This is a genomic window from Methanofollis fontis (assembly GCF_004297185.1).
Classification (GTDB): Archaea; Halobacteriota; Methanomicrobia; order Methanomicrobiales; family Methanofollaceae; genus Methanofollis; species Methanofollis fontis.
In genome coordinates this window covers 1-55754 of the sequence record NZ_PGCL01000007.1, presented here as the reverse complement: position 1 = coordinate 55754, position 55754 = coordinate 1, and the positions used below count along the sequence as shown (strand labels likewise).

The window sequence follows — 55754 nt, the reverse complement described above, 5'->3', positions numbered from 1 at the left end:
TCCGGGAACCCGAGTTCGTCACCTCCTCGTCATGCAGGAACACCCGACCCTGGTCGGGCGGGGTCAGCTGGTTGATGCAGCGCAGAAGCGTGCTCTTCCCGGTCCCGGATGGGCCGATGAACACCTTTGTCTCGCCCTTCCGAACATTGAACGAGACGCCGCGCAGCACCTCGCGGTCACCGTAGCGTTTGTGGATGTCCTCCACTCGCAGGATATAGTCGCCGTTTTCCATATGGCTACAGAGCTCCCTTTCCGAATCCTGGTATGCTGATCCGCTTTTCCAGGCGCGAGAACACCCGGATGCCGCCATAGTTCAGCAGGATGAAGATCACGGCGGCAACGAGATAGATCGTCATCGGTTCTGCCGTCCTTGAAACGATCTGGTTCGCGCGCGTCAGGATCTCCATCACCCCGATCGCGTAGCAGATCGCCGAGTCGGTGAGCAGGATCGGATACTCATTCGACCATCCCGGCAGGGCGATGCGTATTGCCTGCGGCAGGATGATGCTCCGGATCGCCTGCCCGGTGCTCATCCCGAGGGATCGCGCCGCCGTCATCTGGCCTTCGCCGATCGCCTGGATCGCACCCCGAAAGATCTGCGACTGGTAGGCGCCCGACCGCAGCCCGAGCACCGTGATCGCCACCAGAAACGGGGGGACCTCGACACCAAAGATCGGATAGATCCCGAAGAAGAAGAGAAACAGCAGCACCAGGTTCGGCAGGCCGCGGAAGATCCAGACATAGACCGCAATCAGCCACCGCAGGGGCCGCGGCCCGTAGACCTGACCGACAGCCATCGGAACCCCCATCAGCAGCCCGAGGGCGAGTGAGGCGATTACCAGACCGAGGGTGACCACTACACCGGAGAGCATGTAGGGGACCGCTGCAAGAACAAGAGAAAGCGTATCCGTCACCCGGCCTCACCACATCTGGGGGCAGGAGCCGGCATCCTGGTGCTGTCGGGAGGATTCACGTCGGATATAGGTTGGGCACCATGATAATAAAAGATAGAGGGGAATCCCCCTCCGGGATTACTCCATCTCGTACTTCTGTTTGAGCTCATCCCACTTCGGGGAGGCCATCAGCCTGGCGAGACCTTCGTTGACGGTGGCGAGGAGTTCGGTGTCTTCCTTGCGGATGGCGACGCCGTATTCCTCATCGGTCTGGATGGTGCCGAGCACCTTCAGGGGCTTGCCCTCGATGGAGGTGCGGATGACCGGGACATCGTACATCACGGCATCGACACGCTTGTTCTGGAGATCGGTAAGGGCGAGCTGGATGTTGTCATAGAGCTTGAGGTCCTCCTCAGGGAGCTTGCCGGTTTCGACCAGGTTTGTCTCGATCCAGTCGTTGGCGGTGCAGCTGCGCTGGGTACCGGTGACGACTGTCCCGGCCGTGAAATCATCGAGGCTCAGTTCAGAGTCCTCACGGACGGCCACCGACTGGTTGACAACCCAGTAGGGCGTGGAGAAGCTGACCTTTTCCAGGCGCTCGGGGGTGATCGTCATGCCCGAGTAGACCATGTCGATCTTGCCCTGCAGCAGCGAGGGGATGATCCCGTCCCAGGCCATCGGCTGGATCGTCACTTCGAAGCCCATCTCGTCGGCGATCCACTGGATCGACTCGACATCAAAACCGGTCGGGTCACCGTTCTCGTCGATGTAGGTGTAGGGCGGGTAGTCGCCGTCTATTCCCACAACATACAGAGGTGTTTCAGCCGGCGCAGCAGTAGTGGTTGGTTCTTCGGTCGACGGACTGCCAGTGCAGCCGCAGAAGGCGACAGCACAGACCATGACCATCGCAATAAGCATTGCAATAGAACGTGAATTCATAAACTATTGTTCTGCCCGTACTTTATATAGCCATTGTGCGGGGAGCGCACCGGAAGGCCGGAGAGGGAAAAGAAATCCAATATCAATTAATCAGATCCGTTCAACCAGGGAGGCGCCCTCAGCCACAGTGTTTTCTGAGGAACTGCCTGACATTCTCCGAATGGATCCAGCCGCGGTCCAGTTCATCCACAAGGGCGTCGATCCGCTCTGCCGCCTCCAGGATTCGCACCGATGACGGCGTTTCCTCCAGCGAGGATAACCCCACGATCACCGCCAGCGGATTCCTGATATGATCGCCAAGTGTGGCAAACTGTTCGATGTTTGCATCGATCTGGTTGAACGCACGCCTCTTCAGGTCATCGATCCGCTGGCGCTCAGAGATGTCCCGGGATATTGAGATAACAACAGGATAGTCACCCATGTGAACAAGATGGGAACTGATCTCAACCGGGATGATCCGCCCATCGGCCGCGATCTGGGCCGATTTGTAGAGGGCGGAGCGATCATGGAGCAGACCCTTCATGACAGCGAGAAGATGCCCCATACGATCAGGGGGGACGAGACTGAGCGGCGAAAGAGAGAGCACATCCTCCCGGGAATAGCCAAACCGCAGGCAGGCAGCCTCATTGACCTCAACGAACCGGTCAGGAAGCCCATCGGCAGAGAGTGTGAACACCAGGATGGCGTCATAACTCCTGTTGAAGATCAGGCGGTATCGCTCCTCACTGAGGCGCAGATGCTCCTCCGCCGCCTTCCAGCGCGTGATCCTCCGGAAAAGAGCAATTCTCCCCGCGGCATGGGGGAGAGATGAAACCGAATATTCAAGCCAGATATGCCCGTCATCCCCGGAATCGACGCACATTTCAAACACTTCATCTGATGCAAGGAGATCAGGGGGAACCCCTGCCGGAGAGACAAGGGCGGGCAGGAGATATTCCCTGAAAAAGTGCGACGTCGGCATCCCTCCCGCATGGTTCCGCTCCACAGAGAAGAGGGATTCCATGGCGGCATTGATCCGCGCCACCCGCCCGCCCCCATCAATGATACAGATGCCATCGCCGATGGCGTCAATGACCGCCTGATCGGGCTCTGGGCGGGCAGGCATGCCTGTCGGGGGGGTGTGGTCGGGTGTCCGCATATTATTAGAAAGAAGTTTCCTTCCATTATTGATAATTTTTTTCATTTGCAGGTGACCGGGCAAAGCCTCTTTGCCACCGGTGCAGAGGCAGATGTATGCTCGTCGGCATCATTGCAGACACCCACGACAACATCCCCCTGATTAGAGAGGCGATCGGCGTGTTCAACCGGGAGGGCACCGCCCTCAATCTCCATGCAGGTGATTTCATCTCCCCCTTTGCCCTGAAAGAGTTCGGTCGCCTGAACACCCCTCTGATCGGGGTGTTCGGTAACAATGACGGCGATCGGGACCACCTGATGCGAACGGCTGCAGAGATGGAGAATATCGATCTGCGAGGCGATTCTGCAGAGGTGGAGATCGGGTCCATGCGCATCGGACTGGTCCATGGCCATGATACCGCCCTCCACAACGTCCTCCTCGAGGAGGGAGGATATGACGCCATCGTTTCAGGCCACTCCCATCGTCCCCTCATCGGTCGGTCCGGGACCTGCCTCCAGATCAACCCGGGTGAAGCGTGCGGATACCTGAGCGGGACGCCGACGGTCGCCCTCCTCGAGACAGAGAGGAGAGAGGTGCGCCTCGTCCGCCTCTGAGGAGAGGGGAATCACCCCATACAACCTTTAATACCCCTCCCGGCGCACGCGGATCCCATGCGCCATGCAGCATGGGGGGATACCGTTCTCGTCACCTATATCGGCCGCCTGGACGACGGCACCATCTTCGATCAGGTCGAAGAGCCGCAGGAGGTGGTGATCGGGGAGGGGAAGGTCAACCCCGCCTTTGAAGGGGCGCTCGACGGCATGGCCCCGGGCGAGACAAAAAGTGTGGTGCTTCCTGCAAAATTGGCCTACGGACCGTACAGGAGGAGGCTGATCTTCAGGCTGAAACGGAGCGAACTGAACCTCCCCGAAGAACCGGTTCCCGGCGGGGTCGCACGCATCAGCCTGAAAGACGGAAAACAGTCCCTTGTGACGATCCGGAAGGTCGACCGGCGGCACGTAGTCGTGGACGCCAACCACCCCCTGGCCGGAAAGGATCTCACCTTCACCATCACCCTCACCGCAATCATCGGAGAATAGGAGCACGACCCCCCTCTTTATTATCTGCCGGCACCACCCCGGAGCATGGAGGAGGAGAAGGAGCGGATACCCATCTACCGGGCGGTGACCGGCGAGACCCTCGAGGTGGAACGCTGCCGCCTGAGCGAGGACGAATGGAGGGAGCGCCTCAGCCCGGAGGCATTCAGGATTGCGCGGCAGGGGGGCACCGAGGCGCCATTTACCGGGCGTTACCATGACTGCCACGAGAACGGGATCTACCGGTGCATCTGTTGCGGCACCGATCTCTTCAGTTCAGATGCAAAGTTTGACTCAGGCACCGGATGGCCGAGTTTTACCGCCCCGGTCTCCGCACTCAACCTCAAGATGCGTATCGATCGCACATTCGGCATGATCAGAACCGAGGTACTCTGCGCCCGCTGCGATGCCCACCTCGGTCATGTCTTCGACGACGGTCCACCACCGACCTCCAGGCGTTTCTGCATAAACTCGGCATCACTGAGATTCGTTCACGGAGGGCGCGGCAGAGAGGGATAAATGGAAAGAATTAATCGGCATCAGGCTTCATTTTGTGTATGAATGAGGGCTGTGCCGGAGCAGCGGAGAAGTTCTGCGCCGGAGTCAGGGAGGCGCTGAAAGATGCCGAAGAGTATGGGTCTGCCCTCAGAGAGGACAGGAGAGCGGGTGTTGGCGAACGGGCGGTGATCACCGTCTCGGTCGGCGTGATCCTGGTTCTCCTGTTTGCCCTTCCGGACTTTTTCATGTTCTGGATTGTGGCGAGTTTTCTGCTGTATATGGTCAACCCCTTTATGATGTTCATCCCCTCTGGCGGGGCGGGTCCGGCGCTCCCGCAACGATCGGAGATTACTGAGTATATCGGGAAACTCAAGGAGATCGGAGCGATCAAGGGTGCGGTCACCTCAAACACAAGCGGAATTATCGAGATCGTCTGGAACCTCTTCTTCATCAACAGTCAGCCCCTCGCACCCGGGTTCTGGCTGATATACTCCATCGATATCCTCTTCGCCCTCTTCCGCGCCATCACCGGCAAATTCGACCTGATGATCACCCTGATCATTGCGGTGCAGTCGATCGCAATCATCCTCTTCTATGCGGTGATCTGGGGGATGAAGCCCTATTCCCCGGGTTTTTTCCGCAATGTCATCGACATCAGGCAGGACGTGAAGGAGGGGATCCAGGGGGGGATCCGCTCCACGGTGACGATTCTGGCATTCATCGGCGTCGGCGCCGCCATTGCCGGCACCCTGGTTATCGCCGCCATGCTCCTGCCCGGCATGACGCTGAACACCCTGATGGACTTTGAGAATATCACCCTCTTTAAAAGCCTGCTCCCGATCGTCCCGATCCTGCTCGCCCAGCTGATCATCGTTCGGACCCTGCAGGGGCGGGCCTCACGCCTGCTCCTGACCGATGTAAACCAGACACGCGTATCAGCGCTCAGGGAACGGATCCTCCCCGCTGCAGAGCGCATCGCACGGTCCAGCAGGGAGGACGGGGATGAATACTGTGCTCAACTTGAAGACCTGGAGAACGAATTCATGCGCCTCTCGGTCTATCGGCCGGAGAGTCACCGTATCGGCGGGGGGTTCACAGTGTATATGATCGTCCCGAACCTGCGGTTGATCCTGCGGCAGAAGGGGAATAAAAGAGCGGGTCAGTAGCCGTCCAGGCTGTCAAAATCCTCTTCGCCCTCATCCCCGCGGCCGCCGCACTGCCGCCACTCCTGCTCATCATAACACTCCGGGCAGATATCGTGCAGCCATGCGTCCGTCCTGAACGGGCGTTCACAGTAGGGGCAGATGCGTACAGAGGTGCGCCGGCAGACCGGACAGAGATCGGCATTCTGGTCAGAAGAGGAGTCCGGCAGATACCATTCCCCGCAGAGATCGCACCGCCGACGGCCGCGTGGTGCGTGGAGGTCTCCGATGGGGGGATCGGACACCATCCCACAGGGCCCGGCAGCGTCACCGGACGAAGAATGCTTTTTTTTCGGCATATTTTCCATATACATCTCAAATTCACCGGACGATTAAGGTTTTCACGGCACCACCCGGTCGCCCGTCCAGGCAGAGTGAATCCATGATGGAACCGCTCACCCACGCATACAGGATTGAGTCGTTTCCTGGCGGTGCGGACTGCTGAAAAAAGAAAAAGACCATATCAGAAGAGACCAGAGGGATACTGCGGACTGAAGAGGGCGATAAATGACGGGAAACGGGGATGCGGATGATATCGTGGCCCACGGCATGCGGGTGCACCGGCGGCTTGAAGGGCATAAATATCTGCTGCTCGCCCTCCCGCTCGTCCTCCTGCTGGTGCTCTACCCCTACCTCGAAAATTCGGCGATCGGGATGCTCGCCCTGAAGATCGTCTCCACCGCCACCCTGATAACAGCAGTCTTCTCTGTGAGCGAACGGCGAGGGCCCTTCTACTTTGCCGTGTTTCTGGCGGTGCCGGCGATCGGCATCGGCTGGTCTGACTATTTCTTCCAGTACCCCCACATTGTCCTGGCGCAGGGGATCTCCTCCATCCTGCTCTACAGCTTCACCACCCTGGCCATTTTGCGGTCCATCATCAGGGGCAGACTGACCGACGACATGATCTTCGGGGCCGTGGCCATCTACCTGCTGATGGGGATCACCTGGGCAAACGCCTATTCAGTTGCAGCGGCGATCAGCCCGGAGACCTTCATGCTCTCCGGCGGGGGTGGTCCCGGCGGCATCATGGTCTTCTCTGATTTCCTGTACTTCAGCTTCATCACCCTCACGACCGTCGGCTACGGCGACATCACCCCCCTCACCGCACCGGTACGCTCCCTCGCCTATCTCGAGGCGATCTCCGGTTCGCTCTTCATGGCAGTCTTCATCGCCCGCCTGATCGGGTCCCTCTCCTCAGGCGCCGATGAGGGCGATCGGAAATAGTTGAGCGTAAAGCCAGGTGCATGCGGGATTGTCGGGCTGAATAGGCACATTCCGGGCATTTTCCTGAGGGGTGGCCCCTGCCCGTGTAGATATATGGAGAGTGCGGGGGATGGAAACCCCCGTCCCATGCTGTTCGCGATCGATTAATCGCACCTGGCCGGGAGGGGAGGCCCCTCCCGGACCCACCCCCTCGATAGGATAGGGAGCGGATCATTGAAGCCGTGGATATGAAGAGGATGTGGGTTATTCTGGCTGGTGGGTCCCTCTGTCCCATGATGATTGACGGGACGAACCCACGTATGAGGGGATGCTCCGCAGAACCGTCCCCGTCCCTATCGTATTGACCGGGGGGAGCGGGGGGTGGAACCCCCCGTCCCATGCTGTTCGCGATCGATTAATCGCCCCGGACCGGGAGGGGAGACCCCGCACGGACCCCCCCCCTCGACGGGATAGGGAGCAGATCGTTGAAGCCGTGGAAATGGGGCTGATGCGGATTATCTTTGTTGGTGGGTTCCTCTGCCCCATGATGATTGACTGGACGAATCCTTCACCCAGGGATGAGCCCGAATACTGCCCCCGTCCCCTATCGTATTGACCGGGGGGAGCGGGGGGTGGAACCCCCCGTCCCATGCTGTTCGCGATCAATTAATCGCCCCGGACCGGGAGGGGAGACCCCGCCCGGGCCCACACCCTCGATAGGATAGGGAGCAGATCGTTGAAACCGCGGGTATGAAGAGGAGGTGAGTTATTCTGCTGGTGGTTTCCTCTGTCCCATGATGATTGACGGGACGAATCCTTCACCCGGGGACGAGCCCGAATACTGTCCTCGCCCCTATCATAATGACCGGGGGGGGCGGGAGGCGGAACCCCCATCCACCACACCACAAAAACCCACAAAAATCCCCCTGATCCGCGATCCATGAGATATTAACTGCGAATTTTTTTGAACTCTTGGGAAGGTATTTCTATTCAGATGCCAGAATAGGGTATGATTGTCATGAAGACCCGAACACTCGCACTCTGTGCGGCACTGCTGGTGCTGCTGGCGGCAGGCGTCTGGAGCGCCAGCGCCGCCACCGACAGCACCGACGAACGCCTGATCCATGCGTCCGGCACCGGCGAGGTCACCACAACCCCGGACCGCGCCGTGATATCCTTTGCCGTCGAGACCCAGAACACCGATCCGAAGGTAGCCCAGACGGCAAACGCCGCAGCAATGGACGGCGTGATCGCGGCCCTCAAGGCGGCCGGAATCGCCCCTGAAGATCTGAAGACCACCGGCTACAACATCTATCCCGAAAAACAGGACGAAACAAGACCCTTCGGTGGGAGCACCATCGTCTACCATGTCACCAACACGCTGGAGGTCACCCTGAACGATGTCACCCGCACCGGCGAGATCATCGATCTGGCGGTCTCAAACGGGGCAAACCGGGTGAACAACCTCTACTTCACGCTCAGCACCGAGCGGCAGCAGCAGTTCAGGAGCGAGGCGCTGACAAAGGCAGTTGATCAGGCACGCTCCGATGCCGATGCCGTCGCCGTCGCTGCCGACATGACCATCACCGGCGTCAAGGAGATCTCCATCGGCGGGACATATGTCCCGATGTACGGCAACTACCGCGCCTATGACATGGTGGAGAGCGCTGCCGGGGCGGTGCCGACCCCCATCGAGACCGGCGATGTGAAGGTCACGGCATCGGTGAGCATCACCTACCTCTGCCGCTAACCCCCCTTTTTTCTTTTCTCCCCGATCCCGGCAATTACCCCAATAAATACTGTTATGCAGGGATAGAGCGCTCGATCTGCTATGTTTACCATCACCGAGATCTACAACAACATCCCCGGCGACTCCCGCCTCAAGACGGAGTGGGGATTTTCCTGCTATATCAAGGAGGCCGCCCTCCTCTTTGACACCGGCGGCGATGCGGCGGTCCTCGCCTCCAACATGGCGGCCCTGGGGATCGATCCCGCAGATATCCGCACACTTGTGCTCTCCCATGACCACTGGGACCATATCGGCGGACTCGCCGCCGTGCTCGGCAGAAACCCCGATCTCGACGTCTACCTCCTGGATACCTTTTCTGATGAGACAAAGACCGCAGTACAGAGCGTCGCCCGGATGCATATCGTCAGGGACTGGCAGGAAATCGCTCCCGGCATCTTCTCCACCGGTCCACTGGCCGGCGCCATTCCAGAACAGGCGCTGGCCCTGGAGGGAGCGGATGGTTTCTTCATCATCACGGGGTGCGCCCATCCGCACATCAGCACGATCATCGAGGATGTGCGGGGGCACGGCACCGTCCACGGGGCGATCGGCGGTTTCCACGCCGTCTCCAACACCGACCGAACCGCCCTCCGCACCCTGCCCTATCTGGCGCCCTCGCACTGCACCGATGCACTCGCCCTCATTATCGGGGAAAACGCGGAGCGGTGTCGTCAGGGCGGCGTGGGGGCCCACCACACCGTCCAGACCAAACGGAAATAAATATATACGACAACCGACAATACGGGCGGTTGTCCCCGGCAGATGGTCGGACACACCCATCTGACGGGACATGCCACACAGTAACAGAACCATCATCGTAGTGCCATTCCCGCCGGACCGGCATATCACCGGTCAGGCGACCTTTTTTTGCTCCAGAGAAAATATATATGGGCACATCACAGACCACTCAACCATAAACAGAACAGATATTAGAGTATATCAAAATTCAAAAGGATATCAACAATGGACAGAAATATTGGATTTAAAGAGCGACGATATATCGAGGAACTGAGAATTCTCACACGTTCAGTGGCGGTGGACTGCCTGATCGACGACCGCTTCGACCGGGTGATCTATGTGATCAAACCAGGCGACATGGGACTTGCAATCGGAAAAAAAGGTGAAAATATCAGAAAAATGCAGAAGGTGCTCGGCAGGCGGATCGAGATGGTGGAGTACGCCGAAGACGAGGAGACCTTCATCGCCAACATCTTCAGGCCGGTCGAGGTGGCCGGAGTTTCCATAGACGAGGAGAGCGGAAAGATGAATGTGGTCGTCTGCAGAAAGACCGACCTCGGCATTGCGATCGGGAAGGGGGGCAGCACCATCGAGAAGGCACGGATGCTGGTGAAGCGTTTCTTCTCTGATGAGATCGGGGACGTCGTGCTCACCCCGGCGGCCGCGGCGGAGGGGGAGGAAGAGGAGGCATGAGCGATTCAGACGTGCTCGCCGACCTCTGGGCGGTGATCTGCGAACGGGCCGACCACCCCTCGACCGATTCCTATGTGAGTTCGGTGCTCACCCACCGGAAGGGGATCGACAAGTCCCTGGAAAAAGTCGGCGAGGAGGCGACCGAGTTCATTCTGGCCGTCAAGAACGGCGTGCCAGAGCGGAGCATCGAAGAGGGCGCCGACCTGCTGTTTCATTTGATGATCGCCCTCAAGGCGGCGGGCCTGACATTCGATGAGGTGCTGGCCGAACTGGCGGCACGAAGACGATAAGCAGTTCAGGAGAGGTAGGAGGCAAGGTCAACATAGTCGGGGAGATCGGCCTCGTCCACCGCCGCCGCCTCGACAACCGCCTCCTCAATGGTGATCGGGGCACCGGCCCGGAGGGCGATGGCGATACCGTCGCTTGGCCGGCAGTCAAGACTCTCCTCTCCACCGTCCCTGACCGAGAGCAGGCGGGCATAAAAGACGCCCTCCCTGAGATCGTCGATATGGAGCCCCTCCACCCTGATGTCATAGGAATCGAGCATCGACATGAAGAGGTCGTGGGTGCCCGGGCGGGGGAGGAGATCATTATTCAGCGCATTATTGATCGATATCGCCTCCCAGAGCCCGATATAGATCGGCAGCGCCCTGCCAGGTGAGAGTTCAAGAAGAACGGCCGGCACCGCCCCTCCGGAGGCGGCAGTAAAGAACACACCCCGCACCGAGGCATCGACGGCAACCATGAAGAGGAGATCGCCTCATCATGGTTAATGGTTGCGGCACCGGCGGTCCCGCTTCACCTCGCGCTGCAGGATCCCGATACTGGCAGCAAAGCCGAGGAAGATGTTGAAGTAGTAGAATATCATCCGCCATAACAGCACGAACACCCCCAGAATCGAAGAGTTTACGAACATGCCGTAGATCGAGGTCGCCGACACCTCGGCCACCCCGGACCCGCCCGGCGTGAGGGGGATCATCATCAGCAGGGCGATGATGATCTGGGCGATGAAGGACTCGACAAAATAGGGTTTCTCCCCGAGACCCACCAGGATCACCGAGGGGATCAGGAACTCGATCGTCCAGAAGATGGCGGTAAAAAGGGTTCCCCAGACCAGACCCGCCTTGCCGTGGTTGACAAAGCGCCCGAGGCTGTCGTGGAAATTGTCCACCTCATTGTCGATCCGCTCCAGGAGTGCGTTTAATTTTTCGGCGTTGCGACGCCGTTTCCGGCGTTCCAGCCAGACTGAGATGCGTCTGAGCAGGTCTTTGAGCATCTGCGGGTTTTTCACCGAGTACGCAAAGAAGAACACGAGAACGGCGATCAGGCCCCAGGAGAGATAGATGAATGCTGCAAGGCCGGGTGCCATGCTCTGCCACTGCTGCCCGAGAAGGAGCATCGAGACCAGGCTGATCGCTACAAGGACGACCCCGTCCAGGATACGTTCCATGATCACGACGGCCGTGGCGTCACCGAGGCGCACTTCGGCGCGGTAGAGCTCATGGATGCGCACCGGTTCGCCGCCTGCCTGCGACGGCGTGATGGCGGCGATAAGCAGGTTGGCGAACACGGCATTGAGACAGTGGAAGAAACCGACCGAGTAGCCGAGCGACCGCGACATGGACTTCATCCGACCGGCCCAGAAACCGAGGGCGACGACATGGGCCAGCAGCGCCAGGAGCAGGCACCAGGGGTTCAGCTGTTTGAGGTAGTCGATCGTCGACTCGTCAAAGGTGAAATAGAGGACGAGCGCGAGCACGACCGTACTGAAACCCAGAGAGACAAACAGCCACTTCCACTGAGACCGCTTCATTCAGCCCCCGGGCATGCCCCGGAGTGGCATGCCGCCTGTTCCATAAGGTTATGGAGCATAGTATAAACGCTTTGAGGAATGGAATGGCCGGAAAGACTCATACAGTGAAGATTTCACGGGAAGCGATGATCCTGAAGAGGCCTGCCTGCACACCGGCATCAAGCCAGCCAAAGCCGTACGAATACCATGCAAGGGCAGCGGCGTCATCATCTCCTTCCGCACTCCCGCGCAGCAGGGCGGCACGCCCCTCGGCGAGTAACCGGGAGGCGGCGGGGTGCATCGGCGTCTCGGGATCAGGGGCCGGTTCGAGGGCGGCGATCGCCTGATCGAGCAGACGGCGGTAGCGCCCGCTCTTCTCGGCAAGGTGCTCCGCCTGATCGGCGGGTATCGCCGCCCCGAAGGAAGGGAGCGGAACGCCGGAGGAGGTGAGATAACCAAGATAGATACCTGCATCCAGCCAGCCGAATGCATAGACGGCGCTCGCATGGGCATTCACATCGTCACCCCGGTGCTCAAACGTCCGCCCGTCGGAGAGATACGAGGTCGCCATCCTCAGGATCACACCGGAGACGGCGCCAAGGGGCGAATCGGCAGACGGGAGCGATCCGGTCCTGAGGAGTGCCGCCTCCAGGGCGTCGAGCAGGGCGCTCATAGCCCGGCAAAGGTCTCCAGGTAGTCGCGCTCCATCAGGTGGAGGTCGCCGGGCACCACCAGGATATGGAGGGGGTCGCCAAAATCCACACCTTCAAGGGCGGCGGCATCGCCGGCAGCGACCACCGGCGAGGGCGAACCCGCCCGCGCCACCCCCACATACACCGGGATGGAGAGGCCGCGCTCCGCCGCCATCCCCTCGAGCATCCCCACCGCCTCATGGACGGTCATATACCGCCCGGGCTGGATGTCGAGATAGACCAGGGTATGGAGGTTCTCTGCCATGTTGTGCTCGATCACCTCGATCGGTGTCGTCGGCGCCCATCGCCCGTAGGGGAACGGCAGGGAGCAGGACTTCCCGAACCGATAGTTCTGGAGCCCGGTCAGCCCGCAGACGGCGCTGACGATTGAGGCACCATGAATGATCGAGGTCTCGATCCCCATCGACGCCGCCCTGATCCGCAGGTCGATATGCGTGGTGGAGACCATCGGGTCCCCTGCAGTGAGGAAGGCGACGTCCGCATCCTTTGCGAGGGTGAGAAAGGTCTCCGGATGGTTCTCGACGTCCTCCCGATCGAGCATCCGGAGCGGTTTTCCAAACAGCGCCTCAAGGCGACCGGGGTCGGTGCCGGTGAGGATGGAGGTATATCGTTCCAGAAATACATGCTCAGAGCGGCGTATCCGTTCGAGGCCCTTCAGAGATATGTCGGTCTCATCATAGAGACCGAGCCCGATAAATGTCAGCATAACAGGTTCACTCCGATAGCGGTTCGCGGGTGATCAGGCGGATAAGCCTGTCGATCACCGCCATGGTATCCTCCCTCCGCAGGGCCGAGATCGGGATCACGGGGGCGTCTGGAGGGAGGGAGAGCAGTCGTCGTATGGTGTCCTCCGACATCATGCCGGGGAGGTCGCGTTTGTTTGCCGCCATCACAAAAGGAATGGATTTCGCCCGCACCAGATTCAGGATCTGCCGGGCGCGCCCAAGGTCGTCCGGGCATCTCCCATCCACGACAAAGATGACGCCCGTGGCATTTGTGAGCAGATGAGCGATGATCGGACCGAAATGCTCCTGTCCAGGCGTCCCGACAAGGGTGATCTCAAAGCCCCGGCAGGTGACCAGCGGGTGACCGAAGTCCATCGCCACCGTCGTCGGACTGCCCGACATCCCCAGCCGATCGGATGAGACCCAGGTCTCAGAGGCGGTCTGGATGAAGGTGGTCTTCCCGGCATCCACCGGTCCGGTGACGACGATCTTCGGGATCTGGGGTGAGAGGGAACCGTCGTCGCGCACCACAAACGGGATCTGCCGCGAGGGAAGGGGGGTCCATGCGGCATGGTGGATCCTGAAATGGTTGATGAAGAGCAGGTTTCCGTAGCCCTCGCCTATCGAGAGAGAGAGGTCGAAGGGGGCGGCGGCGATGAGGTCGTCAAGGTGGTCGTCGTCGTAGAGGTTGAGGTATTCCACAAACAGGTTGACCTTTTTCCCCCTGCACCTCGAAAGAAAGAGTTTCAGCGTCTCCTCGGTCCCGATCTCGTCGCAGATGCGGTTGCAGTAGATGAAGACCGCATCGAACCCCCCCTCAGAACAGCACCGGTCGATCCTGGCATCAAAGGAGGAGCGCCATGCGTCCTCGTCGACGGCACGGGCATCGATCTCGTCATAGTCGGAGGAGTCGAGAAACCGGAGTCGGTCAATGGCGTCAAGACGATAGGGCGTTGCCGCCAGATCAGAGAGAAATGCCTCCCGTGTGGTGAAGGGGGCGATCACCAGACAGCGCTTGCCCATCGCACAGGCACTCTTCAGGGCGCTGAACATGAACCCCTGCCCGTCGACACCCGGTTCGAGGGAGATGAAGACGCTCCTGCCCTTCGGTACGCCCCCCCCGAGCATCTCGTCGAGCGCCTCAACACCGGTATAGATCATGTCTCCACCACCAGGTCGTTGCCCGAAAAGCGGTACCTGACCGGCGATACACCGCCGCCAGAGGTCATCTGGAAACGGAGGGTGTGGAGACCAGGATCGTTCTCGTCCTCCTTCACCTCGATCAGACCGTTCATCAGTTGTTTCAGGGTCGACAGGGTCTTCTCATCCACACCCTCCGGGTTGAGGATATAGACAGCGATCCCGTTCATCCGCCGGATCCTGGCCGAGAGGATATGAAAAAAGCGGTATATTGACTCAAGTTTGGTATAGACCAGAAAACTGGAGAGGGAATTGATGCAGACACGGATCCTGGGGGTGCCCGGGATGGTCGCATTCGCCGACTCGGTGCGCTGGATGGCGTCCAGGATCTTGGTGAACTTGATCCCCATGCCGGTGAGGTCCACCGGACTGCCAACGAACTTCACCTGCTCCTCGTCAGGGACCGTCGGGGTCATCGTCTTGGTGATGCAGTCGATGATCCAGAGACGGTGCGAGGCGGAATCCGGCAGATTGTACGAGGCGACAATGTCCTGCGCGTCCTGGTCGGTCGAAATGACGATGGTATAATCAGAATCGCCCGGTTCGGTCAGGAAATATGCAAGCCTCTCGGCGTCAGCAAAGGGAGGAGCCAGCAGAAGAATGTTGGATCCTGGCCGGATCCCTCCGATCTCCCCATCTATCTTTTCAATGCCGCTCCGAAACGGATCCATGCCTATCCCGCTATCAAGTGTATGAGCGCACCTATTAAAAAGCCGAGCATGATCGTGTATGCCGAGACTGCGATGGTCACGCGGGCTCCCATCTGTCGCCACAGGACGGCGATCGTCGAGATACAGGGGACAAACAGCACACTGATCACGGCAAATGTATAGAGCTGGATGCCGGTCATCACCGCCCCCAGGTCGGCGGTGCCGGCCAGAACGGCCAGCGTCTCAAACGCCATCTCCTTCCTGAGGATCCCGAAGAGAAGGGCGGTGGCGGCATAGGAGGGAAGACCCAGCACCCCTTCGGAGATGGGGGCGACCATCGCGGCAAAGGCATCGGTTACTCCATAATAGTCAAGGGCGCCGAGGATGACGCTCCCGACGAGCAGGAGGGGCATGGCGATGAAGAGGAACTCGCCGATCCGGGTCCATGACTTCTTCAGCACCAGCACCGGATCAGGGCGGCGGAGCGGCGCCATCTCAAGGATCATGCCGTACTGCCCGCCGGGGATGTGCCGGGCGAGGAGGAGGCCGGTGATGAGGATGAGCACGAGAACGATCGCATAGATCGAAAGCGCCGCCCAGATACCAACAAACGCTGCCACGATCCCGGTGATGATCACTGTCCGCGCCGAACAGGGGACCATGGTGATCAGGAAGGCGGCGATCGTGCGCTCGCGGCCGGTCCGCATCTGGCTTGCGGCCATCACTGCCGGCACGTTGCAGCCGAATGCCATCACCATCGGGATGATCGCACCGCCGTGGAGGCCGAGACCATGCATCGCCCGGTCTGCAAGGAACGCTGCCCTCGTCAGGTAGCCGGTATCCTCGACGATCGAGAGGAGGATATAGAAGATCAGGACGAAGGGGAAGGCGATCCCGAGACCGGCGACAATCGCAAGCAGGGCGGCCTGTCCGAGGGACTCGGCAAGCGGCGGCAGACCGAGGGCCATGAAGGGATCGATCACATAGAGGGTGAAGGTCTCGACGATCGCCTCTTCCAGGAAGGAGCCCAGGGTGAACACGATAAACAGCATCGAGAGCAGCACGGCAAGGAGGATCGGTATGCCGGGCATGAGCCGGGTGAGCAGACGGTCCGCCGAGAACCGGCGGTCTGGCTCCTGCGATCCCACCACCTCCCCCGCGATCTGCCGGGCGGCCAGGTGCCGGTTTGCGGCGATGATCTGCTGGGGGGTGATGTGGTCCCGCGCCTCGATCTCGGCGGCGATGGTCCGCGCACCCTCGATCAGTTCGGCCGATGCCCCTATCCCCTGCAGGGCCTGCAGGGCGGGAAGTCGCTCGGCACCATAGAACCGCTCAAGGCTCCGGACGGCTGCCTGGATCTGCGGGGCATAGGGGACCGAGAACGTGGTGGTGCGGCCCTCGGAGAGGAGTGTCGGGATGATCTCCCCGATGTTCTTTCCGAGGGAGGCGGCGGTTTCGATCACCGGCAGACCGAGGAGGGAGGAGAGGCGCTGACGGTCGATGACGATCCCCTGTGCCGCCGCCTCGTCGATCATGTTCAGCACGACCAGCGTCGGAATGGCGTACTCGATCACCTGGAGAAGGAGGTAGAGGTTCCGCTCCATCCGGGTGGCGTCGAGGACGACGACAAGCATGTCGGGCGGGTCGGTGAGAAGATGGGTGCGGACCAGTTCCTCCTCTGCCGATCCGCCGTCGATCGAGTATATGCCGGGGAGATCGACGATCGAGAGGGCGGTGCGCTCGAAGCAGAGGGTGCCCGACATCAGTTCGACCGTCGTGCCCGGATAATTGCTCACCTCGACACCGAGACCGGTGAGCTGGTTGAAGATGAGCGATTTTCCAACACTCGGGTTTCCGATAAGGGCGCACCTCATGCACGGCGCTCCACAAAAATGGTCGAGGCGATCTCGGGCGAAAGGGCGATGTCCGCCCCCTTCACCCTGAGGACGACGGCATTGTTATGGAGTTTCCGGACCAGGGTGACGTGCTCGCCCGGCAGCACGCCGAGGTCGATCAGGCGGGTGTTCCGGCCGATGCACCGGATCATCGCCACCTGGAGTTCGTCCCCCTCTGCAAACTCGAGCAGGGAATGCAGACCCTCGGCCTCCGGACATCGTCGGTATCCGCCGGAAGGAAGGGCGTTTTCAGTGCAGGGAAGGGGGGACGCGCCCATATGGCGGTCGCCGCACCTCCCTGAACGCCAGGGGGGACGGACATTCCGGCGCGGCCCCCTGATATAGGTAGAGAGACGGTCGATCGCCTCGTCCGAGATATCGTGTTCGAGCACACAGGCCTCCTTTGAGGCGGTCCCGGTGTCCATGCCAAGCATTTCGGTCAGGAAACATTCCAGAACGCGGTGCTTTCTCAGGATCAGTTCGGCGATCGCCCGCCCCTCCGGGGAGAGGAACAGGCCGCCGTCCTCTTCCAGGACGGCACCCTCCGCGATGAGCCCTGCAAGTGACGAATCGATATCGGCAGGGTCGGCGTCCACTGCCGCCACGACCCCCTCTCGTGGGACCGGGCAGCCGTCAGGCCGCCCCAGGGAGAGGATCGCCTCCAGACAGTCTTCACGGACGGAGGAGTTCATATCATCCATTTGGAGTGGGCGGTCTTATGGATTTGCTTCCCTGCACCGCCACCCCGTCAGGCCTATAGGGCATGCCGACCACCTCCATCTATGGAGATGACCAACCGGCAGGTGGCCCGGGTCCTGGAGGAGATCGGGCAGCTGCTGGAGGTGCAGGGCGAGAACCGGTTCAAGGTCAGGGCATATATGGCGGCGGCAGACCGGATCGGCCACCTCACCGGGCCGGTCGGCGACCTGACCGAGGAGGAACTCGAGGCGATCCCCGGGATCGGCCGGGCACTTGCAGGCAAAATACATCAGATCGTCCAGACCGGCACCTGCACCGAGCGGGAGCGGCTGATCGATGCGACCCCGCCCGGGCTGATCCCTCTCCTCGACCTGCCCGGCGTCGGCCCGAAGACGGTGCGGCGCCTCTGGACCGAACTCGGGGTGGAGGATACCGACAGCCTGATCGCCGCCGCCAGAAACCGGCGGGTCAGGGCCCTGAAGGGATTCGGGGCAAAGAAGGAAAGCGACATCCTCAGGGCCGCAGAAACCGCCGGAAAAATGACGGAGAGGATGGATGTCTCCGGGGCAAAGAGGCGTGCTGCGGTGCTGATGGCGGCGATACCGGGAGAGGCGTGGGTGGCCGGAAGCCTCCGCCGGGGGCGCTCCACCATCGGCGACATCGACATCGTCACCACTGCACCACCGGGAGAGACGAACCGGGCGCTCAGACGGATTGCCGACAGCATGATCGACGAGGGGGAGCGGAAGACCTCGGTCCGCATCGAGGGGCGGCGGGCCGATATCAGGTACGCTGATACCGCCGAACTGGGGACGATGCTGCTCTATCTCACCGGTTCAAAGGCATTCAACATCAGGCTCAGGGGTATTGCCGCAGAACAGGGGATGCGGCTGAACGAATACGGCCTCTTGATGCGGGAGAGCGGGGAAGTGCGGACCTTCCCGACCGAGGAGGGGGTGTTCGGGGCCCTCGGGATGGTGCCGGTGCCGCCCGAACTCAGGGAGGACCGGGGCGAGGTGGAGTATGCACTGGAGGGGCGACTCCCCGACCTGGTGGATGCGGGTGCGATCAGGGGCGACCTGCATGTGCACTCGGAGTGGAGCGACGGCACGCTTTCGCTTCCGGATATCGCCGACGAAGGGGAGAAGAAGGGGTATGAGTATATCCTGATCACCGATCATGCCGCCGGGATCGGGGTGACGCACGGCCTCGATGCCGCCCGCCTGGAGCGGCAGCGGCATGAGATCGAGCGGGTGAACCGGAACGCCGCCTGCACCCTGCTCGCCGGCATCGAGGTCGACATCCTGGCCGACGGCCATCTTTCCCTCCCTGATACCGCCCTGAAGGCATGCGACCTGGTGGTGGCATCGGTGCATACGGCCTTCGGGCAGGACGCCGACACCATGACCAGACGGATGATCGTGGCGATCGAGAACGAGCACGTCGACATCATCGGCCACCCCACGGCCCGCCTCATCGGCCGTCGACCCCCCACCGCCGTCGATATGGACCGGATCATCGATGCGGCGGCGGCGACGGGGACCGCACTGGAGATCAACGCCTCGCCGGCCAGACTCGATCTCGATGATATTTATATCAGGCAGGCAAAAGAACAGGGCGTGAACCTCTCGATCGGGACCGATGCACACCGGCGAAGCGACCTTGAGGCGATGCGCTATGGCGTCGCCCTGGCCAGACGCGGCTGGTGCGGTCCGTCCGACATCCTGAACACCCGCCCCCTTTCGGCGCTTCTGAGGGCGGATGAATGATCCGCTGGCTGTATGAGCGGATGCTTCAGGGGCGCCTCACCTCCCTTCCCGAACATATCTGCTTTATGATCACCGAGGAGGACATGACCGGCGCCCCGGCGCGGATCGTCGAGGTGGCGGATTGGTGCCGGGAGGTGGGGCTTTCAAGCGTCACATTCCATATCTCGACCGACGATCCCGCCCGGATCGAGCCATATATCCCCCAGATCCAACAGATATCAGAGAACGCCAATCTCCACCTCTATATCGGCGACCGGGTGGAGACCGGTGGGAAGGGAATGCTGGTGACCGTCGCCGTCGGGAAGAGCGGGCGGGACGAGGTCACCGATTCGATCCGGCGGATCGCCGCCGAGGGGATCGAGCCCGGGGAGATCGACGAAGAGGTGATCGAACGTCACCTCACCTTCAGGTGCGCACCCGACCTGGTGATCAAGACCGGCGGCAACTATCTCACCGACTTTCTGATCTGGCAATCGGTCTACTCGGAGTTCTTCTTCCTGGACGTAAACTGGATACAGTTCAGAAAAATCGATTTTCTCAGGGCATTGAGGGATTATGCGGCACGAAAACGCCGGTTCGGGGCGTGATCAGGCCGACCGCAGGCGCTGGTCGTAGACCCGTATCGCACGCAACAGGTCGATCTTCCTGAAGAGCGGCCAGTAAGGTGCACAGAAATAGACCGCACACTCGTTCCCGTTCGCCATCCACGGCAGGAAATTCGAGGTCCGCCGTTCATTGCCGGTCCGGACGATCAGGTCCACCGGCGGCAGATGGATGCCGTCATAGAGGTAGTCCTCCACGGTGCGGGGCGTGATGGACGCCGGGTCGATCTGCCCGTCACGCACACCCTCCACGACCCGCCGGGCGGCGTGGACCATCTCGTTTCTCCCCCCGTATGCAAGGGCAATGTTCAGGAAAAAACGGCTGTAATGGCGGGTCGCCGCCTCGGCCTCCTCGATCGTCTGGAGGAGGTCGGCGGGGACCATCGAGCGGTCGCCGATCATCTGCACCCTGATATGGTTTTTGTGCACGCGTTCGTCGCTGAGGATCGAGATGAACTTCTCCTTGAAGAGCTCGAAGAGATATGCCACCTCCTCCCGGTCCCTCCTGAAGTTCTCGGTGGAGAAGGAGTAGAGGGTGATCGTCCTGATCCCGAGTTCCTGCGCCCATTCGAGCACCCGCGTCGTCGTCTCCGCACCGGCCCGGTGTCCGGTGATGGTGCCGGCGCCGAGCATGCGGGCATAGCGGCGGTTGCCGTCCATGATGATGGCGATATGATCGGGAATCTGCCTGCACTGCCAGCGCAGGTAACGTTCATAGAACGGTTCGATCTGTTCCCTGAGATTCAGAGCGGCGTCACCTCCAGAATAATTCCTCCATTGGGGTAGCGCTCGATGACCGATTTTCTGCCGGGGAGGTCGTCCCTCAGGTCGGCGAGCACCCACCAGGCCATCTCTACCTGATTACCCACTACCTCAAGATCATAAATACCTTCCCTGCGCCCCGCCTCCAGAACGGGGGGGAGTGCCCCGTCCTCCAGTTCAAGGAGACCGTAGATGATCGTCCCGTCGTCGGTGACCTCGTCGAAGGGGCGGGCGGTATTGTGGGCGATCCGTTTCAACCGCTCCCTGAGCTGGACCGAGTCCTTGAAGGATGAGGTGCAGAGGTGGACCCGTTCGTCGGAGAGGAGGGGGGCGGCCCACTCCGCGGCCCCACCGACGGCATTGTGGAGGCCGTCCTCGAGATCGAGTTCCCGGGAACGCATGGCGGCGGCATTGGTCTCGCTCCACTCGAGTTCGTTGATGTTCAGGAAGTCGAGGTCGGGCAGGATCGCCCCGAGGGCCTCGATGCCGGGAAGGGAGGGCACCTCAAACCCAACGGAGAACCCGAGTCTCCGGGCGGTCTGCACCGATTCTGCAAAGGGGGTGTCCAGGATCTGCCCCCACTCCTCCTGCGGGGGGTGAAGACGGATCTCGTCCACACACCCGATGAGGGGACGCAGCTGCTCCTCAGAGGGGGCGATGCCGGTGTAGAGATGGATGTGGTGGTCGGGCCCAAAGTGTTCCTTGAGGAGACGGCAGGCATGGACGACCTCGTCGAGCACCAGGAAGGGTTCGCCGCCGGTGATGCTGCTGCCGCGGGCGCTCATCATCTCGGCCTCGTCCAGGATGTCGGCAGGAGAAGCGACCACCCGGTCGTTGGCATACATCACGTCGCCGTTCCGCCGCTTCTCAGAGATGGGGCAGTACCAGCAGTTCCTCCCGCACCTGCCGGTCACGAACAGCACCATCTTGGCGCCCTCATAACAGAGGACGCAGCCCCGCGCCAGACGGGTAGTATGGTCTATGGATCCGGACACGTCTTCATTCCCCGTACTTTATTCTACCCTACCTATGAACCGGCGCTTTCTTAACATTATCCACATCTGCAGGCGTGGTGATTCTGAAAGGAATATATACAGCCCGGAAAAAAACTTCCCGTATCATGGCACCCCCCCGAGACGAGGAGGCACTGTCCGAGGTCGTCGGATTCGTCCTCCTCCTTGGCGTGATCGTGCTCGCCCTCTCCGTCTATCAGGTCTATGCGGTCCCGGCGCAGGGGAGGGAGAACGAGATCATGCACATGAACCTGGTGAAGGACCGGTTCACCGACTACAAGATCGCCCTCGACTCGCTCTGGGTGAACAATGCCACCGGGGTGACCCTCTCGATGGCATTCGACCTCGGGTCCGGATCGGCGACCACGACAGGGAGCGGTCTCTCGATCCCCCTGCTCTCCCCGGTGGGGTCGTCGGGGGCGGTGAGCGTCGCATCGGGCGGGAGTGTGCTCACGATCACGGCAGATTCGGATGAACAGGAAATACCGCTCGGCAGTCTCCAGTATGTCTCAGGGAACAACTACTGGGTGGACCAGACCTGGACCTATGAGATGGGGGGCGTCTTCCTCACCCAGACCGGCGGGACGACGGTGCGGGTTTCCCCGCCCTTTTCGGTCTACAATACCGGCGGGAATGCCTCGGTCTCGATCACGCCGGTGAACATCACGGGATCGTCCCTTCTCGCCGGGTCCGGACCGGTGCGGATCGAGAGCCGTCTGCGGAACATGCCTCCCTATGCAAACATCACCGGGACGTTCAGTGCAGTGAACATCTCGATCGACACCGGTGACGAAGGCACGGCACGGGCATGGCGGCGGGCGTTTGCGGCGGCGCCAGTGCGGGAAGGGATCCCGACGGCATGGTATGAGGTCAGCCCGGAGTCCTCCCTGAGTTCGGGGGTTGCATGGATCCGGATCGATGGGAGCGACCATGTCACCCTCCTGGCCGAGCGGGCCGATTACCTGGTGAGCATTGCGACCTCCGCATCCCTGATCGAGTGAGGTGATGACGATGGACAGAATCTATGAAGAAGGCGTCTCCGAGGTGATCGGGGCCGTGCTGCTGATCTCGCTGGTGGTGCTTGGTGTGGCGATCGTGGCGGTGACAATCCTCTCGCAGCCCCCGCCGGCCGAGGTCCCGCGGGTGAGCGTGGTAGCGGCGACCTCGACGGACAACACCACCTTCGTGCTCTTCCACGAGGGGGGCGACACCCTCTCGGAGGGGGAATACCGGATCTATGTGGACAATGGGAGCGGTCTTGAGGACCGGACCGATGAATTCACCCTCTCCGGGGACGGCATCTGGTCGATCGGCGAGAACCTCACCTATACAGGCGACGTCGCCCAGATCGAGCGCGTGGTGGTCTCGGTCGTCGATTCAAGCGGGGGCGAAATGGTGATCGCCGAACCACGATATGCGGCGGCAGCGGTGGACGCAGGTGGGTTTGTGGACGAGGGCGGGGCCGGGACGTGGCCGGTGGTGACGGTGACGCCTGAAGGAGGAGAGAATGAAACGTCGTCTGAGATGATTGTTGGTCCTGACGTCGTGAACAACTATGTCATAGATGCAAGCAAGGACTTTACGTTTTCCGTAAACATATCGACACCCTCTGCACATTACGTCCATATGGCCATCTACAATTATAATGATCTTAAAGAAAGTAACAAGGGCGAGCTCTCCTCACATATCATTGCACTGAACCTGACTCAGAGCGAGGCAGAGGCCTTCTATTACAATCACACCTTAAAAACCACAGAAAACCTAGGAGCCGATGGGGATCTGATTTCCGTAACAGCAATTGTATATGACATAAATAACTCGGTGATCGCCTACCAATCTGTGCTTGGTACGCTGGATACATAGGGGTTAAAATGCAGAACGACACCGCAACATCAGAACTCATCGCCGTCGTCACCCTGATCGTCATATCGGTGGTGGGGGTGACGGTCATCGGCGTCGCCATCCTCTCAGACCCCCCGGCAGAGGAGGCGCCGGCCATGCTTGCAAGCGTGGCCTTTGACAATACCACCGACGGCGACCACCGCCTCGTCCTCCTCCATGACGGTGGCGACCCGCTGGAGCGGGGCGCATTCGTGGTATATGTGGACGATCAGGACCGGACCGCCGATCTCGTGGACGAAAGCGGATCGACGGACTGGACACTCTGGGAGAACGGGCAGACGCTCACCCTGGCGATGGGCAACGACCCCGAACCCGATGGGGTGCTGGTCACCGCCAGCGGCAGTGGAGGCGGGACCGGATGGGTGCTCCACCTTGTGGGGGATGACGGGATCGTGACGGCGGTGCCGACACAAACAGATGCGCCGGAGGAACTGATCGCCTCCTTCACCGCAACACCGCTGAACGGCACCGCCCCCCTGGAGGTGACGTTCACCGACACCTCCACAGGCGGACCTGACCGGTGGTACTGGGTCTTTGACGAGAACACCACATCAGGTGAGCAGAATCCCACCCACACCTTCGAGACCGCCGGGGAGTATACGGTGCGCCTCACGGCACGAAACGGCGGCGGCGAACAGGACACCACCACACAGACCATCACCGTGAACGGTCCGCCAACCGTCACCGAAGGCTTCTGGCCGATGGACGAGGGGTCCGGAACAATCGTCTATGACAGGAGCGGGAACGACGACGACGGCACCATCACCGGCGCCGCCTGGATCTCCTGCCCGAACCGCGGCTACCTGGTCTTCGACGGCGACGGCGACAGCGTCTCCATCCCGAACCGCGCCGGACTCAACCCCACAGACGCCGTCACCTACGAGGCATGGGCCTACCCGACCGAATATGCCACGGCAAAGGTGATCGAAAAGCGGGACTGGAACGGTCACGGCATCGACCTGGACATCTGGCAGGGCTGGCAGGGCGGCGTCACCACCGCATCGGGCAAGACCACCATCCACTGGGACGATGGACGACCCACCCTGAACCGCTGGTACCATATCGCCCTCACCTATGACGGCAGCACCCTGCGTCTGTATGTGGACGGCGAGGAGAAGTCATCGACATCACTCACCGGCACCCTGACGACGAGCACCGATCCGGTATACATCGGTTCAGACGCCAACCGCCAGAAATGGTTCAATGGCTCGATCGCAAACGTCTCCATCTATAGCACCGCCCTCAGCCCGCAGGAGGTCAGTGCACACCATGCCGCCTACACCCCTGTCGGGTGCCCGGCAGATGCGGCCTTCAGCGCCGACGTCCTGAGCGGCAACGCACCCCTGACCGTGAACTTTACCGACCTCTCAGACCGCCACCCGACCGCATGGCTCTGGGACTTCGGGGACGGCGCCACATCCACCGAACAGAACTCCACCCACACCTACACCGACGCCGGCACCTATACGGTGGCGCTGACTGCGACGAACTGTTTCGGATCTGATACCGAAACAAAGGCAGGTTACATCACGGTCACAGCAGCCGCCACGGGTCATGACACCCTGCTCAACACAGAAAACGGAAAACCCGGATATCTCGAAGAAGGAGGGTACCTGGAATTCAGGGTGACTGGTGCCGACTCCTATATATCAATCAAGAATGAACGTTTTGACCTTTCTATCGGTGACACCGTCAGGCTTGAGATCGGAGAGGAGGGCAATGGCCATATCGACATCATCGACCAGATGATCTCAGAGTTCAACTACAACGATGTAACACTGTATATCAACGGAGACGAGAGAGAAAACGGCAATATGAAAAGCATCTACATCAGGAGCCACGACTCTCTCATATCGACACTCACGCTGATCGTACCCTCAAAGGAGAAATGGACAGACTTCAGGGTGGACGGCACTCCCATCATCGACAGAACCGACGACGATCAGGAGATCACCCTCTCCAACCTGATGCCAGGGACAGATGGTGTGATGAACCTGGATAACCCATCAAATACCATCTGGTTTACCGGATCGATTACAGATTATACCCTCAACTGACCCTTTTTTTCCATTTGATCGCATCAGATTCAGGAGGCCTGTGAAGCATACGGGATGAAACCAGACGGTTCTCCCGGTAGCGGTGGCAGGGTTCGTCACCCCACAACAAATGAGGCCAGAATAGTCCTCAAAAGCAACAGCAGAACAGAGGCAGGCAAAACACATTCAGATATCCAGAGCAATTCAGGAATTCCACCTCCATCGCATAGGGGAGAGAGGCGATTCACCCAATTTCCAGCTCAATTGGAGGACATGCAGGAAGGTATGGGGAATTACCCCGACGCCTCCCCGATCTCCTGCGGCACCGGCACATCACTCACCGGTTCGGTATAGTCGTCGAACCAGAGGGCGGTCGAGTTCCGCCTGAAGCACATAAACTTCCCGATGTTTTCCTGGTCCGCCGCCTGATGGTACTTGAAGAAGATGTGATCGTCGGTGAGGCCGGCGACCTCGATCTTGCCGGTGGCATGGGAGATCACAAACCGCGCCCGTTTGGCGAGTCCTGATACCTGCGATTTCGCCGTCTCCACGATACAGTAGGTCTCCTCCACCGGCACCTGGAACATCCGGTTCCCCAGGGTCGGGCGGCACTGGAAGACATAATAGGGCGGCACACCGATGAACGAGAGTTTTCTGAAGAGTTCGGCGAGCACCGCCGGGTCATCGTTCACCCCCCGGAGGATGGGCGTCTGGTTCACCACGATCGCACCCGCCGCCAGCAGGATATTGAGCGCCTCCACCGCCTGCGGGGTGAGTTCTCGCGGGTGGTTGAACTGCGCCATGAAATAGATCCGCTTCTCGTTCGTCGAATACCGCCTGATCATCTCGGGCAGGGAGGGGTCGTCCAGGATCCGGTAGGGGTTGAAGGCCGGCATCTTCGTCCCGATCCTGATGATCCCCACATGCTCGATCTCCCGGAGCGCTGCCACTATTGGTTCGAGCCTTGAGGTGGCCATGATCAGGGGATCCCCGCCGGTCAGGAGCACATTCGTGATCTCCGGATGCTCCCTGATATAGGCGATCTCCTCGGTCACATCACGGGTCACCTCGGCGCCACGGTTCATGAACAGCCGTTTCCTGAAGCAGAACCGGCAGAAAGTCCCGCACATATCGGAGACGAGCATCAGTGCGGTCTCCCGGTACTTGTGCTGCAGTCCGGGCGCCACAGTATAGTTTGATTCTCGGGAGGGATCGAGCACCCCCGACTCCTCCAGCTCCCTCACGTCAGGGACGGCGATCCGGCGGATCGGATCGAGCGGATCATCGGGATCGATGAGCGAGAGGTAATACTCGTTTGATCGGAAGGCAAACTTTTCCTCAACCCGCCGCAGTGCGGCCCGGTCTTCGTTGTCAAGAAGTTCGATCTGGTCGACCTGTGTCAGGTATCGCGGTTTCATGATAGGTTCACCTCCGTCAACCCGGTCCTCAAACATATTCCAGAAGGGGGTCAGATAGATGTATCCGGGCTAAAAACGGCACCGATCATATCAAAGGAAAAAGCGGTGCCGAAGACGTTTGGTGTATTTCTTTATGGAGCTGAGAATATAAAAAAATTGGGACCGGCAGAGGGAAAGAGGCAATGCCCTTATTTCTTCTGTTTCCGGAACCTTTTATTCATGGAAAGGATATCAACGCTGTATTTGCCCTCACCATGGCCGAGGACCATTTCATCGCTCTGTGCGAGTTTCTCGATGTTCAGCTCATAGGAGCCCGGACCCAGGATCCGGATCGACTCCACCCGGTCATAGCATTCCACCGGTCTGGGCGCCTCCTCCCGGACCTCGAGCTCCTCCTCCTCGGTCTCCTCGGCGATCTCCGGGATTGTCTTCTCCTCGAGCACATCCTCGTGCCGCCTCGCTTCCCTGATGTAGAGGAACTTCTTTCCCCCGCAGCTCGGACAGCCCTTCAGGATCTCGATAGAACCGTCTTCGAACTCCCTTCCGCATCTGGTGCACTTGTGCGGCATTGCTCCATCACCGGGACGAAACCCAGGCGCTGATCAGGTCCTCATCCTTCTTGAGGGTCTTGAGCTGGTTGGCCGGACCGATCACCGTCAGGCGGGACTCCGACTTCTTCCCGACGAGGCGGGAGAAGAAACCACCCAGACCCTCGTTTCCGCCCCGGGCAGGATAGGTCTCGAGCTCGATCCCCGAAAAGCCGTCCGGTTTGATCTCCAGCATCGTCAGTTCGATCAGCCTGCTCTGCTCCTCGGGGGCAAGACCCTTCTCCAGGACCACGATGGTCCCTGAGCGCACATCATCGAGGATCAGCCGGATCTTCTCCATCATCGTCAGCCTGTCCAGTCTCTCGGCCGAGAGGAAATCTATCTGTACTCCCTGGATCATCCTGATCACCCGAACATCTCGGTCATCTTCTCGTAGAGCTCCTCAACATTGTCGCCCTCCATCCCGGAGATCGAGATCACCGGGTGCTGGGGGAAAGCACTCCTGATCCGCTGGGGAGCGGCATCAGGGAGATCAATCTTGTTGGCGACAATGACCACCGGGAGTTTTCGGCTCTCGATGATCCCGATCATCATGATGTTCACCTGCAGGAAGGGGTCCAGCGTGGAGTCCAGCATGTAGATCACACCATCGATGTCGTCCCTGAGCCAGTGCATCGCCTCGGCAACGCCCTCGGTTGCTTCCCTGGCCCTCTTGACCGCCTCGTCCTTCTCAAGACCATATTCCAGGAACTCATTGTAGTCGATCTTCGTGGTCACGCCCGGCGTATCCACGATATCAATCACCACCGAACTGCCGTTCGTGCCCGTGATGGTGATATCCTCCTTCCGCCGTGCCCGCCGGGTTTCGTGCGGGATCTCTGAAACCGGCCCCACTGCATCGCCGGTCCAGTCCCGCACGATCCTATTGGCAAGGGTGGTCTTACCGGCATTGGGAGGACCGTAAATACCGATTCTGGAGCGTTTTTTGCTGAAAAACGACTTGAGAAATTTTGATACCTTTTGCTTTGCCCGAACAAGAAAACTCATCGTTCATCCCCTATTGGTGAGTATACAGCTACTCAATAGATGATTGCCCGCTCCGGTATAAATATCCGCCCATATTGTCGGCGATATAACCTCGACGCATACGGGCGCAATTGCCAAAATTTCCTACAGTATTCTTTTATAGGGGAATCACATAGTTTGTGGTATCTGGATTATTCCGGAGAACAGCGACCCTCTGGGGTGAACTCATGTCCAACACGAGAGACACAATGTACGTAGAAACCAGGGTTCCGCTGAAGGAAGTGATGAGGGTCAACCCTACCACCATCGAGGCAGAGGCAACAGTCGCAAAAGCCGCGGCCATGATGTGCCGTGATGAGGTTGGGAGCTGCATCGTCCTGTCAGGGAACGTCCCGATCGGCATCGTCACCGAACAGGATATGAACTGCAAAGTTGTCGCACAGGACCTCAGACCGAGCGAGGTCCGTGTCAAAGACATCATGAGCACTCCCCTGATCACCATCGATGCCGATATGACCGTGGGGGAAGCTGCGCACATGATGATCAGTCACCGGGTGCGGAGACTCCCGGTCGTTGACAACGGGAAGGTCACCGGCATCGTCACCGTCAGGGACCTCCTCGGCGTCGCCAACGAACTGAATGAGATCATGTCTGATCTCATCGTGATCAACCGGGAGGAGAGTTACACCATGGGCGTCTGTGACCGGTGCGGAAAGATGAGTGACGAACTGGTATCTCTCGACTCGATCATGCTGTGCAAGGAATGCAGGGAGGAGGAGCACTTGAGATGAAACTGGCCAGAGATATGATGGTGAGGATTCCGTCCCTCACCACAGGCGACCTGATGACCAGGGCGCGCCAGGTTCTGCGGGATGACATATTCCGCGAGGTCGCAATCACCGATCCCAGGGGCCGGTATGTCGGCTACATCGACATCACCGATGCCCTCAAAGTAACCGACACCAAGTCGAATGTCCTCATCGAGGGCTTCGTCAGAGAGGGGGCGGCGGTGGCGCCGGACGCCCCCCTCACCACAATCGCCAGCGCGATTCGCATCGCAGGCACCGACATGGCCGTCGTCACGGACGGGAACGGCATCGTGCTCGGGGGCGTTATGCTCTCCGACATCTTTCCGATCCTGTGCACGCGCGAGGCCCTCCGCGGGACCGTCGCGGATTATATGGAACATAACCCGCCTGTCTGCGCACCCGATGAACACCTCGGACGAGTGTATGCCCGGATGGTGGAGGGGAACAAATCAGCCTATATCGTCATGTCAGGATCGACCCTGACCGGAGTCATATCCCGGAGGGATGTCCTCAATACGGGGAGGGTACGGAAAAGCCTGGAGTCCGGCGGAAAAATTCCGGTGGAGAGTGTAATGATCACACCGGCGATCGCCATTGAAAAGGATGAGGAGGTCAGTGCAGCCGCCAGCATGATGGTGAAGCACGACCTCTCCCAGATCCCGGTGATGGACGGGGACACACTCGTCGGCATCATCGACAGGCACGGCGTGCTGAACGGACTCTCTGCAAAGGAATGATGGCATGCATAAGAACAACCAGAGTGTGAAACAGGGGGACAAACTCCTGAAAATGCCCGGCAAACTTGACAGGGGCCCGATTGAGTTCAGATCACATATCGCCGAGTCCGAAGGTGAGATCATGGGGATCGCCACACGGGACGTGATATCGGTCCCGCCGACGATGACCATCCTCAGCGCCGTCGAGACGATGACCGAGTACGGGTTCCGGAGGCTTCCGATCACCGATGCCGGTACAAGGAGGCTCCGGGGCATCGTCACGGCCCGCGACTCAATCGACTTCCTGGGCGGCGGCGACCGGTTCAATCTGGTCAGAGTCAAACACAATGGCAACCTCCTTTCGGCGATCAACGAGAGTGTGCGGGAGATCATGACCCAGCGGGTCACTACCATCCCGCACACCGCCTCGATCGCCGAGGTGACCCGGATGATCGTGGACAAAAAGATCGGGGGACTGCCGATCGTGGACGATGAGGAGGCGCTCGCCGGCATCGTCACCGAACGCGACGTCATGAAGGCGCTCGCCACCGAGGAGACCGACGTGATCGTCGAGGAGATCATGAGCACCTCGCTCCGTGTCGCCGGTCCTGACACCCCGATCGGCACGGTGACCAGCAGGATGATCACCCATGGCTTCAGGCGTCTCCCGCTCGTCTCAGACGATGTCCTCTACGGCATCGTCTCTGCATCCGACATCATGAAATATCTCGGGAGCGGAGAGGTCTTCAGACGCCTCTCGACCGGCGACGTCGCAGAAGTGATGGCGCTGCCGGTACGCACCCTTGTTTCGGGCGACCTGTTCACCACGGTTCCTGGTGCAAACATCAATGATGCGGCACTGAAGATGCTGCAGAAGAAGGTCGGTGCCCTTCCGGTTATCGAGGACGGGCGGTTGATCGGCCTGATAACCGAATTTGATCTTGTTAAAGCGTTTTCAGAGGAGTGAAAAATATGATGGCAGAGGATGTGATGTCATCCCCGGTACAGGTGGTGACGCCCGAGGATACCGCGGCCCATGCGAGGAACCTGATGATCAAACACAAGGTCTCCCGTATTCTGGTGATGGAGGGCGACCGCCTCGCCGGCATCCTCACCAAGAAGGACCTGGTATACCGCTTGCGGCAGACCGAACCGATCTGGCGGAGACGCCCCATCGACCGCATCCCTGTATCCATTCTGATGACAGAGTCGCCGGTCACCATCGGCCCGGAGACACCCGTCCGCGAGATCGCCGCACTCATGCTCGACCGCATGGTCAGTGGACTGCCGGTCGTCAATGAGGGCAGTGTCATCGGCATTGTCACCAAATCAGATATTCTCCGGTCCGAAGCCGCCGGCGCCCTGAAGATCCCGGTCACCGGGCTGATGGAGGAACCGGTGACGATCAGCAGATATCACTCGCTCGACCATATCATCGACCTGCTCTCTGAGCGGGACGAGAAGCTGATCGTCGTCAACAATGACGGCACACTTGCCGGGATCATCACCGAAACCAACCTGGCCTTCTTCGAGTACGCCAACGAGACCGGTGGCATCCCCGAAAAAGATATAAAAATGCTGAGAAAAGAAGCATCTGGTGGAAGGAAGTCATACAGATATGTAACAGAAGTTTCGGCCATCGCCGAGGACGTGATGACACATCCGGTCCTGACGGCCCCGCCGGAGACCACCGCCGCCGAGGCGGTGGGGCTGATGATCAACCACCACATCAACAGTGTGGTCATTGCACGCGGATCCGAGATCCTCGGTATCGTGAAAAGGGACAACATTCTACAGGAAGTGGCAAAATGAGCGAAGACACATACATCTATATCAGGGACATAATGGCCAGACCCGTCACCATCTCGAAGTCGGCACCGATCACCGACGCCCTCGACCGGATGCTCGAGGAGGGCGTCGACCCCCTGATCGTCACCGACAACGGCGGAGTGATCGGCACCATCTCCCGCCAGGCGATCGCGGACATCCTGGGCAAGAAGCGCAACTCCGATATGCCGCCGACAAAGATCCATGTCGCCAACAGTGTTTCAAAGGACTTCACCGTGGCATACCCGGACCAGGGGATCGAGATCCTGCCTGCCCTCCTGCAGCATGCAAAGATCGTGGTGGTCTTTGATGAGGACCACAAACTGATCGGGCAGGTGGCCTACGGCGACCTCCTGCGGGTCATGCAACCCTCCAAGGAGATGACGGAGGTGCTGGACCCGATCATCACCATCAACGCCGACGAGCGGGTCGTCCACCTGCGGCGCCGGATGGTGGACGAGGGCTGCTCCCGGTTTATCGTCACCGACGACAACGGCCCTGTCGGCATCGTGACCGAGACCGATGTGGCCAGGTCGATGCGGGCCTTCCGCGAGGTGGTGGAGAGCAAACACCAGGACCACCGGATCCGGAACCTGATCGTCCGTGACATCATGTCCTCACCGCTGATCACCGCCGATGCGGCCAGACCGGTCTCTGAGGTGATCGACCTGATGCTCAAGAAGAAGATCAGCTCGATTGCGATCGAGAATGGAAACGGCCGGCTTGCCGGCATCATCACGCGTTCGTCGCTGATCCAGGCGATGTAACAAACATCTTCTTTTTTCTCTCAGAAGAGCGCCGTTCCGGCCCTTCGAGGCGGTCATGTCTTTGAATTTTGGCAGACCCACCGGATGCCACCCTTGAACCGTCAGATCGGTTTAAGGCTCAGAAGGCGTTTCTCTCGCCACTCCTCTGAAATACCAATGAATTAATCCCTGCTCTACCCCATTATACTCAGGAGCACGAGCAATGCAGATGAAACCGCGCCGATCGGTCAGTCCGACAAACGATGTATCTTCACTCCTTGCCGAAATGAGCACCAGCGGGTTTCAGGGCAAAAAACTCGGAGAGTCGGTCGCCATCTGGGAGGAGATGATCCGGGACCCGGAGTGCACGATCATCCTGGGCCTCTCCGGGGCGATGGTGCCGGCCGGCATGCAGGAATGCCTCATCGAACTTGTCAGGCGGAGATATGTGGATGTGATCGTCTCCACCGGGGCGAACATCTTCCATGACATCGCCGAACACCTTGGCATCCGCCACTTCCTGGGCCACCATGTCGCCGATGACGCCGCCCTCTACAGGGAGGGGATCGACCGGATATATGATGTGTTTGCATACGAAGAGCAATTTCGGAGCGTTGACTGGCAGGTCGCCGATTTTGCCGCTGAAATAGCCCCATTCAATGCCTCTTCCGCCCGATTCGTGGAGCGCCTGGCCGGACTGATCACCTGCCTCGCACCCGAAGGTCGGTCGATCACCGCCGCCGCCGCAGAGGCGGGCGTGCCGATCTTCGTTCCGGCCCTCTGCGATTCCTCGATCGGGATCGCCCTCACGGTCGCACGGCGGCGGGGCGTTGATATCGGTATCGACCAGATCGCCGACGCCGACGAACTCACTGCCATCGTCGAGGCATCAGGACGGACCGGCGTGGTCTATGTCGGCGGCGGCGTGCCGAAGAACTTCATCCAGCAGACGCAGGTGATCGCCTCGATGCACAACCTGGAGCTGGGCGGTCATGCCTATGCCATCCAGTACACTACCGACGCCCCGCACTGGGGGGGACTCTCGGGCTGCACCTTCGAGGAGGCGATCTCATGGGGGAAGGAATCCCCGGAGACCAGGCAGGTGCAGTGTTTCTGCGATGCCACCATCGCCCTCCCCATCGTCACCTCGGCCCTGGTCGGTCGTTCCCCGGTCCGCAACCGGGGCTGACCACAACCCTTATTAGAGATTCTTTCGAATATATCTGAACATCATTCATGGAGCAGCGCCCTGGCGTTGCGAGTATCGATGGATGCGAAATTACCATGTTGAGGTAGCCAAGCCTGGTATGGCGCAGGTTTGCTAAACCTGTGTCCCCCTGGGACTCGAGGGTTCAAATCCCTCCCTCAGCGCTTATGACACATCTGATGAGGCGATTGGATGGATCAAGAAGAAGAGATTAAGTACTTTGTTCGGGTCAGAGACACCGACCTGGACGGCACCAAACAGGTGCAGATTGCCCTGACCGGAATCAATGGTGTCGGCCGGCATGCGGCGCGCATCATCGCACAGCAGGCCAATGTAGATTCCCACGCCATCCTCGGCCTGATGCCGGACGAGGAAGTCGAGCGGATCCGCGAGGCCGTCGAGAACTACACCGCTACCGTCCCGACCTGGATGCTCAACCGTCCGGTCGACATCTACACCGGCAAGCCGCGGCACCTCATGGCGAGCGAGGTCCCCCTGACCCTTGAGGAAGACATCAATATCATGCGCAAGATCCGCTCATACCGCGGCATCCGCCATGAGACCGGGCAGAAGGTTCGCGGACAGCGCACGAAGTCCACCGGCAGGACCGGCACGACCGTCGGCGTGAAGAGGAAGAAGAACTGATCGCACAAGGTGAAGCATGGGATATCCAGGAAAGAACCACAAACAGTATTCCACCCCGAAGCGCCGGTTCGAAAAAACGCGCATTGAGGAGGAAGCAAAGATCATCATCGAATACGGTCTGCGAAACAAGCGGGAACTCTGGAAGGCCCAGAGCGTCCTTCGCAAATACCGCAAGGCCACCCGTGAGATCCTTGCCCTCGAGTCCGCCGGCACCGACCCTGCACGCGCCGAGGCCAAGAAGCAGCAGATGATCAACCACCTTGAGCGCTACGGCCTGGTCTCCGGCGAGGTCGATATCGACGACATCCTCGCCCTCCGCGTGGAGCAGGAGCTTGAACGCCGCCTTCAGACCATGGTCTACCGGAAAGGGCTTGCCCGTTCACCCAAGCAGGCCCGCCAGTTCATCACCCATGGCCATATCGCCGTCAATGGGCGAAAGGTCACCATTCCGGGCTACCTGGTGCCGAAAAGCGAAGAGGCAGGCGTCGACTACTACGGGCCGTCACCGATTGCGGCAGAGTCTCACGCTGAGCGCGCACGGGTTGTCGGGAGGTAATCATGGCAGCAGAGAAGGAAAAGTGGGGCGTCGCACACATCTTCGCCTCCTTCAACAATACGATCATCACCGTCACCGACCTTTCGGGGGCGGAGACGATCACCAAGAGCAGCGGTGGCATGGTGGTCAAGCAGGACCGCAATGAGAGTTCGCCGTACGCCGCCATGCAGATGGCAATCAACGTCGCCCAGGCCGCAAAGGAGAAGGGCATCGTCGGGCTTCATGTGAAGGTGCGCGCACCCGGACAGGGCAAGCAGCGCAGCCCCGGGCCCGGCGCCCAGGCAGCCATTCGCGCCCTTGCCCGTGCCGGCATGCGCATCGGCAAGATTGAGGACGTCACACCCGTCCCCCACGACTCGATTCGCCAGAAGGGCGGGAGACGCGGAAGGAGAGTCTGATGCAGATCGAATCCGCCAGAATTGAGGACGGCATCGCACGCTTCGTGCTCTCGGGTGCCACTCCAGCGTTCGCCAATGCCCTGCGCCGAGCCATGATCGGTGAGGTGCCGACGCTTGCCATCGAAGACGTCAAGATCTACGACAATTCCAGCACACTCTTCGATGAGATTCTGGCACACAGGCTCGGACTCATCCCAATAAAGACCGATCTTTCCAGATTCAGACAACAGGACGAATGCTCGTGCGAGGGGGTGGGTTGCCCCCTCTGCCTTGTGACCTTCACGATGAGCGTCGAAGGGCCCAGGACCGTGTACTCCGGGGATCTCATCTCCGACGACCCGGAAACCAGACCGGTTCAGGACGACATACCCATCGCCAGGCTGTTTGAGGGGCAGAAGGTAGTGCTCGAGGCGCGGGCGGTCGTGAACGTCGGCAGCACACATGCAAAGTGGCAGCCGACCACCGCCTGCGGTTACAAGACCTACCCCGTCATCGAAATCGCCGAGAAGTGCGACGGCTGCGGCATGTGCATCGACGAATGCCCCCGAGGCGTGCTCGAACTGCAGGGCCGAACAGCCCGCGTGGTCGAGGGCAAGATCGAGGAGTGTTCGCTCTGCAGACTCTGCGAAAAGGCATGTCTGACTACCGGAATCGGAGAAGAACCCGCAATATCCGTCCGTTCAGACACCTCACGGTTCATCTTTGTTGTGGAAAGCGACGGTTCGCTGCCTGTTCAGACGATCATACAGAAAGGACTCGAATATATCAGGAAACAATCGACGGATCTGGCCGATACGTTGAATGAGATAGCCGGAGTGAATTAGATGGCACAGAGGACAAACCAGAAGACGAACCCCCGTCTCTCCCATCTCATCGCGATGCTCAAGGATACCGCACGCGAGAACGATGCGAAGATCTGGAGGGTCATCGCACAAAATCTGGAATCACCCAGCAAGAACTATGCTGAGGTAAACATTGGAAAGATCAACCGCTATGCACAGGATGGAGAGATCATCCTTGTGCCCGGCAAGGTGCTCGGAAGCGGTGTGCTCGACCAGCGGGTATCGGTGGCGGCACTGAACTTCTCGGAGTCGGCGATCAGCAAGATCACCGGACTCGAGGGCGACTGCCTGACCATCGAAGAGCTGGTGGCAAAGAACCCGAAGGGCTCGAGCGTGAGGATCCTGAGGTGAAGATGATGGTGACGATTATTGATGCAGACGGAATGCTGCTCGGGCGGCTTGCAAGCAACGTCGCAAAGCGTTCACTTCAGGGAGAGGCATTCGCGATCGTGAACGCAGAGAAGGCAATCGTCTCGGGCAGGCGCGCCACGGTGCTGGCGCACTACGACGTCAAGCGCCAGCGGGGTTCCCGCGAGGGCGGTCCGTTCTTCCCGCGGCGGCCCGACCACATCGTAAAGCGCACGATCCGCGGCATGCTCCCGTACAAGCGCCAGCGTGGCGCCGAGGCGTTCAAGAACGTCAGGGTCTATGTCGGCGTTCCGGTGGAATTCCAGGGCAAGGAGTTCGAGACAATCGAGAGTGCCGGGATCGAACGGCTGAACAACCCGCGGTATGTGACGATCGGAGAGATCAGCACCTCACTCGGGGCGAAGTACTGAGGTGACGAGAGATGGCAAAGGTCATTAACACAAGTGGAAAGAGGAAGACTGCAATCGCACGGGCCACCCTGAAGGAAGGAAAGGGCCGGATCCGCATCAACTCCGTACCCCTTGAGATCTACGGGTCAGAACTGTCCCGTATGAAGATCTCCGAGCCCCTGATCCTGGTCCCGAACGGGATCGAGGGCGTCGATGTCTCGATCGAGGTGAACGGCGGCGGCTTTATGGGCCAGGCCGAGGCGATCAGGACCGCCCTCGCACGGGGCATCCTGAAGTGGCACAACGACCCCAGGATCAAGGACACCTTCATCACCTACGACCGCACGCTTCTGGTCAACGATTCCCGTCAGAAGGAAGCGAAGAAGCCACACGGCCGTGGTGCACGTAAGAAGTTCCAAAAGTCTTATCGTTAACCTTGGGAGAATACCTAGGAGGAAAATCGAGACATGATCCCGGTTCGATGCTTTACATGCGGCAAGGTGATCTCCTCTGCATGGGAGGAGTTCAAGAAGCGGCGCGATGCCGGCGAGGATCCAAAGGAGATCCTCGACGATCTCGGTTTAGAGCGCTACTGTTGCAGGCGGATGCTGCTCACACACAAGGAGACTGTGGACGACGTCAATCCATACCAGTGAGGGGTCGTGGGGTAGCCTGGACTATCCTAGGGCGTTCGGGACGCTCTGACCTGAGTTCGAATCTCAGCGACCCCATTATCTACTATTATGTGTTTTGATGATATATGACGAACCCATATACTCGCTATGAGAAAGCCCGGATCATCGGAGCGCGTGCGCTCCAGATCTCGATGGGTGCTCCCGTGCTGATCCAGACAGTCAATGTTGATCCCCTCAATATTGCACTCGAGGAGTTTGCGGACGATCGGACTCCCATCACCGTGAAGAAGAAAGTGTGATCACATGACAGAAATTGAGAGAATCGTATTGAGGACGATCCTTGACAGTCGGGGGAACCCGACCGTTGAGGCGGAGGTCTTCACCGCCTTCGGGCACGGCAGGGCGGCAGCCCCGAGCGGGGCCTCAACCGGCACATGGGAGGCAAAGACGCGGCCACCGCGCCAGGCGATCACTGCCGCCCGTGAACACCTCGTACCCGCACTCATCGGGCTCGAAGCGGCCGATCAGGCCGGGTTTGACTGTGCCCTCAGGGAAAACGACGGCACGGGTGATTTCTCCGAGATCGGTGCGAATGTGGCCGTTGCCCTCTCACTTGCATGCGCAAAGGCAGCGGCGGATGCAACCGGCATCGACCTCTTCCGGTATCTCGGCGGGGCCTTCACCCAGTGCACGCCTCTCCCACTCGGAAACGTGATCGGCGGTGGAGCGCACGCGGCAAACGCCACCGACATCCAGGAATTCCTGGTTGTCCCGACCGGTGCGCCGAGCGCGGACGAGGCGGTCTTTGCAAACGCAGCCGTGCACAAAAAGGTGAAGGAACTCCTGTTTGCAGCCGGAAAGGGGTGCGGAAAGGGAGACGAGGGCGCATGGGCACCCGCAATCCCGGACATCACGGCATTTGAGATCCTGGCAGAGGCGGTCGGCGCCGTCTCCGACGAACTGAACTTCTCCATATCCATGGGCGTCGACGTCGCCTCCACCGAGATGTGGGACGGCACCGCCTATGTCTATCGGGATGCGAAGCGCTCTCCTGAGGACCAGATCGCCTATCTCGCCGAACTGGTGGACCGCTACAATCTGGTCTATGTCGAGGACCCCATGCAGGAGGAGGACTTCGGCGGGTTTGCCGAACTCACCCGCCAGGTCGGTGACCGCTGCATGATCTGCGGCGACGACCTGTATGTGACCAATGCCGAGCGGATCACCCGCGGCATCGAGGTGGGTGCATCCAACTGCGTGCTCATCAAACCCAACCAGATCGGCACGTTGACCGACACCTTTGAGGCGGTGCACCTCGCCCGCTCCCATGGAATGGACACGGTGATGAGTCACCGTTCCGGCGAAACGACCGACGAGACCATCGCCCACCTTGCCACGGCATTCGAGTGCAGACTCCTGAAGACCGGGGTCGTGGGCGGCGAAAGAATTGCAAAACTGAACGAACTCATACGTATTGAGGAGCTGATCTAACAATGGCAGAAGAGAATGAGATGGAAATTGTGCTGAACGAGCCCCTCGTTCCGGTTGAAGAGTACCTGGCCGCCGGTGTCCACATCGGTACCCAGCAGAAGAGCCAGGACATGAAGAAGTTCATCTACCGCGTGCGCGGGGACGGACTGTATATCCTCGACATCAGGTCGACCGATGAGCGGATCAAGACGGTTGCGAAGTTCCTCTCCCAGTACGACGCCCCGAAGGTCCTGGTCGTGGCATCCCGCCAGTACGCCCAGTTCCCGGCAAAGCGGTTCGCCGATACCGTCGGCGGCATGGCGGCAATCGGGCGCTATATCCCCGGTCTGCTGACCAACCCGAACTTCGAGCACTATATCGAGCCCGAGGTCGTCATCGTCACCGACCCGATGGGCGACGCCCAGGCTGTACGCGAGGCCGTTCAGAACGGCATCCCGGTCGTCGGTCTCTGCGACACCAACAACATGACGAGCAACCTCGACCTGGTCATCCCGACAAACAACAAGGGACGAAAGGCGCTTTCGCTCATCTACTACCTGCTCACCAAGGAGATGCTCCGCATCCGCGGCATTTCGACCTCCCTCACCCAGGAAGACTTCGAGACCGAGCTGTAAGGACAACGGAGGGATGACGGATGGAAACACGACCCTGCGTCTTCGCGGGCATGTTCTATCCCGGCGAACCGAGCCATCTCGAGCAGTTCATCGGTTCGGTCGTTCCCGGGACGCGATCCATAGAGGACGCCCTCGGCATTGTCTCCCCCCACGCAGGATATCCATATTCAGGCGCGGTGGCGGCGGCGGCTTTTTCCGCCATCAAACCCGACTTTGACGGCACGATTATTGTGATCGGGCCGAGTCACCGCGGGTATATGACATGCACATCGGCGATACCCTGGGAGACACCCCTGGGCATTGTGGATGTGGACACAGAGTTCGTCTCGGCCCTGGAGATCAGGACGGACGAGGCGGCGATGGAGGACGAGCATTCCCTGGAGGTCCAGGTCCCCTTCATCAAGCACTTTTTCCCGAGGGCGAGGATGGTCGCCGTCATGATGGGTGATCAGAGCCAGCAGGCCGCCGCCGAGGTTGCATGGCAGATCGGTCAGGCGATCCAGAAGACCGGACGTGATGTCAGGATTGTTGCATCCAGCGATTTTTCCCATTATATTCCGGATGCAGAGGCGCGACGTCTCGACAGGACCGCCATCGAGGCGATCGAACGTCTCGATATCGACGAACTCTACCGGCGGATTGCGGCCTATGGCATCTCGACATGCGGCTACGGCCCGATCGCCGCCATGATGGGCGCATGCAAGAACCTCGGCGCCGGCCGCGGGGAACTCCTCGCCTATGCAACGAGCGGGGACGTCACCGGCGATCGTGAGGTGGTCGGCTACGCCGCCATAGCGGTGGTGTAGCGTGGCAACCTGGAGCGCCCCCGGCAAAGTCTTTCTTTTTGGCGAGCACGCCGTTGTCTACGGGAAACCCGGAGTGGCGATGGCGATCCGCCCCCGCGTGAGCGTCACCGTCAGGAAGAGCAGGAACCCATCGCATGCCCGCTCGCCCTATATCGAGGAGTGTTTCCGCTCGACCGGGGTGCAGGGGAGCGTCTATATCAGGTCACAGCTCCCGAGTTCGTCCGGTCTTGGCAGTTCGGCGGCGGTAACGGCCGCAACACTGGCCGCCATCTCGGACGAGTTCGGGCTCGGGTTTTCCCGGGATGAGATCGCACGGCGGGCCCACGAGATCGAGCGGAAGGTCCAGAAGGGGCGGGCAAGCCCCACCGACACCTATGTCACCACCTTCGGCGGCATCGTGCTGATCACCGGCGATTCCAAACGTCGCCTCCCTCCCCAGAACCTCAACCTGGTCATCGGCAACACCCTCGTCTCCCATTCCACGGCGAAGATGGTGGAGCATGTGGCGCGGGGGCGGGAGCGCACGCCCGAGATCGTCGATCCGATCCTGGAGGCGATCGGGGCGGTGACAATGCGGGCGGTGAAGAGCCTGAACAAACCGCAACCGCTGGGGCGGTGCATGGACATCAACCATGCCCTCCTCGATGCACTGGGCGTGGGCCACCCCGAACTCTCGAAGCTCGTGCTCACGGCGCGCGCCGCCGGGGCGTTCGGGGCGAAGATCACCGGCGCCGGCGGCGGCGGGTGTATGGTTGCCCTCTGCCCGAAAAATGCGAAAAGCCGGGTGGCTGGAGCGATCGACGCAACAGGGGCGCGTTCCATCATCACCACACTGGACACCGAAGGAATCAGACGGGAGAAGAATGGTTGAAGAGATCAGACTGCTGAAACTTGGCGGCAGCATCGTCACCGACAAGGGTGGCGGCGGTGGCATCGACCATGCGCGCCTGGCCGCCATCGCCCGGGAGATTGCAGAGCGCGGGGATGCACACCTGGTGATCGTCCATGGGGCGGGCTCATGCGGCCACCCCGAGGCACAGGAGTACAGGATTCAGGAGGGCGTCGATCTGCAAAACCGTGCCGGCATCGCCATCACCCATGAAGCGGTGGCCGGACTGAACCGGAGCGTTGTTGCAGCGCTCAGAGCAGAGGGGGTTGACGCCGTCGGCATCCATCCACTCGCCGCATGCCATGCCGATAACGGACAACTCTTATCCTGTGAACACCAATCTATAGATCAACTGGTGCGGCTTGGCATCACCCCGGTGCTTCACGGCGATGTGGTGATGGATACGAGCCGCGGTGCCTGCATCATCTCAGGCGATCAGATCATCCGGTATCTTGCTCAGGCCCTTGGGGCCGGTCGGGTCGGGCTTGCAACCGATGTCCCGGGCGTGCTCGACAGGGGCGCCGTGGTGCCGGTGATCACAAGGGAACATGTCAAACGTCTGTCTATCGGGTGTTCGGGGAACACCGATGTCACCGGCGGGATGAAAGGGAAGATCGAGGAGCTCCTGAAGCTCGCGGATAGCGGAATAGAATCACATATCTTCCATGTGTCCCATATAGCCGATTTCCTTGACGGGAAAGAGCACGGCGGAACGATAGTCAGAAGGTAAAGGCAAAAACAGGGGTCAGGCACACCAGATTCGACCTACGGAGGTATATATATCGGAAACAAGACGCAGACGTCCTCCCGGAAGCTCGACCATCTCCTGATCTGCCGCGATCATCAGGTTGAGGTGGGGAACACCGGTTTTTCTGACGTCAGGCTGGTGCATGAGGCGCTCCCCGAGTGCGACCTGGGCGCGATCTCAATGAAGACCCGTTTCCTCGGGGCAGACCTCTCCGCACCACTCTTCATCGCCGCCATGACCGGCGGTCATCCGGAGACCGAGGAGGTGAACCGGAGGCTTGCACGCGCCGCTGAACGCCTCGGACTGGGGATGGGCGTGGGTTCACAGCGCGCCGCCCTCGAACACCCTGACCTCTCGGCCAGTTTTTCGGCCGTCAGGGAGGAGGCCCCGCACGCCTTCCTCTGCGCCAACCTGGGGGCGGTGCAGCTGCGAGACCATGGAGCAGAATGGGCGGAGCGTGCGGTCGAGATGATCGACGCCGATGCCCTCTGCATCCACCTGAACTTTCTGCAGGAGGCGATCCAGCCAGAGGGCGACCGCGATGCACGCGGCTGCCTTGCGGCGATCGCCGATCTCTGTTCCGGGTTCAGGACACCGGTGATTGTTAAGGAGACCGGGGCCGGCATCTCCCGCGAGACCGCCCGTCTTCTCCGGGGCGCCGGCGCCGATGCGATCGATATCGGCGGTTTCGGCGGCACCTCCTGGGCTGCCGTCGAGATCCAGCGTGCCGAAGACGAACGCCAGAAGGCGCTCGGGGAGCGTTTCCTGGACTGGGGTATCCCCACGGTCGTCAGCCTGATGGAGGTCGCCGGCGACGGTCCGGTCATTGCCACCGGCGGTGTGCGGAGCGGTATCGACACCGCAAAGGCGATTGCACTCGGCGCCGACCTCGCCGGCATGGCACTCCCCCTCCTCCCTGCGGCGATGGAGTCCGATAAAGCGCTGGAGAGGGCTGTGGGTGCGGTGCTGAGCGAACTGCGCAGCGCCATGTTCCTGACTGGATCGGCCTCGATTGACGGCTTACGAAAATCCAGGACATATATCACCGGAACAACGCGAGAAATGATACAGAACAAGTAGTATATGGAGAACAAAAATGGATATTGAAATAGTGGCAGTGGGCGGCTACAACGAAGTCGGCCGAAACATGACCGCCGTCCGCTGCGATAAGGAGATTGTCATCTTCGACATGGGCATCCGCCTGGACCAGATCATGATCCACGAGGATGCCGAACTGGAGAACATGCATTCTCTGGACCTGATCGAGATGAAGGCGATCCCCGACGACACGATGATGAATACCGTCGAGGGGAGCGTGAAGGCGATCGTCAGCACGCACGGTCACCTCGATCATATCGGCGCCATCCCGAAACTCGCCCACCGCTACAATGCACCGATCATCGGCACACCCTATACCGTCGAACTGATCAAGCAGCAGATCCAGGGGGAGCAAAAATTCGGGGTGAACAACAAGGTCCAGGTGCTCAGGGCAGGGCACCGCTACCGCATCTCCCAGAACCTCACCCTTGAGTTCGTGAAGATGCAGCACTCGATCATCGACACGGTGATGGCCGTACTCCACACTAAGCGCGGGGCGATCATCTATGCCAACGACTTCAAGTTCGACCGCACGCCCGTGATCGGCGAGCCCCCGGACTTTGCCCGTCTCCGCCAGATCGGCAAGGACGGCGTCCTCGCCCTGATCGTGGAGTCGACGAATATCGACCGGAAGGGGCGCTGCCCGAGCGAACGGATCGCCCGCGATCTGGTGCGCGATACGATCAGCAGCTATGAGGACGATAAGAGCGCCATCATCGTCTCGACATTCTCCTCCCATATTTCCCGTATCAAGACGATCGCCGAGTGTGCGCATGAGATCGGGCGAAAACCGGTGTTGCTCGGACGTTCAATGGAGCGTTACTCGACGACGGCTGAACAGCTCAAGCTCGTCGCATTCCCGCCGACCCTTTCGGTCTTTGGCAACCGCCGCACCGTCGACCGCACCCTGCGGAACATGATGAAGACGGGCAAGGAGAAGTTCCTCCCGATCGTCACCGGGCATCAGGGCGAACCCGGCGCCATCCTCACGCGGGTGGCACACGGCGACACCCCCTATCGGCTGGAGAAGGGAGACAAGATCCTCTTCTCCGCAAAGGTGATCCCGAACCCGATGAACTACGGGCAGCGGTATCTTGTGGAGACACTGCTCCGGCAGAAAGGCGCCAGGATCTTCGACGAACTCCACGTCTCCGGTCACGCCTACCGCGAGGACCACTACGAGCTGATCCACCTCTTAAACCCGCAGCATATCATCCCGTCACACGGCGACGTGGACATGACCGGCGGCTACCTGAAGTTTGCAGAGGGGTGCGGCTACACCCTGAACAATGACCTCCATATCCTGAGGAACGGACAGCGGGTGCTGATCAAGTAAGAGTGAACGATTATGAGCGATCTGGAAACCTATCTCGAGGAAACCGCCCGGCAGGTTGACATTGCCCTCGGACGGTATTTTGGTGACGTATTCGGCGATCTCTACAGGGCAGGGGCGCACCTCCTGCTTGCAGGCGGCAAACGGCTGAGGCCGGCAATGTTGCTCCTCTCGGCCGATGCGGTGCGGCACGGGAGCTCGGACAACCTGATGACGGCGGCCCTCGCCCTGGAGATCACCCACACCTTCACCCTGGTCCATGACGACATCATGGACGGCGACACCACCCGGCGGGGCGTGCCGACGGTGCACACGCTCTGGGACGAACCGACTGCGATCCTGGCCGGCGATGTGCTGTATGCGAAGGCGTTTGAGTACATCACGCTGGCCGCCGCCGAGGACCGGGCGCGGGTGAAGGCGGTGAACATGCTCGCCCGCACCTGCGCGGAGATCTGCGAAGGGCAGCACCAGGATATGGCCTTTGAAGAGAGGGGGGCCGAGGTTGAGGCCGGCGACTATATCGAGATGGCGGCGAAGAAGACCGGGGCACTCTATGCCGCATCGGCGTCGATCGGCGCCATCCTTGCCGGCTGCGGACCGGTGGAGGCGGACGCCCTCTACCAGTACGGCATGAACGCCGGCATCGCCTTCCAGATCCAGGACGACCTCATCGACCTCCTTGCCCCGGCCGAGAAGAGCGGGAAGGACCGCGGGTCCGACCTCCGCGAGGGCAAACAGACGCTCATCGCCATCGTCGCCCGGGAGCGCGGCGTGGACCTTTCGAAATACCGCCGCCCCCTCACCCCGGAGGACGTGGACGCCGCCATCGCCGAACTCGAGGGAGCGGGAGTGCTCGACGAGGTGCGCCGGATCGCCGCCGAACGGGTGACCACGGCGCGGCAGGCGCTCCAGGTGCTGCCCGAGAGCCAGGAGCGGAAATATCTCGAGGAACTGGTGGAATTTTTCGTCAGGCGGAGTTTTTAGGATGGATGAGCGGATCAGGGAGATCCTGTTTATCTATGCCCTCGAAAACGCCGTGCGGCATGGCAATGTCCCGAATGCAAAGGCAGTGATGGGGAAGGTGCTCGGCGCCCGCCCCGACCTCCGCCCGCATGCAAAGGAGATCCCGGCCATTCTCACAGAGGTGCTTGCCGAGGTGGGGGCGATCCCGCACGAGGAATGGAAGGGGCGCCTGGAGGGGCTCGCACCCGACCTGATTGTGGCCGATACCGGGAAAAAGGAGCGCAAAAAAGATCTTCCTACGCTTGAAGAGACTGATGGCGGCGTGGTGATGCGTTTTGCCCCCAACCCCTCAGGCCCCCTCCACCTCGGTCATGCCCGCGCCGCCTTCTTAAACGACGCCTATGTGAGGCGGTACGGCGGGCGGTATGTGCTGCGGATCGAGGACACCGATCCCAGGCGCGTGGACCCGGAGGCCTACCGGATGGTGCCCGAGGACATCGAATGGATGGGGCTCTCGATCACCGAGATCGTCTACCAGAGCGACCGGATGGATATCTATTATGAGCACTGCCGGCAGCTCATCGAACAGGGCGGGTGTTATGTCTGCACCTGCGATGCCGAATATTTCCGGGACCTGAAGCTCGCAAAGAAGCCCTGCCCCTGCCGCTCACAGACGGTCGAAGAGAACCTGGCCCTCTGGGACCGGATGCTCTCCGGCGGTTTTGCCGAGGGGCAGGTCACGGTGCGGGTGAAGACCGATCTTGAGCACCCGGACCCGGCGATCCGGGATTTCTCCATCTTCCGGATCGTGGACGCACCGGCGCATCCCAGGATCAGCGGGACGCGGGTCTATCCCCTGATGAACTTCTCGGTGGTAGTGGACGACCACCTGCTCGGGATCACCCATGTGATCCGGGGCAAGGACCATATCGCCAACACACGGCGCCAGCGCTATATCTATGACTATTTCGGCTGGAAGCCGCCGGTATACCGGCATTACGGCCGGATGGGCATCGAGGGCGTGGTGCTCTCCACCTCATCGATGCGCGAGGGGATCATAGAGGGCACCTATACAGGGTGGGACGATATCCATCTGGGCACCCTGCGGGCGATCGCACGACGCGGTATCCTGCCGGAGGCGGTCAGGAACGCCATGCTGGAGATCGGGATCGGCGAGACCGACATCTCGTTCTCATGGGAGAACCTGTTCGCACAGAACAAGGCCCTCATCGACGAGTCCTCAGACCGGTTCTTCTTTGTGCCGGACCCGGTCACGGTGACGGTCGCCGATGCACCGGCGGCGGTCGCCGAGATCCCTCGTTATCCGGGTAATGCCGAGCGCGGTGTGAGGACGCTTGCATTCAGCGGTACGGTGGTCCTCCCACAGGGGGAGACGACCGGGGCCGATCTTGTGCGCCTCAAGGACCTCTTCAATATCCGCATCGGTGCAGGAGACAGGGCATCCTATGCGGGAGACGATCTCGCCGCTGTCCGGGCCGTAAAGGCGCCGATCATCCAGTGGATGCCGGAGGGCTACGGCATACCCTGCACGGTCCGTACGCCGGAGGGCGATGTGTCCGGGCTGTGCGAGCCCGACGTGGCGAATTTCGAGGGGCGGACCGTCCAGTTCGAGCGGTTCGGGTTTGTGCGGATCGACAGCGCCGGCCCTGACGGCGTGTTCTGCTACTTCACCCACCGGTGAAGGGCGGAGTTCTTTTTTATTTTCTGCCCTATCTCGGGTTGGAGAGTCACGGAGGGGTCCTCCCCTCCTGGTCAGGAGCGGATCACTATTCTCAGAAAGCACGGGACGGGGGGTTCCACCCCCCGCTCCCCCCGTCAATACGATAGGGACCGGGGCGGGTCAGGGCGAACATCGGAGGAGAAGGAAGAGGGCCGCCCCCCAATTCACTCAGCAAACAGGAGAACATCAACCAAAATAACCCGCATCCCCCCTGCACTATTTTCCCGATCCGCTCCTATCGCACGGGGGGAGGGTCCGGGAGGGGTCCTCCCCTCCCGGTCAGAGGGATCGGATACAATGAGATTCAGAAAACCGGGATCAAGCCCCGGTTCCGTCCGGTGATGCAGCGCCCTCCACCGGGCGTGACCACAAAGGTGTTCTCTATCCCCACCATGCCGACGCCCCTGATCCCCTTCTTGGGTTCGAGGGCGATTGCCATCCCCTCCTGCAGGGGTTCGTCGAAACCCCGGGCGATCACCGGCGTCTCATCGATCACAAGCCCGACGCCATGGCCGAGGAACCGGACCCTCCGCTTCCCGTAACCCATGAAATTCTCGAGAAATGCGGGCTCCAGCCCGTCCATGATCTCCTCGTAGATCCCGGAGGGGAGGGCGCCGGGACGGAGGAGCGATGCGGCGCGGTCCTGGATCTCCACGCACCGTTCATGGGCCTCGACAGCGTCCGCGGGGAGGGGGGCGCCGAACTGATAGGTCATGGTCTTGTCGGTGTGATACCCCTCGACGCCGCAGCCCACATCCACGAATACGAGATCCCCTTTCCTCAGGCGGCGTTCATGGCTGCCAGGAGTCGGCACCGCCGGTCCCATCCCGGCACACCCGCCCGGACCGTCGAAACTGGTGGGGTAGAGGGAGTTTTCTCCGAACCCGATCTGCCCGATGGTGATCTCGGTGTCGAACATCCCGAAGCGTGCAATACCGTGGTGCCCCTCCCTGACCATCACCGCATAGAGTTCAGCGGCAAAACCGGCCTCGCTCATCCCCTCCCGCAGGATCTCGGGGACGAGATCCTCGAGCACATGACGGTGGATCTCGCCGGAGCGCTCCATGAGGGCGAGTTCATAGGGGCTCTTCACCTCCCGGACTCCCATCACCGGATGGTGGACGGAGCGGATATCGGTGCAGGGGAAATGTTTCCTGAACCGCTCGAGCAGGGCGAGGGAGACCAGTTCGGTCTCCATATACACGGTGTCGGGGACCGCACCCCACCCCTCTGCGGCGTCGAGGAAACTGCGCATCGGTCTGATATCCTCGAAGTTCGACTCATCGAACGCCCGTTCAATGCTCCGGCGCACCCAGAACACGGTATCGCCATCCCGGGGGATTAGCAGCATCCCGTCCTGCATGGTGCCGGTGAAATAGTAGAGATTGATCTTGCCGAAGATGACAGCGAGCTCCCAGTCCGGATTTTCCCTCTCCATTCTGGCCCTGAAACGCTCCATTCGATCCGCCAGTTCTGCAGACGGCACACGGGCAACCATGGGGATCAGGTTTGGGCCCGTCTGTTATCATACCAGCGCTCTTGCGGGAAGGGCGTGATTCAGGAAAAGCCGTGGACAAAAAAATCAGATCTCCACTTACAAGACATAACTCAGAATTCGTACCCATTAGAGCAAAACCCATCAGATGGATGTTGGTTCGGTCATCAGACACCAACCAACAGGAGGGAAAGAAGCCGACTAAAAATGCATCATAATATCACCGCCCACGTATAGACCCAAGCAATCACCAATCGAACAATTCCATCCATTCAGGCCCCATTAGCAAACAATGCAACCAAACAATAATCCGAAATTATGGCATAACGGGCAGACATCATAAACAGAACAATATGGCGCAAATCAGCAATAATTTGAGATAATTACCACACAAATGAAGGGCATTCCAGATCCGACATGTCATGCATTTTGCAACATGAATAAATATCACATAGCCACATGGCGATGCATGTTGGCGAGGCCGTTTTTATGGTGCAGTATTTTCTGTATTCTGATTGTGTGTTTGACTTCTGCGATATCGACACCCGAAGAACCATTTTTGGATTTATACAGCTCCGATTCAAAATTTCAGAACATATCAGAAACTACATCAACAGAGGATTCCTGGAGCAGATATTTTGATCACGGTTCCAGCATCATTCTGTATGACTGTATCCAGACCACCGGCGGTGATGGGTATCTCTTTATCGGAGGGACCGACGCGATCGGTGCGGGCGGATACGACGTTCTCCTGATGCAAACGGACGCCGATGGGAATAGTATCAGGGAGAGAACGTTTGGTGGATCGGGCAACGAATTTGCACTGGATATTGAACCCACCTCAGATGGGAATTACCTCCTGACTGGCACGACCGACTCATATGGAATCGGAGGTGACCTCTATGTCGTAAAAGTCACACCCACCGGGGATATGATGTGGGAGAACACTTACGGGAGATCGGGCAATGAAAAAGGGTACGACGCCATAGAAACCGGGGGAGGAGACTTCCTCATCGTGGGGTGGACCACATCAGCAGAGGACGACGATAAAGACACGTATATCCTCTGTATCAACAGTTGCGGATCGACCATCTTCGAGCGCACCTCCGGTAGAGAGGGGACAGACTATATTTCAACAATTCATGCAACCCCGGATGGAGGGTTCATCCTGTCAGGCAGATCTTCAGAATCATTTGAGGGGTATGAAGACGCCTACCTGATAAAACTGGATGCGGAGAAAGAGATTGAATGGAATCGGTCCTTTGGTGGTGAGTATAACGATCACGGCAGGGATGTCCTGCCAGTTGACGATGGATATATCGTTGTGGGCTGGATGGGAACGGATTGGACCGGCAATGAGGATCTGTATATCGTAAGAACAGATCTCGACGGTTCCGTCCGGTGGGAGAAAACCATTGAAGATGGGAAGGCATACGAAATTTTCCCTGCCGCCGACGGAGGATATGTTCTGGGCGGTTACGGGCGCCGCAGCACTTCAAAAAAGGCCATTTTATGGCACATCAGCGAAAACGGCAATCTGATTCAGGAAGAATCGTACACAGAGTGCAATTCTTTTGGTGGAATGACAGACACGACAGATGGCAAATATCTCCTCTGTGGACGCGAAGGCAATGTTGACTCCTTCATCTTGAAAGCATCAGAAGAGGGAAGTGCGGAATGGTGCAAAAACTATGGAGTATCACCAGGTCAGTCTGGAGAGGCGGTGATGGAGACACCGGATGGATATATGATAGCCGGAGAGGCTGCAGACAGCATCCATATCATCCATACGGATATGGAAGGGAACATGACATGGGAACGCACAGTCGGCAACCTGTTCACATGGGAGGGCGCCCGCTCTATTGCACCGGGATCAGACACCACGGTGATGATCACAGGGCATACAAACGCAACACCGAACGGAGATTTCGACATCTTCCTGATGAATGTCAGCCTTGACGGGGAGATACTGGGGGAGACCAGATACGGCGGTCAGGGAGACGAGTCCGGGCAGTCGGTCCTGAAACTTTCTGACGGGGGTTACCTGATCGCCGGGACAACGACGACAGGTTCAGGCCAGCCGAACATCCTGGTCATTCGAACCGACGCTAATGGCACCGAACGCTGGTCACGGCACTATGGAGGTGAAACGGATTGCAGAGGATATTCGGCCTGCATCCACCGTGAAGGCGGGTATCTCATCACAGGAACAGGTGAGTCCGATGATGCATCCGATCAGTCGGTGTACCTGATGCACATCGATGAAGAAGGAGATGTGGTGTGGAACAGGACCGCAGGCATCGGGTGCGGCAACTCCATTAAACCGGCAGTTCCTTCAGGATATGCCATTGTAGGCCATTCAGACGGAAGAGGAAAATATATTCTCATCGATGAGGCAGGAAGTAGTGTAAGGGAGTCAATGGGACTTCTCAACAGCTCTTTTAACGACATCTCCTATCGTTCGGATGGCAGTTATGTGATTACCGGCCGGGAAACCACAGATTTTTCCGGCGGGGGGACCATATGGGAGATGTCGACATCCGGGAGCACTCTCATGAAGCATTTCTTTCGGTCTTCATCAGGTTCAAGCACAGGAAGTGCCGTTCAATGCACCAATGACGACGGCTATATCGTGACCGGTGTCTGTGGGGATACTATCCTGATCAGGGGCCCTCCGAGGCCGTAACCACCCACAGACACTGGAGTGGGTTTCGGCCACTCCAGCCATCGTTTTTCATGAAAGAACGCACACCTCCGGATTCGGGAGGACCTATTCGGGGGGGCAACTGTTGGACTTCCTTCGAACCCTTCATATGCAATAACACCCTCATCTGCCGCATGCGACGGATGGCATTCCTTGTCCTGGTGCTGGCCCTCCTGCCGGCAGGGGCGGCAGCGGCCGGATGGCTGGAGATCTCGACGGTGGCAGACGGGGAGAACGACACCATCGTCATCGGCGGCACGACAAACCTGGCGGCAGGAAATACGCTTCTTGTCGAGGTGATCTCGGCCTCCTTTGCGCCGACGGACAAGACCGAACCCCGGGAATTTGCCGGGGCGTCAGGCACCGTGGACGTGGAGGAGGGGCAGCCGTACAATACCTGGAGGTTCAGCATCGACACACCTCTCCCGCCCGACACCTATCTGGTGACGGTCACCCATGCAGAGAGCGGGACAGAGGCGAGCGGGCGGTTCACTCTCACCGACGGGGCGGTGACGGAGGTGGAAACGCCGATGCCGACCACACTGCCGGAGACGACGATGACGCCCCCGGAGACGCCAACGGGAACGACCCCGACAGAGGCGGATCTGCCCCCCTTCCTGACCGCTCTGGCCCTCATTGTGTCTGCAGCCTGTGTATGGCGCCGGCGGTAAACCCCCCATATGGCCGGAGCAGCGCTGGCGGCAAACAGCATAAATACGAGCACCCAGATATTCCCTTCCATGAAATCTCATTTTATCCTGAAAACAGCAATTCTGGCAGTTGCCCTCTGCATACTGGCCGGTACAGCTGCAGCGGTCACCGTCTCCCCTGACTGGACATGGACCGGGCAGGCGACGGTGCGGTCGGTCTCGGTCTCCGCTGACGGCACGCTGGTTGCTGCAGGGGGTGACGATGCAAAGACCTCCCTGGTCGCCGTGAACGGCACCCACCTCTGGGACCGGAGCGCCGCCGCCACGGTGAACAGCGTCTCGGTTTCGCCGGACGGGCACGTGGTCGCCGCCGGCGCCTCGGACAACAGGGTGTATCTCTATGATGCCGCCGACGGCACCCTGCGGTGGAGCACGGTGATGCAGACCCGCGTCTACGCCGTGGCGGTCTCGAACGACGGGGCCTATACCGTTGCCGGATGCGCCGATGACAGGGTGTATCTGCTCGACGGCGCCGGTGAGATCCTCTGGTCCTATGCCACGGGTTCAGACGTGCTCGGGGTATCGATCACCCCCGAAGGGGCGTATGTTGCGGCAGGAGGACAGGACGACCGTGTCTACCTCTTTAACGGGGCCGGCAGCATGCTCTGGTCGAAGGTCGCCTTCGCAGATGTGCTGAGTGTCTCCCTGACCCCGGACGGGTCCCATATCGCTGCCGGTTCGGCCGATACAAAGGTCTACCTCTATGACCGCGACGGCGACCTTCTCTGGTCGGTGCCGACCCGCGGATCGGTCAGTGCCGTCTCTGCGAGCGGCGGGGCCGCCCTGATCGCCGCCGGATCGCTCGACCAGAACACCTATCTGCTGGACCATGACGGCACAGTTGTCTGGAGCGAACCGGTGGCGGCGGCGGTGAGGGGGGCTGCCATCGCCACGGACGGCAGAACAGCAGTCTATGGCGGGGACGACAATATCGTGAGGGCCTATCAGGTCGACAGCGTGCCCCCGGTGACGACCGAGACAACGGTAGCGCCCCCGGTCACCACGCCGACAACCGTTGCAACGGGTGCACTTGCGATCTCCTCGGTGCCGCCCGGCGCACAGGTGCACATCGACAACCGGTATGTAGGCATCACCCCGCTCACCGTCGGCGACCTGGCTCCGGGAACCTATGCCGTGCTCCTCGAACTCGAGGGATATTCGGCATGGAGGGGCGATGTCTCGGTCTCGACGGGCGCAACCGTAGCAGTGAACGCCTCCCTCAATATGGTGCCGACCACCACACCCGCCGAGTCCGCCCCGCTCCCGGCATGCATCTTCGGGGTGGTGGCCATCGGCATCGCCCTCTGCCTGCGGCGTCGCTGAGAGAGGATCAATATCCATTTTTACCGGCGGGGAGACACCCACCACCTGATACTACCGGAGATTCAGCCGAGGAAATTTCTGAGGTTTGCCGCCCTGATCGTCCCCGACCGGATCTCCGAGGTCCGGTTCATTCTGATCGCCTCCCTGATGTCCGCGGCGATCGCCTGGTGCTCCGGGTCAGGACAGACATCCACGCAATCAAGCACCGCTCTCGCCAGGGAGGGGGGCACATACTCTGAATCAGGATCAAAGAATCGTGCAGCGTCAGAGAGATCGGCATCAAAATTGACATAGACATCCCGCAGATAATCGATATCACTCTGGTCAAGGGAATCCAGACCGAGGAGTTCGGGGGGGAGACCAACGGAGTAGAGTGCTGCGGTGAAGGTGATCGCCCGCGGCAGCGTGATCCCGCCCACGCTCCGGGAGTATCCGAAAAGACCGATATGCAGCTTTCTCTTCCGCCTCCCGGGCACACATCCCGCAACCCGGTTGATGGGATCAGAGAGTTCGGCAAGTGCCTTCTGGTATGCCGCACCCATGGCGTCCACAATCCTGACCGCCTCTTCGGCATCGATACGGAGGGGTTTGGACGGCGTCCTGGATTCGAGGTTTCTGACAGCATTGCGCACCTGATCCAGGGGATAATCGTATTTAAAAGCCGACTGGACCGTGAAGGTATGCACACTCGGGTACTCGGCAGTGCATCGCTCCACCGTGTCCGGACGGAGGTTCCCGCGGAAGGGGGCCGAACCCACACCGATGATCGGCAGGACCGGGACTCCGCTGTCCTGGGAAAGATCGTGTAGTCGTGAAAGGGCGATCTTGTTGAGGAGAATGGCAGGGATCATCCCATAGTTCATCGCCGGATCGGATCGTGCAAGGAACACGCGCTGATAGGCAAGGTCCTTGTCCTGCAAATAGCGCCCCACAATCCCGGCGGCATTGAGCATGCTCTCATAGTCCTCAAAGAGCGGGATTACATCGATCCGTTCGGGAGCAAAACGACCGATCCAGTCTGCTATGGTGATCTCCCTGCCTCCGAGTCGATTGTTCTGGCGTCCGATGACGAAGTCGCGGTAATACTGGTAGATATTGTCGATCGCAGCGAACGAAGAGGCCATCGGCAGGATGACCTGAAATATCGGGGGTATGTCGTTCCCGTAGAAGAGATGGGCGATATCAAAGGAGCGGGGGATACTCTCCAGCGTTTCGAGCAGGATCTTCGCCTCCGCCCGTTCCACCTCTGGATTGGGCACGCGCAGGGTGAGAAATACGTCCTTTCCAAGCTGGTGATCACGGAAAAACTGATCGTAGCGGGAGAGAAGTTTCTTGACGACGAAATTATCAACTTCCTTTCCCTCACAGTCCCACATCTGTTCCCTGCATCCCAGATGAGAGTAACTATAGTATGCCTCCTGAACTTCATCATCACCGCAGAGTTCGGTGCTCTCGGCAAAGAACGGCAGATGAACATTATCAGGATGCTGGGTGCTCATGACCCGCGAGAAATCCGGAATGTCACACATTGACCTGCTCCATACAACACCCCCGCTTCAGTTCGCGAGGACGGTATGATATGGACACATGAACACAATAAAGATTCGGCTGAATCAAGAGATAATCGAACCAGAATAGACATTTTCAATGTAATAAGGATGGGATAGCAGCGCACTGTCGTTCCCGAGTGTTCTCACAACTCAGTACCGGACAATACGTAAGTGGGCTTAACTTCTGGGTTCGGAAAGAGTCCAGGTGTATCCCCACTGCTATGGCCGCTA

The 55754-nt window shown here is 59.9% G+C and carries 62 protein-coding genes, 2 tRNA genes and 1 rRNA gene (1 of these 65 running past the window's edge); 43 read left to right on the top strand and 22 right to left on the bottom strand.

The window, feature by feature from the left end; genetic code table 11:
* The 4 genes from CUJ86_RS11185 to CUJ86_RS11170 all read right to left on the bottom strand — a co-directional run.
* On the bottom strand, window positions 1-232 hold the 5' end (the start) of the coding sequence (locus tag CUJ86_RS11185) for an amino acid ABC transporter ATP-binding protein (RefSeq protein WP_130647663.1). It extends 530 nt beyond the left edge of the window; the window shows 232 of its 762 coding nt (coding positions 1-232); it begins with the start codon at window positions 230-232; the stop codon falls past the left edge of the window.
* Window positions 233-236: 4 nt separating this feature from the next.
* Window positions 237-914 carry an amino acid ABC transporter permease gene (locus CUJ86_RS11180; RefSeq protein WP_130647662.1) on the bottom strand — a complete coding sequence of 226 codons (678 nt, stop codon included), beginning with the start codon at window positions 912-914 and terminating at the stop codon, window positions 237-239.
* A 117-nt stretch (window positions 915-1031) separates the two neighbouring features.
* Window positions 1032-1832 (bottom strand): ABC transporter substrate-binding protein, encoded by an 801-nt coding sequence (locus tag CUJ86_RS11175; protein WP_130647661.1) that lies wholly within the window; start codon window positions 1830-1832, stop codon window positions 1032-1034.
* A gap of 118 nt (window positions 1833-1950) precedes the next feature.
* On the bottom strand, window positions 1951-2937 hold the full coding sequence (locus tag CUJ86_RS11170; protein ID WP_165394896.1) for a PAS domain S-box protein: 987 nt from the start codon (window positions 2935-2937) through the stop codon (window positions 1951-1953).
* 128 nt (window positions 2938-3065) lie between these two features.
* Between CUJ86_RS11170 and CUJ86_RS11165 the strand changes: the two genes are divergently transcribed.
* Genes CUJ86_RS11165 through CUJ86_RS11150 form a run of 4 tightly spaced genes read left to right on the top strand, consistent with a single transcriptional unit; the run spans window position 3066 to window position 5710 of the window.
* On the top strand, window positions 3066-3563 hold the full coding sequence (locus CUJ86_RS11165) for a metallophosphoesterase (protein WP_130647659.1): 498 nt from the start codon (window positions 3066-3068) through the stop codon (window positions 3561-3563).
* 57 nt (window positions 3564-3620) lie between these two features.
* Entirely contained in the window at window positions 3621-4049 is a 429-nt protein-coding gene (locus CUJ86_RS11160; protein WP_130647658.1) for an FKBP-type peptidyl-prolyl cis-trans isomerase, read from the top strand.
* Between the two features lie 45 nt (window positions 4050-4094).
* Window positions 4095-4565 carry a peptide-methionine (R)-S-oxide reductase MsrB gene (msrB, locus tag CUJ86_RS11155; protein ID WP_130647657.1) on the top strand — a complete coding sequence of 157 codons (471 nt, stop codon included), beginning with the start codon at window positions 4095-4097 and terminating at the stop codon, window positions 4563-4565.
* 38 nt (window positions 4566-4603) lie between these two features.
* Complete coding sequence (locus CUJ86_RS11150) at window positions 4604-5710, top strand: hypothetical protein (protein WP_130647656.1); 1107 nt, start codon at window positions 4604-4606, stop codon at window positions 5708-5710.
* Here the strand turns inward: CUJ86_RS11150 and CUJ86_RS11145 are convergent.
* A complete protein-coding gene (locus CUJ86_RS11145; RefSeq protein WP_130647655.1) occupies window positions 5704-6060 on the bottom strand; it encodes a hypothetical protein in 357 nt (118 codons plus the stop codon). The two genes, CUJ86_RS11150 and CUJ86_RS11145, sit on opposite strands and share 7 nt — an antisense overlap.
* Window positions 6061-6253: 193 nt before the next feature.
* On the opposite strand from CUJ86_RS11145, the gene CUJ86_RS11140 reads away from it, so the two are divergent.
* From CUJ86_RS11140 to hisE, 5 genes are all read left to right on the top strand, one after another.
* On the top strand, window positions 6254-6970 hold the full coding sequence (locus CUJ86_RS11140) for a potassium channel family protein (RefSeq protein ID WP_130647654.1): 717 nt from the start codon (window positions 6254-6256) through the stop codon (window positions 6968-6970).
* A 997-nt stretch (window positions 6971-7967) separates the two neighbouring features.
* Window positions 7968-8699, top strand: coding sequence for an SIMPL domain-containing protein (locus CUJ86_RS11135; protein WP_130647653.1), 732 nt, complete (start codon window positions 7968-7970; stop codon window positions 8697-8699).
* A gap of 81 nt (window positions 8700-8780) precedes the next feature.
* Window positions 8781-9458, top strand: coding sequence for an MBL fold metallo-hydrolase (locus tag CUJ86_RS11130; protein ID WP_130647652.1), 678 nt, complete (start codon window positions 8781-8783; stop codon window positions 9456-9458).
* A gap of 243 nt (window positions 9459-9701) precedes the next feature.
* Complete coding sequence (locus CUJ86_RS11125; protein WP_130647651.1) at window positions 9702-10169, top strand: NusA-like transcription termination signal-binding factor; 468 nt, start codon at window positions 9702-9704, stop codon at window positions 10167-10169.
* A complete protein-coding gene (hisE, locus tag CUJ86_RS11120; protein ID WP_130647650.1) occupies window positions 10166-10459 on the top strand; it encodes a phosphoribosyl-ATP diphosphatase in 294 nt (97 codons plus the stop codon). Before CUJ86_RS11125 ends, hisE begins: the two co-directional genes overlap by 4 nt.
* 5 nt (window positions 10460-10464) lie before the next feature.
* On the opposite strand, the gene CUJ86_RS11115 is transcribed toward hisE, so the two are convergent.
* From CUJ86_RS11115 to CUJ86_RS11075, 8 genes are all read right to left on the bottom strand, one after another.
* Entirely contained in the window at window positions 10465-10914 is a 450-nt protein-coding gene (locus tag CUJ86_RS11115) for a bifunctional nuclease family protein (RefSeq protein WP_130647649.1), read from the bottom strand.
* A 24-nt stretch (window positions 10915-10938) separates the two neighbouring features.
* Window positions 10939-11982 carry a lysylphosphatidylglycerol synthase transmembrane domain-containing protein gene (locus CUJ86_RS11110; protein ID WP_130647648.1) on the bottom strand — a complete coding sequence of 348 codons (1044 nt, stop codon included), beginning with the start codon at window positions 11980-11982 and terminating at the stop codon, window positions 10939-10941.
* Between the two features lie 97 nt (window positions 11983-12079).
* Window positions 12080-12634, bottom strand: coding sequence for a DUF357 domain-containing protein (locus tag CUJ86_RS12090; protein ID WP_207231416.1), 555 nt, complete (start codon window positions 12632-12634; stop codon window positions 12080-12082).
* The gene (gene dph5 / locus CUJ86_RS11095; RefSeq protein WP_130647647.1) at window positions 12631-13380 is read right to left on the bottom strand and encodes a diphthine synthase; all 750 of its coding nucleotides are present in this window, start codon (window positions 13378-13380) and stop codon (window positions 12631-12633) included. The genes CUJ86_RS12090 and dph5 overlap by 4 nt, the downstream gene beginning before the upstream one ends.
* A 7-nt stretch (window positions 13381-13387) precedes the next feature.
* Complete coding sequence (locus tag CUJ86_RS11090; protein ID WP_130647646.1) at window positions 13388-14560, bottom strand: GTP-binding protein; 1173 nt, start codon at window positions 14558-14560, stop codon at window positions 13388-13390.
* The gene (locus CUJ86_RS11085; protein ID WP_130647645.1) at window positions 14557-15270 is read right to left on the bottom strand and encodes an RAD55 family ATPase; all 714 of its coding nucleotides are present in this window, start codon (window positions 15268-15270) and stop codon (window positions 14557-14559) included. The genes CUJ86_RS11090 and CUJ86_RS11085 overlap by 4 nt, the downstream gene beginning before the upstream one ends.
* 2 nt (window positions 15271-15272) lie before the next feature.
* Window positions 15273-17123, bottom strand: coding sequence for a ferrous iron transport protein B (gene feoB / locus CUJ86_RS11080; RefSeq protein ID WP_130647644.1), 1851 nt, complete (start codon window positions 17121-17123; stop codon window positions 15273-15275).
* On the bottom strand, window positions 17120-17836 hold the full coding sequence (locus tag CUJ86_RS11075; RefSeq protein ID WP_165394895.1) for a metal-dependent transcriptional regulator: 717 nt from the start codon (window positions 17834-17836) through the stop codon (window positions 17120-17122). The genes feoB and CUJ86_RS11075 overlap by 4 nt, the downstream gene beginning before the upstream one ends.
* A 90-nt stretch (window positions 17837-17926) precedes the next feature.
* On the opposite strand from CUJ86_RS11075, the gene polX reads away from it, so the two are divergent.
* A complete protein-coding gene (gene polX / locus CUJ86_RS11070) occupies window positions 17927-19612 on the top strand; it encodes a DNA polymerase/3'-5' exonuclease PolX (protein ID WP_130647642.1) in 1686 nt (561 codons plus the stop codon).
* Complete coding sequence (locus tag CUJ86_RS11065) at window positions 19609-20199, top strand: undecaprenyl diphosphate synthase family protein (protein ID WP_130647641.1); 591 nt, start codon at window positions 19609-19611, stop codon at window positions 20197-20199. The genes polX and CUJ86_RS11065 overlap by 4 nt, the downstream gene beginning before the upstream one ends.
* Here the strand turns inward: CUJ86_RS11065 and uppS are convergent, their stop codons facing one another.
* Together uppS and CUJ86_RS11055 are read right to left on the bottom strand one after the other, a co-directional pair.
* Window positions 20200-20961: a polyprenyl diphosphate synthase gene (gene uppS / locus CUJ86_RS11060; protein WP_130647670.1), complete on the bottom strand. Its 762-nt coding sequence runs from the start codon at window positions 20959-20961 to the stop codon at window positions 20200-20202. It abuts the gene before it with no gap.
* Window positions 20958-21902 (bottom strand): radical SAM protein, encoded by a 945-nt coding sequence (locus tag CUJ86_RS11055; RefSeq protein ID WP_165394897.1) that lies wholly within the window; start codon window positions 21900-21902, stop codon window positions 20958-20960. Before CUJ86_RS11055 ends, uppS begins: the two co-directional genes overlap by 4 nt.
* Window positions 21903-22096: 194 nt before the next feature.
* On the opposite strand from CUJ86_RS11055, the gene CUJ86_RS11050 reads away from it, so the two are divergent.
* From CUJ86_RS11050 to CUJ86_RS12220, 3 genes are read left to right on the top strand one after another with little or no spacing between them, the layout of a single operon-like run.
* Complete coding sequence (locus tag CUJ86_RS11050) at window positions 22097-22990, top strand: DUF7289 family protein (protein WP_130647639.1); 894 nt, start codon at window positions 22097-22099, stop codon at window positions 22988-22990.
* 10 nt (window positions 22991-23000) lie between these two features.
* Window positions 23001-23852 (top strand): type IV pilin N-terminal domain-containing protein, encoded by an 852-nt coding sequence (locus tag CUJ86_RS11045; RefSeq protein WP_165394894.1) that lies wholly within the window; start codon window positions 23001-23003, stop codon window positions 23850-23852.
* Between the two features lie 8 nt (window positions 23853-23860).
* Window positions 23861-25948: a PKD domain-containing protein gene (locus tag CUJ86_RS12220; protein ID WP_235855671.1), complete on the top strand. Its 2088-nt coding sequence runs from the start codon at window positions 23861-23863 to the stop codon at window positions 25946-25948.
* A 272-nt stretch (window positions 25949-26220) separates the two neighbouring features.
* Here the strand turns inward: CUJ86_RS12220 and CUJ86_RS11030 are convergent, their stop codons facing one another.
* The 4 genes from CUJ86_RS11030 to CUJ86_RS11015 all read right to left on the bottom strand — a co-directional run bounded on the left by CUJ86_RS11030 (window position 26221) and on the right by CUJ86_RS11015 (window position 28940).
* Window positions 26221-27345 (bottom strand): KamA family radical SAM protein, encoded by a 1125-nt coding sequence (locus CUJ86_RS11030; RefSeq protein WP_130647637.1) that lies wholly within the window; start codon window positions 27343-27345, stop codon window positions 26221-26223.
* Between the two features lie 188 nt (window positions 27346-27533).
* Window positions 27534-27914 carry a Zn-ribbon domain-containing protein gene (locus CUJ86_RS11025; RefSeq protein ID WP_130647636.1) on the bottom strand — a complete coding sequence of 127 codons (381 nt, stop codon included), beginning with the start codon at window positions 27912-27914 and terminating at the stop codon, window positions 27534-27536.
* Window positions 27915-27921: 7 nt separating this feature from the next.
* Window positions 27922-28293, bottom strand: coding sequence for a DUF2073 domain-containing protein (locus CUJ86_RS11020; protein WP_130647635.1), 372 nt, complete (start codon window positions 28291-28293; stop codon window positions 27922-27924).
* Between the two features lie 5 nt (window positions 28294-28298).
* Window positions 28299-28940 carry an Era-like GTP-binding protein gene (locus tag CUJ86_RS11015; protein ID WP_130647634.1) on the bottom strand — a complete coding sequence of 214 codons (642 nt, stop codon included), beginning with the start codon at window positions 28938-28940 and terminating at the stop codon, window positions 28299-28301.
* A 206-nt stretch (window positions 28941-29146) separates the two neighbouring features.
* Between CUJ86_RS11015 and CUJ86_RS11010 the strand changes: the two genes are divergently transcribed.
* The 26 genes from CUJ86_RS11010 to CUJ86_RS10885 all read left to right on the top strand — a co-directional run bounded on the left by CUJ86_RS11010 (window position 29147) and on the right by CUJ86_RS10885 (window position 47702).
* Window positions 29147-29710, top strand: coding sequence for a CBS domain-containing protein (locus tag CUJ86_RS11010; RefSeq protein ID WP_165394893.1), 564 nt, complete (start codon window positions 29147-29149; stop codon window positions 29708-29710).
* Window positions 29707-30465, top strand: a complete 759-nt coding sequence (locus CUJ86_RS11005; protein ID WP_165394892.1) for a CBS domain-containing protein — start codon at window positions 29707-29709, stop codon at window positions 30463-30465. Before CUJ86_RS11010 ends, CUJ86_RS11005 begins: the two co-directional genes overlap by 4 nt.
* Window positions 30466-30469: 4 nt before the next feature.
* A complete protein-coding gene (locus CUJ86_RS11000) occupies window positions 30470-31411 on the top strand; it encodes a CBS domain-containing protein (protein ID WP_130647631.1) in 942 nt (313 codons plus the stop codon).
* Window positions 31412-31416: 5 nt separating this feature from the next.
* Entirely contained in the window at window positions 31417-32256 is an 840-nt protein-coding gene (locus tag CUJ86_RS10995) for a CBS domain-containing protein (protein WP_130647630.1), read from the top strand.
* Complete coding sequence (locus CUJ86_RS10990) at window positions 32253-33038, top strand: CBS domain-containing protein (RefSeq protein ID WP_130647629.1); 786 nt, start codon at window positions 32253-32255, stop codon at window positions 33036-33038. Before CUJ86_RS10995 ends, CUJ86_RS10990 begins: the two co-directional genes overlap by 4 nt.
* A 202-nt stretch (window positions 33039-33240) precedes the next feature.
* Window positions 33241-34206 (top strand): deoxyhypusine synthase, encoded by a 966-nt coding sequence (locus tag CUJ86_RS10985; protein WP_130647628.1) that lies wholly within the window; start codon window positions 33241-33243, stop codon window positions 34204-34206.
* 97 nt (window positions 34207-34303) lie between these two features.
* A tRNA-Ser gene (locus CUJ86_RS10980) sits at window positions 34304-34388 on the top strand.
* Between the two features lie 28 nt (window positions 34389-34416).
* The gene (locus CUJ86_RS10975; RefSeq protein WP_130647627.1) at window positions 34417-34869 is read left to right on the top strand and encodes a 30S ribosomal protein S13; all 453 of its coding nucleotides are present in this window, start codon (window positions 34417-34419) and stop codon (window positions 34867-34869) included.
* Between the two features lie 16 nt (window positions 34870-34885).
* Window positions 34886-35425, top strand: a complete 540-nt coding sequence (locus tag CUJ86_RS10970; RefSeq protein ID WP_130647626.1) for a 30S ribosomal protein S4 — start codon at window positions 34886-34888, stop codon at window positions 35423-35425.
* 2 nt (window positions 35426-35427) lie between these two features.
* Window positions 35428-35823: a 30S ribosomal protein S11 gene (locus CUJ86_RS10965; RefSeq protein ID WP_207231415.1), complete on the top strand. Its 396-nt coding sequence runs from the start codon at window positions 35428-35430 to the stop codon at window positions 35821-35823.
* Window positions 35823-36647: a DNA-directed RNA polymerase subunit D gene (locus tag CUJ86_RS10960; protein WP_130647624.1), complete on the top strand. Its 825-nt coding sequence runs from the start codon at window positions 35823-35825 to the stop codon at window positions 36645-36647. The genes CUJ86_RS10965 and CUJ86_RS10960 overlap by 1 nt, the downstream gene beginning before the upstream one ends.
* Window positions 36648-37016: a 50S ribosomal protein L18e gene (locus CUJ86_RS10955; RefSeq protein ID WP_130647623.1), complete on the top strand. Its 369-nt coding sequence runs from the start codon at window positions 36648-36650 to the stop codon at window positions 37014-37016.
* Between the two features lie 5 nt (window positions 37017-37021).
* On the top strand, window positions 37022-37444 hold the full coding sequence (locus CUJ86_RS10950; protein ID WP_130647668.1) for a 50S ribosomal protein L13: 423 nt from the start codon (window positions 37022-37024) through the stop codon (window positions 37442-37444).
* Between the two features lie 11 nt (window positions 37445-37455).
* Window positions 37456-37857 (top strand): 30S ribosomal protein S9, encoded by a 402-nt coding sequence (locus CUJ86_RS10945; protein WP_130647622.1) that lies wholly within the window; start codon window positions 37456-37458, stop codon window positions 37855-37857.
* Window positions 37858-37890: 33 nt separating this feature from the next.
* Window positions 37891-38079 carry a DNA-directed RNA polymerase subunit N gene (locus tag CUJ86_RS10940; RefSeq protein WP_130647621.1) on the top strand — a complete coding sequence of 63 codons (189 nt, stop codon included), beginning with the start codon at window positions 37891-37893 and terminating at the stop codon, window positions 38077-38079.
* Window positions 38080-38154 (top strand) — tRNA-Pro (locus CUJ86_RS10935).
* A gap of 29 nt (window positions 38155-38183) precedes the next feature.
* Window positions 38184-38357, top strand: coding sequence for a DNA-directed RNA polymerase subunit K (locus CUJ86_RS10930; protein ID WP_130647620.1), 174 nt, complete (start codon window positions 38184-38186; stop codon window positions 38355-38357).
* 4 nt (window positions 38358-38361) lie between these two features.
* Window positions 38362-39549, top strand: a complete 1188-nt coding sequence (eno, locus tag CUJ86_RS10925; protein WP_130647619.1) for a phosphopyruvate hydratase — start codon at window positions 38362-38364, stop codon at window positions 39547-39549.
* Between the two features lie 2 nt (window positions 39550-39551).
* The gene (rpsB, locus tag CUJ86_RS10920) at window positions 39552-40163 is read left to right on the top strand and encodes a 30S ribosomal protein S2 (RefSeq protein ID WP_130647618.1); all 612 of its coding nucleotides are present in this window, start codon (window positions 39552-39554) and stop codon (window positions 40161-40163) included.
* A gap of 20 nt (window positions 40164-40183) precedes the next feature.
* Window positions 40184-40969 (top strand): AmmeMemoRadiSam system protein B, encoded by a 786-nt coding sequence (gene amrB, locus CUJ86_RS10915; RefSeq protein WP_130647617.1) that lies wholly within the window; start codon window positions 40184-40186, stop codon window positions 40967-40969.
* 1 nt (window position 40970) lies between these two features.
* Window positions 40971-41840, top strand: a complete 870-nt coding sequence (gene mvk / locus CUJ86_RS10910) for a mevalonate kinase (protein ID WP_130647616.1) — start codon at window positions 40971-40973, stop codon at window positions 41838-41840.
* On the top strand, window positions 41833-42588 hold the full coding sequence (locus CUJ86_RS10905; protein WP_130647615.1) for an isopentenyl phosphate kinase: 756 nt from the start codon (window positions 41833-41835) through the stop codon (window positions 42586-42588). The genes mvk and CUJ86_RS10905 overlap by 8 nt, the downstream gene beginning before the upstream one ends.
* Window positions 42589-42639: 51 nt before the next feature.
* The gene (fni, locus tag CUJ86_RS10900) at window positions 42640-43686 is read left to right on the top strand and encodes a type 2 isopentenyl-diphosphate Delta-isomerase (protein WP_130647614.1); all 1047 of its coding nucleotides are present in this window, start codon (window positions 42640-42642) and stop codon (window positions 43684-43686) included.
* 16 nt (window positions 43687-43702) lie between these two features.
* Complete coding sequence (locus tag CUJ86_RS10895; protein WP_130647613.1) at window positions 43703-45040, top strand: RNase J family beta-CASP ribonuclease; 1338 nt, start codon at window positions 43703-43705, stop codon at window positions 45038-45040.
* A 12-nt stretch (window positions 45041-45052) separates the two neighbouring features.
* Window positions 45053-46021: a polyprenyl synthetase family protein gene (locus CUJ86_RS10890; RefSeq protein ID WP_130647612.1), complete on the top strand. Its 969-nt coding sequence runs from the start codon at window positions 45053-45055 to the stop codon at window positions 46019-46021.
* Window position 46022: 1 nt separating this feature from the next.
* Complete coding sequence (locus tag CUJ86_RS10885; RefSeq protein ID WP_130647611.1) at window positions 46023-47702, top strand: glutamate--tRNA ligase; 1680 nt, start codon at window positions 46023-46025, stop codon at window positions 47700-47702.
* Window positions 47703-48045: 343 nt separating this feature from the next.
* On the opposite strand, the gene CUJ86_RS10880 is transcribed toward CUJ86_RS10885, so the two are convergent.
* Entirely contained in the window at window positions 48046-49239 is a 1194-nt protein-coding gene (locus CUJ86_RS10880) for a M24 family metallopeptidase (protein ID WP_130647610.1), read from the bottom strand.
* Between the two features lie 466 nt (window positions 49240-49705).
* On the opposite strand from CUJ86_RS10880, the gene CUJ86_RS10875 reads away from it, so the two are divergent.
* The 3 genes from CUJ86_RS10875 to CUJ86_RS10865 all read left to right on the top strand — a co-directional run bounded on the left by CUJ86_RS10875 (window position 49706) and on the right by CUJ86_RS10865 (window position 53973).
* Window positions 49706-51922: a hypothetical protein gene (locus CUJ86_RS10875; protein WP_165394890.1), complete on the top strand. Its 2217-nt coding sequence runs from the start codon at window positions 49706-49708 to the stop codon at window positions 51920-51922.
* 152 nt (window positions 51923-52074) lie between these two features.
* Window positions 52075-52611 (top strand): hypothetical protein, encoded by a 537-nt coding sequence (locus tag CUJ86_RS10870; protein WP_130647608.1) that lies wholly within the window; start codon window positions 52075-52077, stop codon window positions 52609-52611.
* 69 nt (window positions 52612-52680) lie between these two features.
* Window positions 52681-53973: an outer membrane protein assembly factor BamB family protein gene (locus tag CUJ86_RS10865; protein ID WP_165394889.1), complete on the top strand. Its 1293-nt coding sequence runs from the start codon at window positions 52681-52683 to the stop codon at window positions 53971-53973.
* Window positions 53974-54035: 62 nt separating this feature from the next.
* Here CUJ86_RS10865 and ppcA read toward each other — a convergent pair whose 3' ends face one another.
* Together ppcA and rrf are read right to left on the bottom strand one after the other, a co-directional pair.
* Window positions 54036-55502 (bottom strand): phosphoenolpyruvate carboxylase, encoded by a 1467-nt coding sequence (gene ppcA, locus CUJ86_RS10860; protein WP_130647606.1) that lies wholly within the window; start codon window positions 55500-55502, stop codon window positions 54036-54038.
* Window positions 55503-55634: 132 nt separating this feature from the next.
* Window positions 55635-55754, bottom strand: a 5S ribosomal RNA gene (gene rrf / locus CUJ86_RS10855); the annotation flags it as partial.

Bases quoted from the DNA above. Each gene is read 5' to 3' on its own strand.
- CUJ86_RS11175 (WP_130647661.1), bottom strand. From the start codon at position 1,832: ATGAATTCACGTTCTATTGCAATGCTTATTGCGATGGTCATGGTCTGT.
- CUJ86_RS11170 (WP_165394896.1), bottom strand. From the start codon at position 2,937: ATGCCTGCCCGCCCAGAGCCCGATCAGGCGGTCATTGACGCCATCGGC.
- CUJ86_RS11165 (WP_130647659.1), top strand. From the start codon at position 3,066: ATGCTCGTCGGCATCATTGCAGACACCCACGACAACATCCCCCTGATT.
- CUJ86_RS11160 (WP_130647658.1), top strand. From the start codon at position 3,621: ATGCGCCATGCAGCATGGGGGGATACCGTTCTCGTCACCTATATCGGC.
- msrB (WP_130647657.1), top strand. From the start codon at position 4,095: ATGGAGGAGGAGAAGGAGCGGATACCCATCTACCGGGCGGTGACCGGC.
- CUJ86_RS11150 (WP_130647656.1), top strand. From the start codon at position 4,604: ATGAATGAGGGCTGTGCCGGAGCAGCGGAGAAGTTCTGCGCCGGAGTC.
- CUJ86_RS11145 (WP_130647655.1), bottom strand. From the start codon at position 6,060: ATGTATATGGAAAATATGCCGAAAAAAAAGCATTCTTCGTCCGGTGAC.
- CUJ86_RS11140 (WP_130647654.1), top strand. From the start codon at position 6,254: ATGACGGGAAACGGGGATGCGGATGATATCGTGGCCCACGGCATGCGG.
- CUJ86_RS11135 (WP_130647653.1), top strand. From the start codon at position 7,968: ATGAAGACCCGAACACTCGCACTCTGTGCGGCACTGCTGGTGCTGCTG.
- CUJ86_RS11130 (WP_130647652.1), top strand. From the start codon at position 8,781: ATGTTTACCATCACCGAGATCTACAACAACATCCCCGGCGACTCCCGC.
- CUJ86_RS11125 (WP_130647651.1), top strand. From the start codon at position 9,702: ATGGACAGAAATATTGGATTTAAAGAGCGACGATATATCGAGGAACTG.
- hisE (WP_130647650.1), top strand. From the start codon at position 10,166: ATGAGCGATTCAGACGTGCTCGCCGACCTCTGGGCGGTGATCTGCGAA.
- CUJ86_RS11115 (WP_130647649.1), bottom strand. From the start codon at position 10,914: ATGGTTGCCGTCGATGCCTCGGTGCGGGGTGTGTTCTTTACTGCCGCC.
- CUJ86_RS11110 (WP_130647648.1), bottom strand. From the start codon at position 11,982: ATGAAGCGGTCTCAGTGGAAGTGGCTGTTTGTCTCTCTGGGTTTCAGT.
- CUJ86_RS12090 (WP_207231416.1), bottom strand. From the start codon at position 12,634: ATGAGCGCCCTGCTCGACGCCCTGGAGGCGGCACTCCTCAGGACCGGA.
- dph5 (WP_130647647.1), bottom strand. From the start codon at position 13,380: ATGCTGACATTTATCGGGCTCGGTCTCTATGATGAGACCGACATATCT.
- CUJ86_RS11090 (WP_130647646.1), bottom strand. From the start codon at position 14,560: ATGATCTATACCGGTGTTGAGGCGCTCGACGAGATGCTCGGGGGGGGC.
- CUJ86_RS11085 (WP_130647645.1), bottom strand. From the start codon at position 15,270: ATGGATCCGTTTCGGAGCGGCATTGAAAAGATAGATGGGGAGATCGGA.
- feoB (WP_130647644.1), bottom strand. From the start codon at position 17,123: ATGAGGTGCGCCCTTATCGGAAACCCGAGTGTTGGAAAATCGCTCATC.
- CUJ86_RS11075 (WP_165394895.1), bottom strand. From the start codon at position 17,836: ATGAACTCCTCCGTCCGTGAAGACTGTCTGGAGGCGATCCTCTCCCTG.
- polX (WP_130647642.1), top strand. From the start codon at position 17,927: ATGGAGATGACCAACCGGCAGGTGGCCCGGGTCCTGGAGGAGATCGGG.
- CUJ86_RS11065 (WP_130647641.1), top strand. From the start codon at position 19,609: ATGATCCGCTGGCTGTATGAGCGGATGCTTCAGGGGCGCCTCACCTCC.
- CUJ86_RS11055 (WP_165394897.1), bottom strand. From the start codon at position 21,902: ATGGTGCTGTTCGTGACCGGCAGGTGCGGGAGGAACTGCTGGTACTGC.
- CUJ86_RS11050 (WP_130647639.1), top strand. From the start codon at position 22,097: ATGGCACCCCCCCGAGACGAGGAGGCACTGTCCGAGGTCGTCGGATTC.
- CUJ86_RS11045 (WP_165394894.1), top strand. From the start codon at position 23,001: ATGGACAGAATCTATGAAGAAGGCGTCTCCGAGGTGATCGGGGCCGTG.
- CUJ86_RS12220 (WP_235855671.1), top strand. From the start codon at position 23,861: ATGCAGAACGACACCGCAACATCAGAACTCATCGCCGTCGTCACCCTG.
- CUJ86_RS11030 (WP_130647637.1), bottom strand. From the start codon at position 27,345: ATGAAACCGCGATACCTGACACAGGTCGACCAGATCGAACTTCTTGAC.
- CUJ86_RS11025 (WP_130647636.1), bottom strand. From the start codon at position 27,914: ATGCCGCACAAGTGCACCAGATGCGGAAGGGAGTTCGAAGACGGTTCT.
- CUJ86_RS11020 (WP_130647635.1), bottom strand. From the start codon at position 28,293: ATGATCCAGGGAGTACAGATAGATTTCCTCTCGGCCGAGAGACTGGAC.
- CUJ86_RS11015 (WP_130647634.1), bottom strand. From the start codon at position 28,940: ATGAGTTTTCTTGTTCGGGCAAAGCAAAAGGTATCAAAATTTCTCAAG.
- CUJ86_RS11010 (WP_165394893.1), top strand. From the start codon at position 29,147: ATGTCCAACACGAGAGACACAATGTACGTAGAAACCAGGGTTCCGCTG.
- CUJ86_RS11005 (WP_165394892.1), top strand. From the start codon at position 29,707: ATGAAACTGGCCAGAGATATGATGGTGAGGATTCCGTCCCTCACCACA.
- CUJ86_RS11000 (WP_130647631.1), top strand. From the start codon at position 30,470: ATGCATAAGAACAACCAGAGTGTGAAACAGGGGGACAAACTCCTGAAA.
- CUJ86_RS10995 (WP_130647630.1), top strand. From the start codon at position 31,417: ATGATGGCAGAGGATGTGATGTCATCCCCGGTACAGGTGGTGACGCCC.
- CUJ86_RS10990 (WP_130647629.1), top strand. From the start codon at position 32,253: ATGAGCGAAGACACATACATCTATATCAGGGACATAATGGCCAGACCC.
- CUJ86_RS10985 (WP_130647628.1), top strand. From the start codon at position 33,241: ATGCAGATGAAACCGCGCCGATCGGTCAGTCCGACAAACGATGTATCT.
- CUJ86_RS10975 (WP_130647627.1), top strand. From the start codon at position 34,417: ATGGATCAAGAAGAAGAGATTAAGTACTTTGTTCGGGTCAGAGACACC.
- CUJ86_RS10970 (WP_130647626.1), top strand. From the start codon at position 34,886: ATGGGATATCCAGGAAAGAACCACAAACAGTATTCCACCCCGAAGCGC.
- CUJ86_RS10965 (WP_207231415.1), top strand. From the start codon at position 35,428: ATGGCAGCAGAGAAGGAAAAGTGGGGCGTCGCACACATCTTCGCCTCC.
- CUJ86_RS10960 (WP_130647624.1), top strand. From the start codon at position 35,823: ATGCAGATCGAATCCGCCAGAATTGAGGACGGCATCGCACGCTTCGTG.
- CUJ86_RS10955 (WP_130647623.1), top strand. From the start codon at position 36,648: ATGGCACAGAGGACAAACCAGAAGACGAACCCCCGTCTCTCCCATCTC.
- CUJ86_RS10950 (WP_130647668.1), top strand. From the start codon at position 37,022: ATGGTGACGATTATTGATGCAGACGGAATGCTGCTCGGGCGGCTTGCA.
- CUJ86_RS10945 (WP_130647622.1), top strand. From the start codon at position 37,456: ATGGCAAAGGTCATTAACACAAGTGGAAAGAGGAAGACTGCAATCGCA.
- CUJ86_RS10940 (WP_130647621.1), top strand. From the start codon at position 37,891: ATGATCCCGGTTCGATGCTTTACATGCGGCAAGGTGATCTCCTCTGCA.
- CUJ86_RS10930 (WP_130647620.1), top strand. From the start codon at position 38,184: ATGACGAACCCATATACTCGCTATGAGAAAGCCCGGATCATCGGAGCG.
- eno (WP_130647619.1), top strand. From the start codon at position 38,362: ATGACAGAAATTGAGAGAATCGTATTGAGGACGATCCTTGACAGTCGG.
- rpsB (WP_130647618.1), top strand. From the start codon at position 39,552: ATGGCAGAAGAGAATGAGATGGAAATTGTGCTGAACGAGCCCCTCGTT.
- amrB (WP_130647617.1), top strand. From the start codon at position 40,184: ATGGAAACACGACCCTGCGTCTTCGCGGGCATGTTCTATCCCGGCGAA.
- CUJ86_RS10905 (WP_130647615.1), top strand. From the start codon at position 41,833: ATGGTTGAAGAGATCAGACTGCTGAAACTTGGCGGCAGCATCGTCACC.
- CUJ86_RS10895 (WP_130647613.1), top strand. From the start codon at position 43,703: ATGGATATTGAAATAGTGGCAGTGGGCGGCTACAACGAAGTCGGCCGA.
- CUJ86_RS10890 (WP_130647612.1), top strand. From the start codon at position 45,053: ATGAGCGATCTGGAAACCTATCTCGAGGAAACCGCCCGGCAGGTTGAC.
- CUJ86_RS10885 (WP_130647611.1), top strand. From the start codon at position 46,023: ATGGATGAGCGGATCAGGGAGATCCTGTTTATCTATGCCCTCGAAAAC.
- CUJ86_RS10880 (WP_130647610.1), bottom strand. From the start codon at position 49,239: ATGGTTGCCCGTGTGCCGTCTGCAGAACTGGCGGATCGAATGGAGCGT.
- CUJ86_RS10875 (WP_165394890.1), top strand. From the start codon at position 49,706: ATGTTGGCGAGGCCGTTTTTATGGTGCAGTATTTTCTGTATTCTGATT.
- CUJ86_RS10870 (WP_130647608.1), top strand. From the start codon at position 52,075: ATGCGACGGATGGCATTCCTTGTCCTGGTGCTGGCCCTCCTGCCGGCA.
- CUJ86_RS10865 (WP_165394889.1), top strand. From the start codon at position 52,681: ATGAAATCTCATTTTATCCTGAAAACAGCAATTCTGGCAGTTGCCCTC.
- ppcA (WP_130647606.1), bottom strand. From the start codon at position 55,502: ATGTGTGACATTCCGGATTTCTCGCGGGTCATGAGCACCCAGCATCCT.